The organism is Akkermansiaceae bacterium, from assembly GCA_019634595.1.
In the GTDB taxonomy this organism is placed as follows: domain Bacteria; phylum Verrucomicrobiota; class Verrucomicrobiia; order Verrucomicrobiales; family Akkermansiaceae; genus Luteolibacter.
Genome location: JAHCBC010000001.1, coordinates 1 through 56,558, shown reverse-complemented (window position 1 = coordinate 56,558; position 56,558 = coordinate 1). Strand labels below are relative to the sequence as shown.

General features: G+C 62.4%; 59 protein-coding genes and 1 tRNA gene (1 of these 60 running past the window's edge). 20 read left to right on the top strand and 40 right to left on the bottom strand.

Annotated features, from left to right (window positions below):
- The 8 genes from KF712_00300 to KF712_00265 form a co-directional block, all read right to left on the bottom strand.
- A protein-coding gene (locus tag KF712_00300; GenBank protein MBX3739398.1) for a PEP-CTERM sorting domain-containing protein crosses the window boundary here: on the bottom strand, positions 1-421 show its 5' portion. 500 nt of this gene lie to the left of the window's left edge; 421 of the gene's 921 nt are visible here — the first part of the coding sequence; it begins with the start codon at positions 419-421; its stop codon lies beyond the left edge, outside the window.
- Positions 422-529: 108 nt separating this feature from the next.
- Complete coding sequence (locus tag KF712_00295) at positions 530-1,375, bottom strand: zinc-ribbon domain containing protein (GenBank protein MBX3739397.1); 846 nt, start codon at positions 1,373-1,375, stop codon at positions 530-532.
- A gap of 91 nt (positions 1,376-1,466) precedes the next feature.
- Positions 1,467-1,541, bottom strand: a tRNA-Glu gene (locus tag KF712_00290).
- Positions 1,542-1,623: 82 nt separating this feature from the next.
- Entirely contained in the window at positions 1,624-1,995 is a 372-nt protein-coding gene (locus KF712_00285; GenBank protein MBX3739396.1) for a GNAT family N-acetyltransferase, read from the bottom strand.
- A gap of 46 nt (positions 1,996-2,041) precedes the next feature.
- Entirely contained in the window at positions 2,042-2,368 is a 327-nt protein-coding gene (locus KF712_00280; GenBank protein MBX3739395.1) for a hypothetical protein, read from the bottom strand.
- A gap of 62 nt (positions 2,369-2,430) precedes the next feature.
- A complete protein-coding gene (locus KF712_00275) occupies positions 2,431-2,952 on the bottom strand; it encodes a septal ring lytic transglycosylase RlpA family protein (GenBank protein ID MBX3739394.1) in 522 nt (173 codons plus the stop codon).
- A gap of 50 nt (positions 2,953-3,002) precedes the next feature.
- Positions 3,003-3,332: an integration host factor subunit beta gene (locus KF712_00270; protein MBX3739393.1), complete on the bottom strand. Its 330-nt coding sequence runs from the start codon at positions 3,330-3,332 to the stop codon at positions 3,003-3,005.
- A gap of 79 nt (positions 3,333-3,411) precedes the next feature.
- Positions 3,412-4,374 (bottom strand): ribonuclease HIII, encoded by a 963-nt coding sequence (locus KF712_00265; GenBank protein MBX3739392.1) that lies wholly within the window; start codon positions 4,372-4,374, stop codon positions 3,412-3,414.
- Positions 4,375-4,482: 108 nt separating this feature from the next.
- Between KF712_00265 and KF712_00260 the strand changes: the two genes are divergently transcribed.
- Positions 4,483-5,418, top strand: a complete 936-nt coding sequence (locus tag KF712_00260) for a ThuA domain-containing protein (protein ID MBX3739391.1) — start codon at positions 4,483-4,485, stop codon at positions 5,416-5,418.
- A gap of 355 nt (positions 5,419-5,773) precedes the next feature.
- A complete protein-coding gene (locus tag KF712_00255) occupies positions 5,774-6,493 on the top strand; it encodes a PEP-CTERM sorting domain-containing protein (protein MBX3739390.1) in 720 nt (239 codons plus the stop codon).
- Between the two features lie 325 nt (positions 6,494-6,818).
- Here the strand turns inward: KF712_00255 and frr are convergent, their stop codons facing one another.
- The 3 genes from frr to KF712_00240 form a co-directional block, all read right to left on the bottom strand.
- On the bottom strand, positions 6,819-7,385 hold the full coding sequence (gene frr, locus KF712_00250; protein MBX3739389.1) for a ribosome recycling factor: 567 nt from the start codon (positions 7,383-7,385) through the stop codon (positions 6,819-6,821).
- Between the two features lie 26 nt (positions 7,386-7,411).
- Positions 7,412-8,149: a UMP kinase gene (gene pyrH, locus KF712_00245; GenBank protein MBX3739388.1), complete on the bottom strand. Its 738-nt coding sequence runs from the start codon at positions 8,147-8,149 to the stop codon at positions 7,412-7,414.
- A gap of 185 nt (positions 8,150-8,334) precedes the next feature.
- Positions 8,335-8,898: a hypothetical protein gene (locus KF712_00240; GenBank protein ID MBX3739387.1), complete on the bottom strand. Its 564-nt coding sequence runs from the start codon at positions 8,896-8,898 to the stop codon at positions 8,335-8,337.
- 230 nt (positions 8,899-9,128) lie between these two features.
- Between KF712_00240 and KF712_00235 the strand changes: the two genes are divergently transcribed.
- The 3 genes from KF712_00235 to KF712_00225 are packed head-to-tail and all read left to right on the top strand — an operon-like array spanning position 9,129 to position 12,379.
- Positions 9,129-10,100 carry a KpsF/GutQ family sugar-phosphate isomerase gene (locus tag KF712_00235; protein MBX3739386.1) on the top strand — a complete coding sequence of 324 codons (972 nt, stop codon included), beginning with the start codon at positions 9,129-9,131 and terminating at the stop codon, positions 10,098-10,100.
- Positions 10,097-11,272, top strand: coding sequence for an NAD(P)-dependent oxidoreductase (locus KF712_00230; GenBank protein MBX3739385.1), 1,176 nt, complete (start codon positions 10,097-10,099; stop codon positions 11,270-11,272). Before KF712_00235 ends, KF712_00230 begins: the two co-directional genes overlap by 4 nt.
- Before the next feature lie 33 nt (positions 11,273-11,305).
- Complete coding sequence (locus tag KF712_00225) at positions 11,306-12,379, top strand: DUF3500 domain-containing protein (protein ID MBX3739384.1); 1,074 nt, start codon at positions 11,306-11,308, stop codon at positions 12,377-12,379.
- A 284-nt stretch (positions 12,380-12,663) separates the two neighbouring features.
- Here the strand turns inward: KF712_00225 and KF712_00220 are convergent, their stop codons facing one another.
- The 10 genes from KF712_00220 to sufT all read right to left on the bottom strand — a co-directional run bounded on the left by KF712_00220 (position 12,664) and on the right by sufT (position 21,244).
- Positions 12,664-13,722: a glucose-6-phosphate dehydrogenase assembly protein OpcA gene (locus tag KF712_00220; protein MBX3739383.1), complete on the bottom strand. Its 1,059-nt coding sequence runs from the start codon at positions 13,720-13,722 to the stop codon at positions 12,664-12,666.
- A 1-nt stretch (position 13,723) separates the two neighbouring features.
- The gene (locus KF712_00215; GenBank protein MBX3739382.1) at positions 13,724-13,936 is read right to left on the bottom strand and encodes a type II toxin-antitoxin system RelE/ParE family toxin; all 213 of its coding nucleotides are present in this window, start codon (positions 13,934-13,936) and stop codon (positions 13,724-13,726) included.
- 28 nt (positions 13,937-13,964) lie between these two features.
- On the bottom strand, positions 13,965-14,153 hold the full coding sequence (locus KF712_00210; GenBank protein MBX3739381.1) for a hypothetical protein: 189 nt from the start codon (positions 14,151-14,153) through the stop codon (positions 13,965-13,967).
- Between the two features lie 37 nt (positions 14,154-14,190).
- The gene (zwf, locus tag KF712_00205) at positions 14,191-15,717 is read right to left on the bottom strand and encodes a glucose-6-phosphate dehydrogenase (protein MBX3739380.1); all 1,527 of its coding nucleotides are present in this window, start codon (positions 15,715-15,717) and stop codon (positions 14,191-14,193) included.
- A 107-nt stretch (positions 15,718-15,824) separates the two neighbouring features.
- Positions 15,825-17,498, bottom strand: a complete 1,674-nt coding sequence (locus tag KF712_00200) for a serine hydroxymethyltransferase (GenBank protein ID MBX3739379.1) — start codon at positions 17,496-17,498, stop codon at positions 15,825-15,827.
- 239 nt (positions 17,499-17,737) lie between these two features.
- Positions 17,738-18,058, bottom strand: a complete 321-nt coding sequence (locus tag KF712_00195) for a hypothetical protein (GenBank protein ID MBX3739378.1) — start codon at positions 18,056-18,058, stop codon at positions 17,738-17,740.
- Positions 18,055-18,273 carry a hypothetical protein gene (locus KF712_00190; protein ID MBX3739377.1) on the bottom strand — a complete coding sequence of 73 codons (219 nt, stop codon included), beginning with the start codon at positions 18,271-18,273 and terminating at the stop codon, positions 18,055-18,057. The genes KF712_00195 and KF712_00190 overlap by 4 nt, the downstream gene beginning before the upstream one ends.
- 178 nt (positions 18,274-18,451) lie before the next feature.
- Positions 18,452-19,195 (bottom strand): hypothetical protein, encoded by a 744-nt coding sequence (locus KF712_00185; protein MBX3739376.1) that lies wholly within the window; start codon positions 19,193-19,195, stop codon positions 18,452-18,454.
- Positions 19,196-19,794: 599 nt separating this feature from the next.
- The gene (locus KF712_00180) at positions 19,795-20,691 is read right to left on the bottom strand and encodes a TIM barrel protein (GenBank protein ID MBX3739375.1); all 897 of its coding nucleotides are present in this window, start codon (positions 20,689-20,691) and stop codon (positions 19,795-19,797) included.
- A 7-nt stretch (positions 20,692-20,698) separates the two neighbouring features.
- Positions 20,699-21,244 (bottom strand): putative Fe-S cluster assembly protein SufT, encoded by a 546-nt coding sequence (gene sufT / locus KF712_00175; GenBank protein ID MBX3739374.1) that lies wholly within the window; start codon positions 21,242-21,244, stop codon positions 20,699-20,701.
- 310 nt (positions 21,245-21,554) lie between these two features.
- Between sufT and cdaA the strand changes: the two genes are divergently transcribed.
- Complete coding sequence (gene cdaA / locus KF712_00170) at positions 21,555-22,397, top strand: diadenylate cyclase CdaA (protein MBX3739373.1); 843 nt, start codon at positions 21,555-21,557, stop codon at positions 22,395-22,397.
- Between the two features lie 85 nt (positions 22,398-22,482).
- On the opposite strand, the gene KF712_00165 is transcribed toward cdaA, so the two are convergent.
- The 4 genes from KF712_00165 to KF712_00150 all read right to left on the bottom strand — a co-directional run bounded on the left by KF712_00165 (position 22,483) and on the right by KF712_00150 (position 24,558).
- Positions 22,483-23,001, bottom strand: a complete 519-nt coding sequence (locus KF712_00165; GenBank protein MBX3739372.1) for a YbjN domain-containing protein — start codon at positions 22,999-23,001, stop codon at positions 22,483-22,485.
- A 26-nt stretch (positions 23,002-23,027) separates the two neighbouring features.
- Entirely contained in the window at positions 23,028-23,498 is a 471-nt protein-coding gene (locus KF712_00160) for a hypothetical protein (GenBank protein MBX3739371.1), read from the bottom strand.
- On the bottom strand, positions 23,491-23,859 hold the full coding sequence (locus KF712_00155; protein ID MBX3739370.1) for an Hpt domain-containing protein: 369 nt from the start codon (positions 23,857-23,859) through the stop codon (positions 23,491-23,493). Before KF712_00155 ends, KF712_00160 begins: the two co-directional genes overlap by 8 nt.
- A 156-nt stretch (positions 23,860-24,015) precedes the next feature.
- Positions 24,016-24,558: a hypothetical protein gene (locus KF712_00150; GenBank protein ID MBX3739369.1), complete on the bottom strand. Its 543-nt coding sequence runs from the start codon at positions 24,556-24,558 to the stop codon at positions 24,016-24,018.
- 133 nt (positions 24,559-24,691) lie between these two features.
- Between KF712_00150 and KF712_00145 the strand changes: the two genes are divergently transcribed.
- Complete coding sequence (locus KF712_00145; GenBank protein ID MBX3739368.1) at positions 24,692-24,943, top strand: PEP-CTERM sorting domain-containing protein; 252 nt, start codon at positions 24,692-24,694, stop codon at positions 24,941-24,943.
- Positions 24,944-25,196: 253 nt separating this feature from the next.
- The gene (cysS, locus tag KF712_00140) at positions 25,197-26,594 is read left to right on the top strand and encodes a cysteine--tRNA ligase (protein MBX3739367.1); all 1,398 of its coding nucleotides are present in this window, start codon (positions 25,197-25,199) and stop codon (positions 26,592-26,594) included.
- A 259-nt stretch (positions 26,595-26,853) separates the two neighbouring features.
- Here the strand turns inward: cysS and crcB are convergent, their stop codons facing one another.
- Positions 26,854-27,231, bottom strand: a complete 378-nt coding sequence (gene crcB, locus KF712_00135; protein ID MBX3739366.1) for a fluoride efflux transporter CrcB — start codon at positions 27,229-27,231, stop codon at positions 26,854-26,856.
- A 282-nt stretch (positions 27,232-27,513) separates the two neighbouring features.
- Between crcB and KF712_00130 the strand changes: the two genes are divergently transcribed.
- Complete coding sequence (locus tag KF712_00130) at positions 27,514-28,032, top strand: hypothetical protein (GenBank protein MBX3739365.1); 519 nt, start codon at positions 27,514-27,516, stop codon at positions 28,030-28,032.
- 123 nt (positions 28,033-28,155) lie between these two features.
- Here KF712_00130 and KF712_00125 read toward each other — a convergent pair whose 3' ends face one another.
- The 4 genes from KF712_00125 to KF712_00110 form a co-directional block, all read right to left on the bottom strand.
- Positions 28,156-31,971, bottom strand: a complete 3,816-nt coding sequence (locus tag KF712_00125; GenBank protein MBX3739364.1) for a hypothetical protein — start codon at positions 31,969-31,971, stop codon at positions 28,156-28,158.
- Between the two features lie 236 nt (positions 31,972-32,207).
- Positions 32,208-33,107, bottom strand: coding sequence for a squalene/phytoene synthase family protein (locus KF712_00120; GenBank protein MBX3739363.1), 900 nt, complete (start codon positions 33,105-33,107; stop codon positions 32,208-32,210).
- Positions 33,108-33,493: 386 nt separating this feature from the next.
- Complete coding sequence (gene rplQ / locus KF712_00115) at positions 33,494-33,982, bottom strand: 50S ribosomal protein L17 (protein ID MBX3739362.1); 489 nt, start codon at positions 33,980-33,982, stop codon at positions 33,494-33,496.
- Positions 33,983-34,010: 28 nt separating this feature from the next.
- Positions 34,011-35,093, bottom strand: a complete 1,083-nt coding sequence (locus KF712_00110) for a DNA-directed RNA polymerase subunit alpha (protein ID MBX3739361.1) — start codon at positions 35,091-35,093, stop codon at positions 34,011-34,013.
- 245 nt (positions 35,094-35,338) lie between these two features.
- On the opposite strand from KF712_00110, the gene KF712_00105 reads away from it, so the two are divergent.
- From KF712_00105 to KF712_00085, 5 genes are all read left to right on the top strand, one after another.
- Positions 35,339-35,599 carry a hypothetical protein gene (locus tag KF712_00105; protein ID MBX3739360.1) on the top strand — a complete coding sequence of 87 codons (261 nt, stop codon included), beginning with the start codon at positions 35,339-35,341 and terminating at the stop codon, positions 35,597-35,599.
- 54 nt (positions 35,600-35,653) lie between these two features.
- On the top strand, positions 35,654-37,072 hold the full coding sequence (locus KF712_00100) for a deoxyribodipyrimidine photo-lyase (GenBank protein ID MBX3739359.1): 1,419 nt from the start codon (positions 35,654-35,656) through the stop codon (positions 37,070-37,072).
- 48 nt (positions 37,073-37,120) lie between these two features.
- Entirely contained in the window at positions 37,121-37,477 is a 357-nt protein-coding gene (locus tag KF712_00095) for a hypothetical protein (GenBank protein ID MBX3739358.1), read from the top strand.
- An 84-nt stretch (positions 37,478-37,561) separates the two neighbouring features.
- Positions 37,562-39,691, top strand: coding sequence for a multicopper oxidase domain-containing protein (locus tag KF712_00090; GenBank protein MBX3739357.1), 2,130 nt, complete (start codon positions 37,562-37,564; stop codon positions 39,689-39,691).
- Positions 39,692-39,715: 24 nt separating this feature from the next.
- Positions 39,716-39,955, top strand: coding sequence for a hypothetical protein (locus tag KF712_00085; GenBank protein ID MBX3739356.1), 240 nt, complete (start codon positions 39,716-39,718; stop codon positions 39,953-39,955).
- Between the two features lie 321 nt (positions 39,956-40,276).
- Here the strand turns inward: KF712_00085 and KF712_00080 are convergent, their stop codons facing one another.
- From KF712_00080 to KF712_00050, 7 genes are all read right to left on the bottom strand, one after another.
- Entirely contained in the window at positions 40,277-41,338 is a 1,062-nt protein-coding gene (locus KF712_00080) for a PDZ domain-containing protein (protein ID MBX3739355.1), read from the bottom strand.
- Between the two features lie 136 nt (positions 41,339-41,474).
- Entirely contained in the window at positions 41,475-42,494 is a 1,020-nt protein-coding gene (locus KF712_00075) for a trypsin-like peptidase domain-containing protein (GenBank protein MBX3739354.1), read from the bottom strand.
- A gap of 27 nt (positions 42,495-42,521) precedes the next feature.
- Positions 42,522-43,538, bottom strand: coding sequence for a hypothetical protein (locus KF712_00070; GenBank protein MBX3739353.1), 1,017 nt, complete (start codon positions 43,536-43,538; stop codon positions 42,522-42,524).
- Positions 43,535-44,194: a TPM domain-containing protein gene (locus KF712_00065; protein ID MBX3739352.1), complete on the bottom strand. Its 660-nt coding sequence runs from the start codon at positions 44,192-44,194 to the stop codon at positions 43,535-43,537. Before KF712_00065 ends, KF712_00070 begins: the two co-directional genes overlap by 4 nt.
- A gap of 197 nt (positions 44,195-44,391) precedes the next feature.
- Positions 44,392-45,873 (bottom strand): rhamnulokinase, encoded by a 1,482-nt coding sequence (locus tag KF712_00060; GenBank protein MBX3739351.1) that lies wholly within the window; start codon positions 45,871-45,873, stop codon positions 44,392-44,394.
- On the bottom strand, positions 45,866-46,615 hold the full coding sequence (locus KF712_00055) for an endonuclease/exonuclease/phosphatase family protein (GenBank protein ID MBX3739350.1): 750 nt from the start codon (positions 46,613-46,615) through the stop codon (positions 45,866-45,868). The genes KF712_00060 and KF712_00055 overlap by 8 nt, the downstream gene beginning before the upstream one ends.
- Before the next feature lie 17 nt (positions 46,616-46,632).
- Entirely contained in the window at positions 46,633-47,397 is a 765-nt protein-coding gene (locus KF712_00050; GenBank protein ID MBX3739349.1) for a DeoR/GlpR transcriptional regulator, read from the bottom strand.
- Between the two features lie 80 nt (positions 47,398-47,477).
- Between KF712_00050 and KF712_00045 the strand changes: the two genes are divergently transcribed.
- Both KF712_00045 and KF712_00040 read left to right on the top strand, forming a co-directional pair.
- Entirely contained in the window at positions 47,478-49,679 is a 2,202-nt protein-coding gene (locus tag KF712_00045) for a bifunctional rhamnulose-1-phosphate aldolase/short-chain dehydrogenase (GenBank protein MBX3739348.1), read from the top strand.
- A gap of 223 nt (positions 49,680-49,902) precedes the next feature.
- A complete protein-coding gene (locus KF712_00040) occupies positions 49,903-50,385 on the top strand; it encodes a hypothetical protein (protein MBX3739347.1) in 483 nt (160 codons plus the stop codon).
- A 158-nt stretch (positions 50,386-50,543) separates the two neighbouring features.
- On the opposite strand, the gene KF712_00035 is transcribed toward KF712_00040, so the two are convergent.
- The 3 genes from KF712_00035 to KF712_00025 are packed head-to-tail and all read right to left on the bottom strand — an operon-like array spanning position 50,544 to position 53,992.
- Positions 50,544-51,461: a transglutaminase family protein gene (locus tag KF712_00035; GenBank protein MBX3739346.1), complete on the bottom strand. Its 918-nt coding sequence runs from the start codon at positions 51,459-51,461 to the stop codon at positions 50,544-50,546.
- Positions 51,458-52,513: an alpha-E domain-containing protein gene (locus tag KF712_00030; protein MBX3739345.1), complete on the bottom strand. Its 1,056-nt coding sequence runs from the start codon at positions 52,511-52,513 to the stop codon at positions 51,458-51,460. Before KF712_00030 ends, KF712_00035 begins: the two co-directional genes overlap by 4 nt.
- A 45-nt stretch (positions 52,514-52,558) precedes the next feature.
- The gene (locus tag KF712_00025; GenBank protein MBX3739344.1) at positions 52,559-53,992 is read right to left on the bottom strand and encodes a circularly permuted type 2 ATP-grasp protein; all 1,434 of its coding nucleotides are present in this window, start codon (positions 53,990-53,992) and stop codon (positions 52,559-52,561) included.
- A gap of 142 nt (positions 53,993-54,134) precedes the next feature.
- On the opposite strand from KF712_00025, the gene KF712_00020 reads away from it, so the two are divergent.
- From KF712_00020 to KF712_00005, 4 genes are read left to right on the top strand one after another with little or no spacing between them, the layout of a single operon-like run.
- Entirely contained in the window at positions 54,135-54,833 is a 699-nt protein-coding gene (locus tag KF712_00020) for a hypothetical protein (GenBank protein MBX3739343.1), read from the top strand.
- 24 nt (positions 54,834-54,857) lie between these two features.
- Positions 54,858-55,352: a hypothetical protein gene (locus KF712_00015; GenBank protein ID MBX3739342.1), complete on the top strand. Its 495-nt coding sequence runs from the start codon at positions 54,858-54,860 to the stop codon at positions 55,350-55,352.
- Between the two features lie 26 nt (positions 55,353-55,378).
- Entirely contained in the window at positions 55,379-55,843 is a 465-nt protein-coding gene (locus KF712_00010) for a hypothetical protein (protein MBX3739341.1), read from the top strand.
- Between the two features lie 58 nt (positions 55,844-55,901).
- Positions 55,902-56,402, top strand: coding sequence for a hypothetical protein (locus KF712_00005; GenBank protein ID MBX3739340.1), 501 nt, complete (start codon positions 55,902-55,904; stop codon positions 56,400-56,402).
- Positions 56,403-56,558 lie beyond the last annotated feature (156 nt).

The window sequence follows — 56,558 nt, the reverse complement described above, 5'->3', positions numbered from 1 at the left end:
GGACGGTGGAGGTGCCGTTGATCCTCGTCACCAGCCCGGACCCGCTTGTGGTGGCGCTGGAGAAGCTCACCAGATAGCTGGAGTAAAGCGTGCCGCCCGTGGCAACCCCCGCGTGGTTCATGGCGATGCCGGAAAGCCGGACATCGGCTCCCGTGGTCAGTGCCCCACCGCTCGTCGCGAGACCTGAAAATGTGAGACCGGACGCAGTCAACTGGTGGCGGTTCGTGTAGGATGAGCCGTCCCAACTGCCGCTGAGGCCGATGCTATCCGTGCTTGCCGCCTTGCCATTGAGTTCGCCGGTACCATAGCCGGTGAATCCTTCATAGACCAGCAGGGCACCCTGGGAGAGCGGTGCCGTGGCCGACAGCACCGCCAGCATGCGGAGCGCGGAAGAAACTTTGCGGGAGGTTTTTTGGTGCATGGCTGAAAAGGATCAACGGAAGCCCCAGAGCCTTCCTGATTCCTTTCATCCTGACCATGGGGTGATGATACCACTTTCAGGGGGTGTCATCGGGCTGGCCCGTTCCATTCACGACCCGCCCCCTGGGGGGCCTTTACCATCTGGATTTTTTTTCCCGCGCTTTTTCCGGTGCAGTTCCCTGCATGGCGGACACTTGACACAATCCGCATTCACATTGAACCGGAGCACTTCGAACCAGTGCCGCTGTTCCTCTGCGAAGAAGATGAACGGCCGGGCGCAATCCCGGCAGGTTCTTTTCAGATCGAAATAGACCACATGGGGAAAACCGGCATGATCCTGCCGGGTGGGGGCGGCCCGGATGGCGGTCCACGGAATGCGGCTTTCAGGAGGGTGAATCCAGAACCGCGCAGTGTCGTCACCTTCCTCCGGATTCCATCCGGTGAACCTCGGTCCTTTTCCGAACAAGGGATGTTCCACATAGTCCTCATACTCCGGAGGCACTTCCAGGACGACGGGCGGGAGCATGGGGTCTGGCAGCTTCTGGTTCCGGCCCCAGCGTTTCTTCCACACCTCGACCAGAGCGCCGAAGTTCCCTTCATCGGTGAAAGATGGCTCGAAATTCCATGCGTCCATGAACGCCTTCACATCGCGCCAATCGAGGAAATCCACGCAGGCTTTCTTCGATGATTCCAATTGCAGGAGCGGGTCGAAAAATGAGTGTGCGATCGAACCGAGCAAGCGGTTGTCATCCGTATGCCGCATCGACCAGCGAATGAAGCCATAGGACCGCCTAAGGAAATCCTTGTCTCCGGAGCAGTGCGCCGCATCCGTCATATCCGCCAGTTCATCACACAGCATGCTGGCACTGTCGCATCTGATGGCTTCGATCTCCGGGAAGCACCGCGCCGCAAGCTCCAGCCACGATGCCAGATCGACCATGGGTTGTTCAGGCATGGGCTTCTTCATCCGGGTGGGGAATTGAGCTGGGAGAAGCGGTCAAATGACACGCTGGAAAAAGTTACCTGACCATGCGGCCAATGATAAATGGCGACCCGTAAGGGAGTCGAACCCTTCTTGCCAGAATGAAAATCTGGAGTCCTAACCGATAGACGAACGGGTCGTTGTCGCGGTGCGGCGGAAAAGAATCCTACCGCACGGCTGAGTGCAAGAGCTTAGTGACGGAATTTTTCCAAAGCACCCGATCAGGCGATCTTTCCGGACGCCGGCGGCCGGACCATCAGGAAATGGGTGCTGGTTTCCCCGTCCGTGGTGAAGCCCATCCGCTCATAGAGGAGGCGGACGGGATTCACTTTCAGGACTTGCAACCGGAGAGGGAGATTCCGTTCGTCCGCCTCCCATATGATGGAACGAATGATTTCCGTGCCGATCCCCCGGTTCTGGTGGGAGGGAAGGATCGAGATCCGGGCCAGAAAGAGATGGTCGGGATGAAGGTGGGTTTCCAGCGCGCCGATGTCCCCGCCGCCGCAGGACAGGATCGACAGGTGTTCCGGAGCGAAGGTTTTGTGGAAGTGGGCGTTCTGGAAGCCCTCATCCCAGCCCCAGGTTTTTTCCACGTATTCCCTCATCGTGGCAACGTGCAGATCCCACAGGAATGGCAGGTCACTCCCATCGGCCGGCCTCTGTCTTATCTCTTGGGATATGTCCATTCTGGTAGCCTGCATTGAAACGCTGTGGCCCGCCTAGCATCTCTGGGCGCATCCCGTTGCCCTTCCGTCCCGAAGATGGTCCGCTGCTGACACCCGCCGGAGATCCGGGCGTGTGGCGCTTTTTTCGGATGAAGCCGAAATAAATCACGATCAGCACCAGGAGGATCACGATGGAAACCACGTCGATCCATGAGAATTTCGCTGATTCGGACAACAACGGCAGCAGGACGCCGACCCAAGGGAGGCCGATGACAATCAACATGAGTTCCGACCTTTTCATCTGAATCTTCGATGGCGTAGGGCAAGCAAGGAGGAGAGGGAGGAGAACAGCCGACGACCGCATCAGAAGAAAAACCAGCTCCGCCGCTTCCGCTTGTATTTCCCGTCGCCGACGGAAAGCACCTTCATCTCCACGGTGGTGAGACCCTGGTCGTAGAAGCCGAGCTTCTTCGCGGCGCGGGGGGAGACGTCCAGCATGCGGCCCGCGATGAACGGGCCGCGGTCGTTGATGCGGAGTTTGACGGACTTCCCGTTGCTGACGTTGGTGACCTTCACCAGCGCGGGCAGGGGCAGTGTCTTGTGCGCGCCGATGAGGTGCCACGGCATGACCTTTTCCCCGAGGGAGGTGGTGCCGCGTTTCAGTCCGAGGAATTTCGACTCGTTGTACCAGGAACAGATGCCGGTTTCCTCGTGGTCCAGAGCCTGCTCGACGCTCATCGGCTGGTAGTGGCCGCCGCGGACGGTGTAGGATCTGGTCTGGTAGCCGTCATACCCGCCGGGGCGGGAGATGCAGGAGGGAAGTAGCAAAGGAAAGAGGACCGCGAGGGATAGCGCGGTCCTCTTTGAAAGGGAAGCTGCGGGCATGGGTTCACCGCTAACAGAAAACGCCGGGCAGGGCCAGCGTTCCGTCAGGGTCACTTCTGTTCGCGGATGATCTGGAGGGTGGCGGCCACCTTCTCCTTCATCTCCTTACCGGGCTTGAATTTGACGGCGGCACGGGCCGGGATCGGCACGTCCTTGCCCGGATCCTTCGGGTTGCGGCCGATCTTGGCGCGCATCTCGCGGACCTGGAAGGCACCGAAGTTCCGCATCACCACGGTGTCTCCGTGGGCGAGGGATTCGGTGATTTCATCGATCAGGGTTTGGACGACCTCGAAGACATTCTGCTGGGTGATTTCAATACCCTTGGCTCCAAGTTGATCGGTGATTTTGATGACGAGTTCTCGCTTTGTGATTGTGGCCATGGGACTTGCGGAAGTGGATGGTTCGGGATGCGCGGGGATTTTAGACCAAATAACCGGCCGGATGTCCCGCAAAATCCTCTCAATGCGATGCGTTTTCCGTGCCATCCGGCGAGGAATCATCATCCGTTGGTGGAGTTTTGCCCAAAACCACCGCGGAAGTGCGGAAATGCATCTTCGCCACCTTTCCCAGTGCGGCCTCCCCATGACGTGCAATGACTTGGCGTGCGGCGGCGACGACAGCGTCGGACGCTCCCAAGGGCAGATTGACCCCACCGGCATCGGAGGTCTTCTTCATCCAGTCCACGAACCGCTCCCGGGCGAGGATGGAGGCGGCGGCCACGGCGATGTCGGATTCGCCCTTGGTCCGTTGCTCCAGGGTCAGGGTGAGTCCCTTCGCCTTCAGCGCGCGCTGGAGGACCTCCGGGCGGGCAAACTGGTCGCTCAGGGCGCGGGGGCAGTCCGGACGGCGTTCCGCGAGTTTTTCGATGACCCGCGCATGGCCCCAGGCCAGCAGCCGGTTCAGGTTGCGGAAAGAAGCGTGCATCTCGTTGTAGCGCTCCGGGCCGATGGAGACCACCTCATGCAGGCAACCCGGCGTTTCACGGATGATTTGGGCGAGCTGGCGGATCTTCGCGGAACTGGTGATGCGCTTGGAGTCCATGATGCCCGCGTCCATCAGCCGGCGGGTGATGGAGGCGTCCGTATAGACCCCGGCGATGACCAGCGGACCGAAGAAGTCGCCCTTGCCGCTTTCGTCCACGCCGAAGTGGGGGGAGAACATTTCCGGCTGGAGCACCTCCTCGTAGCCCAGCTTCGCCTCGCCGAGGATCTCCGGCTCCAGCGTGAAGCGGATGAAATCCTCCGTCTCCTTTCCCTGGATGAGCACTTTCGGCCCCTTCCGGTACACCGTGACGTTGAGCTTCCCTTTCCGCGCGGAGTAGAGCGCGTGTTCCTTCGGCTCGAAGTCATAGCCGTCCCGCTCCAGCACCGCGCGCAGTTTTTCCGCCTGTTCCTGGGTGAGAGGGGCGGTGTGGCTGGTCATGGAAAAAAGATTCACGGGACGCCGCCGCCTATGCAAGAACGGATGACCAACGGCCGTTTCAGCAAATCGCTTGCAGAGCGAGCCGTGGATCCCTAACAAAAAACTCCAATGAAGGCCCTCCTACCCACCTGTCTGCTGGGCGCTGTCGCGCTCTTTGTCGTGGCACAGAATCCCGCCGGCGAACAACCGCCTGCCGGAGCCAACGAGAAAATCGCCGCCGCGCTGCCTGCGGAGGCCTATGCCAAGCCGAAGAAGGAGCGGAAACTGCTCGTCTTCTCGAAAACCGGCGGCTTCCGCCACGCCTCCATCGCCACCGGAAAGCTCGCCTTCACGGAGATGGGGAAAAAGACCGGAGCCTTTGAAACCGTCGTCAGCGATGACTTGGAGAATTTCGAGGCGGACAAGATCAAGCAGTTCGACGGCATCATGTTCCTGAGCACCACGATGAACCCGTTCCTGCCATCGAAGGCGGAGCTGGAAAAGCTCTCCGAGGATGAGAAGAAAGCGGCGGTCGCCGCGGCGAAGGAGAAGGAAGGCAAGCTCCGTGAGAACTTCATGGCCTGGGTGAAGGACGGTGGTGCCTTCATCGGCATCCACGCCGCGACGGACACCTTCTACGACTGGGCGGAGTATGGCGAGATGGTCAACGGCTACTTCGACGGACACCCGTGGAACGCCGGTACGCAAGTCAGCATCAAGGTGGAGCCGGGGCAGGAAAAGCATCCGCTGGTGGCCATGTTCGACGGCCAGAACGTCGATTTCAAAGAGGAGATCTACCAGCTCAAGGCCCCCTATGACTCCAGCAAGGTCCACATGCTCTTGCGCCTGGACCCGGAGAAGTCCGACATGAACGTGAAGGGCCTGAAGCGGGAGCACGACAAGGACTGGGGCGTCGCCTGGGCGCGCAACTGGGGCAAGGGCCGCGTCTTCTACTGCTCCCTCGGCCACAACCACGAGATGTACTGGCACCCGAAGGTGGTGCGCCACTACCTCGCCGGCATCCAGTGGGCGCTGGGCGACTACGAGGTCGAGGTGACCAAGTGACCGTCTTACCCGGGGGTAGCGGAATGGCTGCGCCATTCCGGGTGGGGAGATCCACGGGTTTCCCCGCCACTCCGCTTATTTGAAGGACGGCATCAAGGGCGCGGCGGGACCGTATGGTCGCACCGCATCTGCCCTGCCGTGATAGCGCGGCCGTCCCGGGAAAAACGCCGTCGCAAGCTGAAGTCGTGAGACTTCCGGCTGAGGGGAAGTCCCTTGGAGGACGGAGCGGGTTTGCCGGGGGAACGACGCCCGGAGTTTTGCGTGAGCCAATCACTCCCGAATCAACCATTATTAATATTGAGATTCATTCTCTTTAAGCTTGAAAGGGCCGGGATTCCAACTCTTGCTCGTGCACGTGAAATCACACTTTCTTCGCAACCTTCCCGCACTGGCACTGGCAATGGGCCTGACATCCGGGTCCGCCTCCGCGGCCATCGCCTACACGGAAACCTTCGATACGAACGCGAGTGGCTGGCTGACGGGTGCGTCCACCGCAGCCGCCTACTCCGCCACCGGTGGCGTGGGCAACTCGGGCTACATTTCCTCCACCACGACCTTCACTTCCGGAGCGACCGGGGCATTCGGTGCCCCTCCCCTGCAAATCCTGATGCGGGGCAACGCTGCCTCCGATGCCAGTAGTGACGCGTATGTGGGCAACTGGATCACTGCGGGGATCTCCTCCCTGACGGTTACCGTCCGGCACAACTACAGCGAGGCGCTGAACCTGTACGCACGGCTCGATGCAGGCGGTGGAGCCGCTGCCAGCCTGGCCAACCTGAGTGCCTACGCCGTTTTGCCCGACACCTGGACCACCATCACCATCCCGATCTTCGATTCGCCGGCCAGCTCCACCGGACCGTTCCTCTCCTACGGTGGAGCGGGAGCATTCGAGCCGGTGTTCAGCAACATCCAGAACGTCCAGCTCGGCTTCTATGTCCCGGCCAGCACGACGATCACCAACCTTGTCATGGATGTGGACACCGTCACCACCGCTGTCCCTGAGCCGGCATCCCTCGGTCTGGCCGCCTTCGCCGGAGCCGGATTCGTGCTTCGCCGCCGCCGCGCACGCGCCTGATCCACCCAAGCTCATCACGAGAGGAGCAAATCCCGCCAAGGGGTTTGCTCCTTTTCTTTTGGGCAGGAGCGCCGTCCGGCCAGGGCGTGCACCCTTCCAAAGGGTAGCGAAGGTCGTGAGACCTTCGGCTGGGTGGACGTCTGCTGAAAAAGCGACGCCTCATCCCTCTGGTGCCATCCTCTCCGCCGAATCTCTCACGAGATTCGCCACACCCCGGATTCCGTTCCATCACAGGTGTCATCTCCGCGATGTGCCCCCCTCCAAAACGAAGACGCCGGTCGGTTGACCGGCGTCCTGAAGCTTGGAGGAAGAACGGAGATGCCGGTCAGACCTTCATCAGGTCGGCTTCCTTGGCGACGGCGTGCTCGTCGATTTTCTTGGTGAACTTGTTGGTGAGTTCCTGGACTTCCTTTTCGAAATCTTTCTGGCCGTCTTCGGTGAGGAAGTTGTCGGCCTTCATTTTCTTGGCGGTGTCCATGCCGTCCTTGCGGGCGGCGCGGAGACGGACCTTCGCTTCCTCGGCCAGTTGCTTGATCATCTTGACCATGTCGCGGCGGCGTTCCTCGGAGAGTTCCGGGATGGGCACGCGGATGGAGCGGTCGGCGGCGGCGGGGTTGAGGCCCAGCTTGCACTCGCGGATGGCGCGCTCGATGTCGCGGGTGGTGGACGGGTCGAAGGGCTGCACCACCAGCATCCGGGGTTCCGGGGAGTTGATGACGGCGAGGCTTTTCAGCTTCGACACCGCGCCGTAGGCATGGACGTGGACGTCGAGGTTTTCGATGAGGGCGGGGCTGGCCTTGCCCGTGCGGACGCCGGCGAATTCGTGGATGAGGTAGTCCACGCATTTGGTCATCGCTTCTTCGACTTCGAGAATGGCTGTATCAGGGTCCATGATGTGCTGGTTGGGAAAAAATGGGATCACTCACCGTGCACCAGGGTGCCGATGGGCAGGCCGCGCAAGGCGTGGGAAAGGTTCCCCGCCGGGCCGAGATCGAAAATGATGATGGGGATGTGGTTGTCCATGCAGAGGCTGAACGCGGTGGCATCCATGACGCTCAGGCGCTTGGTGAGGCACTCCTGGAAAGTGACGGTCTCATAGCGGACCGCGTTCGGGTCCTTGCGTGGGTCGGCGTTGTAGACACCATCGACCTGGGTGGCCTTGAGGATGACATCCACGCCCATCTCACTGGCGCGGAGGGCGGAGGTGGTGTCCGTGGAGAAGAACGGGCTGCCGGTTCCCGCGGCGAAGATGACGACCTTGCCGTCCTCGAGCTGGCGCTCCGCCTTCCTGCGGATGAAGGGTTCCGCGACGTTCTTCATCTCGATGGCGGACTGCACCCGGCAACTGACGCCGTGATGCTCCAGGGCGCCTTCCAGGGCGAGGGCGTTCATGACGGTGGCCAGCATGCCGACGTAGTCCGCCGTGGCGCGGTCCATGCCGCGCGCGGAGGCGCTGGCCCCGCGCCAGAAGTTCCCGCCGCCGACGACGATGCCCAGCTCCAGACCGGTATCCACCGCTTCCTTGATCTCCAGGGCGATGCGATCGACGATCTCCGGGGAAATGTTGTCCGTGGAGCCGGGTTCCCGCAGGGCTTCGCCGCTGAGTTTGAGGATGGCGCGTTTGAAGGGACGGGGATCTTTCGAAGGTGAACTCATGCGATTCTTGTCTGCACAGAGAGAAGCCGAATCCACCCCTTGTTGGGAAGTGAAATCACGGGATCAATCGGGGGGTGGCGAATCTCGTGAGAGATTTGGCGGCGGGGAAATCCACGATGAACCGGAGCCGGTTTGTCGGGTGATCTCCACCCAGCCGAATTTTTCACGAAATCCGCTGCAAGGGATCAATTCGCCGGGCCGGGGTCGCCGATGGTGAACTTGGTCGCCAGGTCGGCCAGGGGCGCCTTGCCCTCGGTGGCTCCTTCGATGGCGATGGTGACAACGAGCGGCTGCGTCTGCGGGCGCTGGTATTCATCAAGGGTTTTCCGGATGGCGATAAGGGCCAGCCTCAACACCTGGCGGCTGGTCAGATCCACCTCCGGAGGGATTTCCAGTTCGGTGATGTCCAGGGTGACGATCAGCCCTTCCTGGGACATCCGGCCGTTGATGCCCACCTTGCAAAGCACCAGCAGGTTCGCCTCCGTGACCTTGTAGTTCGGATTGTTCGTCGGGATCTGGTGGGGCGTCTTGATGGAATCGATCAGCACCTCCGGAAACGCGCCGGTCAGCGCCATGGGCCGGGCCATGACGGATGCCTGGAGCGCCTCCCCGACGTCCATGATGACATCATCCCCGTCCGTGCCATGGAGGCTCAGCGGCTCGAAGACGGGGACGACCATGATGGTGGTGGCCACCGCACTGCCCGCCAGCAGCAAGGAGCAGAACAGGGTCTGGAAAAGCCGTTTCATCCCGCAACTTTGGACGACGTCCCCTCTCCCCGCGAGCCAAAAGAACGCAGCGTCAGAGGCGGATCTTTTCGCGTAGCGAAGCTCGTGAGAGCTTCGGCGGGGTGGATGGCACCTGATGGATAGGCGTTGGTTTCTTGATGGACGCCCTCACAGCCGAAGGTCTCACGACCTTCGCTACGCCTACCGGCGAATGGCTTGCAAATCCCCTTCCCCCGCCTTGTCATCAGGCCATGGATCATCTGGCCCTCGCCCGGAATGTCATCGGAATCGAAACGGAAGGACTGCTGCGCATGTCCCGGCGGCTGGATGACCAATTCATCGTCGCCGTGGGGCTGCTCCAGACCACCCTCGACAACCGCGGGAAGATCGTGGTGGTGGGCGTCGGGAAGTCAGGGAACATCGGCCACAAGATCGCGGCGACGCTGAACTCCACGGGGGCGACCGCCGTGGTGCTGAACTCCCAGAACGCGCTGCACGGGGACCTCGGCCTGATTTCAGACGGGGACGCGGTGCTGCTGCTGTCCTACTCCGGGGAGACGAACGAACTGCTGGACCTCATCCCTTTCATCAAGCGGTTCGACGTGCGGCTCATCGCGCTGACGGGCCAGCCGGACTCCTCGCTTTCAAAGCTGAGCGACATCACGCTGGACACCTCCGTCGAGCGGGAGGCCTGCCCGCTGAACCTGGCGCCGACTTCCTCCTCCACGGCCATGCTGGTGATGGGGGACGCACTGGCGATGGTGCTGCTGGAGGCGCGTGGGTTCACGGAGGAAGACTTCGCCCGCTACCACCCGGGCGGCTCGCTGGGCCGGGCGCTGCTCACCCGTGTGTCCGACATCATGCGCGGCGGGGAGGCCCTGCCGACGGTGGCGGAGGACGCGCTGGTGCTGGACGCGCTCATCGCCATGAACGCGGCGCGGGCCGGTGCCTGCCTGATCCTCACGCCGGACGGCTTCCTTGCCGGGATCTTCACCCATGGCGACTTCGCCCGCGGCTACCAGAAGGATCCCGCCATCGGGGAAAGGCCCATCGCGGGGCTGATGACGCGCCGCCCCATCACCGTGCAGGCGGACTCCCTGGCGGTGGAGGCGGTGAAGACCATCGGCCTGAACCGGATCGACGACATCGTGGTGCTGGGTGCGGATGGCAGGCCCGCCGGGCTGGTGGACACGCAGGACTTCGCCCGCCTGAAGATCATTTGAGCGCGCACCTTTCCATCATCGGCGGTGGCCCGGCCGGGCTGCGGGCGGCGGAGATCGCCTCATCTCGGGGTGTCCGCGTGACGCTGTTCGATGGCAAGCCATCGGTCGGGCGGAAATTCCTCGTCGCCGGAAAGGGCGGGCTGAACATCACCCACGGGGAGGCGCTGGAAAAGTTCACCACCCGCTACTCCGGGCCGCCGGAGTTCTGGCAGGAGATCATTTCCTCCTTCACCCCGCAGGACCTGCGGGAGTGGGCTGCGGGGCTGGGCGTGGAGACGTTCCAGGCGACCAGCGGGCGCGTCTACCCGAAGGCGCTGAAGGCGGCTCCCCTGCTCCGCCGGTGGATCGCGCGGCTGAAGGAGAACGGCGTGACGTTCGCGATGAACCACCGCCTCACCGGGATCGACCCGGGGTTCACCCTCCACTTTGAAAATGGCACGTCCCACGCGTGCGATGCGGTGCTGCTGGCGCTGGGCGGCGGGTCGTGGCCGCAGACGGGATCCGACGGCGGATGGATCCCCATACTGGAGCGGCTAGGCGTGCCGGTCACTCCGCTGCAGCCCGCCAACTGTGGCTGGGAGCATGCGTGGCCGGAGAAAGTCCTTCCCGCCATCGAGGGCGTGCCGCTGAAAAACATCCATGTCCATGCGGACGGAAAACCCGCGGTGGGCGAGCTGATGCTCACGCGCTACGGCGTGGAAGGCGGGGCGATCTATCAGCTCGGCGCGACGCTGCGCGGGATGGAAAGCCCGGCCATCGCCATTGATTTCAAGCCGACCTTCACCGCGGACGAACTCACGCGGAAGCTGACCCACGTGAAGCGGGACTTTCTGGAAGCGGCGCGCGTTTCCTGGAAGCTGCCGGACGCCGCGTGCGCCCTGCTTTCCCGCCGGACCTATGAAAGCGCCGCCGACCTCGCGGCGGAGGTGAAGCACCACGTCATCCCCCTCACCCAGCCCCGTCCCATCGCGGAGGTCATCTCCTCCGCCGGTGGTGTCCCCTTCCCCTCGCTGGACGGGAACCTGATGCTCCGCGACCACCCGGGCATCTTCCTGGCAGGGGAAATGATCGACTGGGAAGCGCCGACCGGCGGCTACCTGATGCAGGGCTGCTTCGCCACCGCGACGCGTTCCGCAGCCGCCGCAAGCGATTGGTTGAAACAATTCCGTTAATTGGTCAGTTTCCATCCACCTACCGTCCACTCCATGAAACCCATCCTCTTCAGCGCCCTCGGCGTCGCCGCCCTCATTTCCGCCTTCCAGATCACCAGCCAGAAGGCTTGGGCGAAGGAGACGGCCGCCGCCGGAACGGACAACACCGCCGCCCTGCAGAAAGTCTCCGCCGAGATGGCGGATGCGGCCAACGCCTTCCTCAAGTCCCTCGATGAGGAGCAGACCAAGAAGGCCCGCTATCCTTTCGAAGACAAGGAGCGCGACAACTGGAACTTCGTCCCGACGACCCGCAACGGCCTCCCGATCAAGGAGATGAAGCCGGAACAACGGGACCTCGCCCGCAAGCTGCTGGAGACCGGCATGAGCGCGAGCGCACTGGTGAAGATCGACACCATCATGGCGCTCGAGAAGCTCCTCGGTGAGATCGAGAACCGCCCGGACCACCGCGATCCGGAGAAGTATTTCACCACCATCTTCGGCGAGCCGTCCGCCGCGGGCACCTGGGGCTGGAGGTTCGAGGGCCACCACACCGCCGTGAACTTCACGCTGGTGGGGGGAAAGGTCATTTCCGCCACGCCGTCTTTCCTCGCCGCGAACCGTGCGGAGACCCGCGAAGGCCGCATGAAGGGCACCCGCCCGCTGGCTCGCGAGGAGGATCTGGCCCGCGCCCTGGCCACCCTCCTGCAGGAGGCAGGAAAGGCCGTGGTCTATACCGAAAAGCCGCCCGCTGAGATCCTGACCGGCAACGAACGGAAGGCCAGCCAGCTCGACCCCGTCGGCCTCCTTTCCACCGAGATGACCGACAAGCAGAAGGAAGGTCTTCTCACGCTCATTTCCGAATACGCCACCCGCCACCGCAAGGAGATCGCCGACAAAGACATGGCGAAGATCAAGGCGGACTTCGACAACGTCCGCTTCGGCTGGGCCGGCGGCCTGAAAAAGGGCGACGCCTACTACTACCGCGTGCAGGGCAAGACCTTCCTCATCGAGGCCTGCAACATCCAGAACGACGCCAACCACATCCACACCGTCTGGCGTGACTTGGAAGGCGACTTCGGCCGCGACGCCCTGGGCAACCACATGAAGGGCCACAAGGACGACCATTGAGATAGCCCCATTGCAATGGAGTAAGGAAGGAGGACACTCCTGTCCTCCGGCGGCATTGGCGAATGAAGGGATGGGTGGAGCCTATCCCCAAGGAGCCTTTGCCATGGGTTCCCATTGCAGCCGAGTAAGGAGGGAGGACACTCCTGTCCTCCGGCGGCATTGGCGAATGAAGGGATGGGTGGAGCCTATCCCTAAGGAGCCTTTGCCATGGGTTCCCATTGCAGCCGGAGGACAGGAATGGGAGCGCAGCGGACATAGCGGCTTTGCAGCAATGTCCTCCCTCCTTACTGCAGCATCGCCCGGAAACGCGGGAGGATCTTCTGGTAGAGCGAATTCTTCCCGCCGCGGGAAAGCTGGAGGCCGACAAGTTCCGAGTCCACATCCGGATCGGCGGGTGAGAGGGAATTCGCCAGATAGCCATCGGCCTGGATCTGGCGGGAGACGTGGCTGGCACCGGCTTCACGGCACACGCGGACAGTCACGTGTTCGGAGGCGATCTCCACTTTGCCCAACGGGGCGGATTCCGGATCGGAAATGAGGCGCGCGTTCACTTCGCCTCCTGCTTTCGGGCGGAACGCGAAGGCATCCGCGGTTGCGCCGGTCTGCTCCCACCCTGCCTGCACGGCCAGCCAGGCGAGCACCTGGAGGGCGGAGTTCCGGTGGTCCGGGTGGTGGATGATCTCCACGCGGTCCACCGAGGGCAGGGCGGCCTGCGCCACGGGATCGTCAAACAGGCCGGCGATGCCGACGCGGAACTGCCAGGAGCGGGTCCATGCGAGATCCTGCAGGATGAGGTCGCCATTCGCCTGCGCCGCCTCATTGATGATGGAGAAAGCGGCGGCGGGATCGGCCCATACGGAGCTGTCGATGATGAGGCGGTCCATCACGGCGACGAGCCGCTCGGTGAAGACGTCCGACAGCTCCCCCTGCCACCAGAAGATGAGCGGCAGGTCGGAGTTGAGGTGGGAAAAGACGGTATTACGGAAACGCCCGGTGACACGTCCGGTGAGGTGGAAGGCAACCTGCTCGCAGCAGATGGATTTCTTCCCGCCGGACAGATGGCAGTGCGCGGTGATCCATGCGCGCAGACTTGCCTGTGTGGTGCGCTTGTTGATCTCCACCAGGATGGCGCGGCAGGCGTGCTCGCTGGTCAGTTTCCGGATGATGCGGGAGTTTTCCACCAGCGAGCCCTCCCGCTCGCAGTAGATCGCGAGGTTCATCAGGGAGGCGTTCGTCTGTGCGTCGTCCTGCTCCCACAGCTTGCGGAGTTCCTTGTCGATCGAGCCGACAGGCACTTCGATTCCAAGTTCGGGGCAGGTTTCGGGTGTCAAAATCTCGCTCATATCAACGGTAAATATCTTTGCGGTGCCCGATTTTCACAACCAACACCACCAGCACTTCATTCCTGATTTCGTAAATGATGCGGTAGTCCCCCACACGGATGCGGTAGGCATTCTCGTCACCTGCCAGCTTCAGGCTCCCTGGCGGGTGAGGGTCGTCGGCGAGCTTCAGGATGGCAGCATCCACGCGCTGGGCCACGGCCGGTTGGAGCTTCAACAACTCCTTCCGGGCGGATCTGGTGAAATCAATGCTGTAAGAGCCCATTGGCGATCATTTCCTTGCGCACCTCTTCATAGGGCACGGTTGGCTCTTCACGGCGCTTGGCAAGCTCCGCCAGGTCCTCGAGATCCTCCATCAGTTCGTAATACTCCTGGATCGGGATCACGGCGGCGATTTTCTCGCCTTTCTCATCGACCACGAATTGGGTGCTCATACGGGCATATTAGCTGGAATGTCCCCACTCCGCAAGATCACAGCCTGCGCCACTGGAAGCCGTCCTGCTGGATGAGGGCGTCCGCTTCGCGCGGGCCCCAGGATCCGGCGACGAACTCAGCCATCGCTGGCGGGGTGTCCGACTGGTGCCAGGCGTGCTCGATGTGGTCGATGAAGCGCCATGCTTCCTCCACCTCGTCACGGCGGGCGAAGAGGGTGGCGTCACCGGCCATGGCGTCCAGCAGGAGGCGCTCATAGGCTTCCGGGCTGCTCTTGCCGAAGCTGGTGGCGTAGTGGAAGTCCATCTTCACCTGCTCCAGGCGGAGGCTGGTGCCGGGGATCTTCGAGACCATGCGGAGGGAAATACCCTCGTCCGGCTGGATGCGGATGACCAGCACGTTGCCGCCGGGGACTTCACCCTGCGCGCCGAACAGCACGCTCGGCGCGTCCTTGAAGTGGATGGAAATTTCGGTCGACTTCTTCGGCAGGCGCTTGCCCATGCGGATGTAGAACGGCACGCCGCTCCAGCGCCAGGTGTCCACCAGCAGGCGGACGGCAACGTAGGCCTCCGTCTGGGAATCCTTTGGCACGCGGTCTTCCTCACGGTAGCCGGGCACTTCGTTGCCATCGACATGACCGGCGGTGTACTGCGCGCGGACGACGTTCGCGGCGACCTTTTCCGGGGTGTCCCACTGGCGGAGGGAGCGGATGACCTTCACCTTCTCATCCCGCACGCCATCGGCGGTGAGGTCGGTCGGTGGCTCCATGGCGACGAGGCTGAGGAGCTGGAGGAGGTGGTTCTGCACCATGTCACGCAGCGCGCCGGACTTGTCATAGTAGCCGCCGCGGCCGCCTTCCATTCCGAGGTTCTCCGCGCAGGTGATCTGGATGTGGCTGATGTATTTGCTGTTCCAGAGCGGCTCGAAGATGGAGTTGGCGAAACGCAGCACCATCAGGTTCTGCGCGGTCTCTTTTCCGAGATAGTGGTCGATCCGGTAGGTGGCGCTCTCGTTGAAAGTGGCGTTCACCACCTCGTTGAGGTGCTTCGCGGTGGCCAGGTCGGTGCCGAACGGCTTTTCGACGATGACACGCGCCCAGCAGCCGTCCTTCGCTTGGTTCAGCCCGGCGTTCTTCAGGTTGATGAGGATCTCATCGAAGAACTCCGGCGAGGAGGCGATGTAGAAAAGACGGTTCCCCTTCCCTCCGCGCTCTTGGTCGATGGCGTCCAGCCGCTCAGCGAGGCGCTTGTAGCCGTCCTCATCATGGAACTCCGACTGGTGGTAGTGGATGTTCTCCGCCAGCGTCGCCCAGACCTCGTCATTGTGACCGGAACGGGAAACCTTGCGGTTCAGCTCCTCCAGACCCGCACGGAACTCCTGGTCCGACTTTTCCCGCCGGGCGAAGCCGACGATCTTCACGCCCGTCGGCAGTTCGCCGTCGATGGCCAGGTTATAAAGGGCGGGCACCAGCTTGCGGTGCGTGAGGTCGCCGGTGGCACCGAAGATCACGACGGAACATGGCTCCGGGCGTGAACGGGCGACGAGGTCTTCTCGGAATGGATTCATGGAAGAAGTTGAGAGTTGAAAGTAAGGGGTTGAGAGAAAGAGGAAGAAGGTGAAGGACAAACCTGGGCCTGTCTCTCAACACTCATCCATCCACTCTCAACTTCCCATCACCACGGCAGCGGGAAGGCGCGGTTGAACGCGAATACCCGCTCGCGGATTGCATGCAGTTTTTGCACATTCGCATGATCCGACAAGGCTTCATGGATGAAATCGGCGACGGTCTCGACATCAGCCTCTTTCATGCCGCGGGTCGTGACAGCCGGGGTGCCGATGCGGATGCCGCTGGGCTTCATCGGGCTGCCGGTGTCGAACGGGATGCCGTTCTTGTTCACGGTGATGCCCGCTTCGTCGAGCGCATGGGACGCTTCCGCGCCGTTGAGGCCCTTCGGACGGAGGTCCACCAGCATGAGGTGGTTGTCCGTGCCGCCGGAGACGATGCGGAAGCCATGGGAAGCAAGACGGGCGGCCAGAGCCTGCGCGTTCTTCACGATCTGCTGGGCGTAGTCCTTGAACTCCGGCTTGAGCGCTTCGCCAAGGCAGACGGCCTTCGCGGCGATGACGTGCATGAGCGGTCCGCCCTGGATGCCGGGGAACACCTGTGAGTCGATCTTCTTCGCGAACTCCTCCTTGCAGAGGATGATGCCGCCGCGCGGTCCGCGCAGGGACTTGTGCGTGGTGGAGGTGACGAAGTCCGCGTGCGGCACCGGGTTCGGGTGGACGCCCGCGGCGACCAGACCGGCGATGTGCGCCATGTCCACGAAAAGGTAGGCACCCACCTCGCGGGCCAGCTTGCCCATGCGCTCGAAGTCGATCTCGCGCGGGTAGGCGGAGGCACCGACGGTGATGAGGGCGGGCTTCAGGTCGCGGGCGGTCTTTTCCAGCTCCGCGTAGTCGATGCGCTCATCCTCGGCGCTGACGCCGTAGTGGGTCACATCATAGAAGCGGCCGGAGAAGTTCGCCTTGTGGCCGTGGGTGAGGTGGCCGCCGTGGGCCAGGTCCATGGTGAAGATCTTGTCGCCGGGCTTCAGCACGGAGAAATAGACGGCGGTGTTCGCCTGGGAGCCGGAGTGCGGCTGGACGTTGGCGTGCTCCGCACCGAAGAGTTCCTTCGCACGGTCGATGGCCAGTTGCTCGACGACATCGACGTTCTCACAGCCACCGTACCAGCGCTTGCCGGGGTAGCCTTCGGCATACTTGTTCGTCAGCAGGGAGCCTTGCGCCTCCATGACGGCCGGGGAGGCGAAGTTTTCGGAAGCGATGAGCTCGATGTTGTTCCGCTGGCGCTGCTCCTCACCGACGATGGCGGCGTAGAGGGCGGGATCGTTCGCCTGGATGCGGCTGCCGGAGGACTGGATGACGCGGGCCTCATGGCGGCCACCCTGGAAGGAGGCGGAAAGGAAGGCGTCCACCATGGTGACGGCTTCGTCAGCGGAGGTGCTCTTGCCGGAGAAACAGAGGACGTTCGCGTCGTTGTGCTCGCGGGTGGTCTGCGCCTCTTCCACGCTGCGGACGACGGCGGCGCGCACGTGGCGGTGGCGGTTCGCCGCGATGCTCATGCCGATGCCGGAGGTGCAGGCGAGGAAGCCGACGTCAAAGGTTCCGTCCGCCACGTTGAGAGCGACGGCATTGGCATAGTCAGCGTAGTTGCAGGACTCGGTCGTTTCCGTGCCGAAGTCCTTCACTTCGTAACCCTTGCCCGTGAGGTGGGCGACGAGGGCGTTCTTCAGTTCCAGCGCGCCGTGATCGGCTCCGAGGGCGATGCGTAGTGTGGCTTGGCTCATGGGGATGGGGCGGGGATTCAAATGTGCGGAAGCGCGTTTGGAAACCGGAAACTTCCGCGCCGGTCCATTCCCCTCCCCCGCGCCCGCCGCTACTTCGCGCAGGACGACCAACCTAAAATCATGATTCACTCATTATCAATCCATTGCATCATGAAATCTTCCGGGGATATTCGGAAAATTGATGATGATCATTCAAACTTGGAGTGATGGATTCCATCCGCCGCCGCGGGGCGGACGGATCATTTTCCCGGCAACGTACGCGAATACGATTCCATCGGCCGCCCGAGGAGAAACGCGAGATCCTGCACGAAGGCCACCCGCTTCCCGTCATCGCACGGCTCGATGGCATTGAGAACGCGGCGTTCCGCCTCATGCTGGTCCTCGTCGGTGAACTCCCTGCCCAGCCGCTCCTGCCATTCTTCGATGCCGAGCCTTTCGATGTCCTCATCGATCTGCCGGTCCCACACGGGGCCGTCATAGTAGGAGCGGAGCCACTCCAGCAGCGGCTGGATCTCGGAATCAGGCAGGGCGGTGATCTGGGATTTGATGTTTTCGGTCATAATCGGCGGCGAACCGCCACCAGCGGCTCGCGCACCGTCCGGCGCATGCCGTCCTCACCATCGTCACCCATCCATGAGATCGAGTGCCCGCCGGTTCCGTGGTGCTGCTTCACGGAAAGGCGCGGAAGCTTTCCGGAACGGAGGAACTCCGCGGCGGCCAGGCGGTTGGACCTCAGAACGGTGGAGGGAAGATCAGGGGGAGGATGACCGGACATTTCCCCTTATTCCACCATACCCGTCAATGGGGGCGGGAGAGCTCCTATTACGAATCTTTTCAACAAATCCCTTCAAACCCCCGTCAAAAGATTCCTTTTGCCGAAAAATTAGAAAATCACAGCAAAGATTAATATCCACCAATCAGAAATTTGACAACCAAAACAATACAACACCCCATCACTTACCTATAATAATCATTTTCCACAAATCACCAAGATAAGTCAAAAAAGGAGCAACAAATAGAAACCATAATATTGGCTTAACCCTCTTTCTCCTATTCATCGCCCTCCAACCATTTACGGGACCTGTTTGAATCTCCATTACAGGGTAGGCAAGATTCATATAAAGCAACAAAGCAAACCCCACAAAAACACCCACCAACCCAACAAAACTCTCCAAAACAGAATAAACCTTTAAATATTGCTCATCCAAAATCTTTCCAGCCATAAATCTCCCCAAACGAACAAAGAGGAATACACACAGAACAATAAGAACAACACTTACAACCCAATGAAATCTCCAATAAAGGCCTGAGTTAGATTTATGATTACTCAAAAGCTTGTTTATTTTCGCATGCGTCAATTGCACCCAATCCTCATCATGACCCGATATTTTTATATAATTCCAATGAGAGCTATTTCCATTATTCAACTTTAATTCGATTTCTCGAGTAGGCTTACCACGATCAAATCGAAGAGATATGTTCTCAATCGAATTTTCCAGCATCTTCCCTAAATGCTTGGGTGGCTCATCCACGAATACGGCAGTATCCGAATCTTCAGAAATATGAAGGCTGTATCTTTGCCTCAATCCGTCTTTGGCAGAAGGATCGAATCCTTCCGACAAACTCTCAATAAGATCCTTCAGGGATTTTTCCGTAAAAACCAAGTTTTTCAGGGGTATATTCTTGGAGAGAGCCATTTGAATAAGTTGAAGATAAATCAATGAAAACTTGCCGTTATAAAGATTGAAAGATCTTTCTTGAGCCTACTCGGCAGCGAATTCTCCAGCCTTCCCGTATATTTGACCACACTCCCGCTCCACTTTCTTGCCACGAGCATCAACCGTGGTCGGATACTTCAGCACCGGCAGCTTTCCGGCGGCAACTATCGCTTGCCGCTCGGCCGCCCCGATCTCTGGCCGGCTTTGGACGAGTGGCTCACCTTTCCGACCAGAAGCTCCTTCGGCGTCTGCGCCAAAAAGCCAGCCCGCGACAACCCTTGGGCTGACGCCAGAACCCTTGCCGAGCGCATCGTCTCCGCAAGTTTCCTGTGGCTTTCGGTCTTCGCTGCCATCGCCTTTCAAATTAGGCACATACTGCCCAACGGTCGAGCCGATTTCCAATGTAAAATTCGGTGCGTTCGGTCGGGCGGCGGCGATTCCAAGGGGGAAGCCGTGGGATTTCCCGGCTTGCGTGTCACGGAGATGGATGGAGCGCTGGCTTCAGCCGGCACGGTGGGGACGCTGGATTCTCCGGGCCGGCTGAAGCCAGCGCTCCGTTGGATTTCCCACAGTATCAGCTACCCCACCCGGCACAGCGCGACGGCTTCGCGCAGGCCTGCCATGGGATCGCCGGTGGGGATGAACTCGTGGCCGACCCAGCCGGTGTAGCCGAGCTCGACGAGCTTCTCCATCAGCGGCGGGTAGTTGATCTCCTGCCGCGGGCCGATCTCGCCGCGGCCGGGATTCCCCGCGGTGTGGATGTGGCCGAGGATGTCCTTGCACGACTCCAGCCGCCGGATGAGGTCGCCGTGCATGATCTGCACATGGTAGAAGTCGAAAAGGAGCTTCATGTTCGGGGAATCGACGGCACGCACGATGTCCGCGCAGTCGTCGAGCTGGTCACCCTGATAGCCGGGGTGGCCTTTCATCTCCTCCGCGACCCGGCTGTTGAGGTGCTCCAGCAGGAGGATGACGCCCTTTTTCTCCGCGTGGCCGATGACCTTGCGGAAAGCCTCCACGCAGTTCCTTTTCCCCTGCTCCAGGGTGACAACGCCGCCGCCCTGGGCGGTGGTGTCCGCGAATCCGGTGAAACTCAGCACGGCGGGATTCCCCCGGTCCGCGCATTGGTCGATGCGTTCATGGATGGCTTTCAGGTTCTCATCCCAGAAGGCGGGCTGGTTCATCCCTTTCACGAAGCCATGGGCGGAAACGTAGGCGCACTTCAGCCCGTGGCGTTCCAGCAAGTCCCAGTCCTGCGGACCGACGCCCTCGACACTGCCGCAGCCCAGCTCCAGGGCGGCCTTCACGGTGTCCTCCAGTTTCCACTTCGCGCCGCGGGCGAAGCACCAATGCACGATGCTCTGGCGGATCTTCCCCATCCCCGGCTTCGGCGTGTCCTCCGCCCGGACGGCGGGGATGGCGGAAACACCGGCAGCGGAGGCCAGCAGCTTGAGGGCGGAGCGGCGGTCGGTCATGACCGGCTCAGATCATGCCCAGCTTCATCTTCCCTTCCTCGGAGATCATTTCCTGGTTCCACGCGGGATCCCAGACCAGATCGACCTTCGCATCATCGATGCCGTCGATGGTCATGATCTTCGCCTGGGCGTCCGCGGCGATGACCGGCCCCATGCCGCAGCCGGGGGCGGTGAGGGTCATCTTCACCAGTGCGGTCGTCTTTCCGTCCGCTTCCTCCAGGATGCAGTCATAGACCAGGCCGAGGTTCACGATGTCCACGGGGATCTCCGGGTCATACACGCCTTTGAGCTGCGCCCATACCTGTTCCTCCAGAGGGGCGTCCTTCAGGCGAACGGCCTCCGCCTGCTTTTTCTTCTCCTCCTCCATGTCGATGCCGAGGGCATCGGAGTCCTGGGAAGAAATGCGGGCGAGGCCTTGGGAGGTGGCGACCGTGAAGGTGCCACCCAGCCGCTGGGTGATGAAAACCGGCGTGCCGACAGGAAGGATCAACGAGTCCCCGCTGGGAATCTGGATGGCTGGAACCTCGCGTGTCAGTGTGATCTCCTCGTGCATGGCGGGAGTAAAAACCAGCCCCGCCCACCCGGCAAGGGATCACTTCAGCGATTCTTCGGCATGGCGGAATGAAAATCCAAACCGCGAATGAACACCAATGGACGCGAATTTACCGCGGATCGGGGTTCGGTGGTGATGCTTTCCATCCGGAAAATCCCCCCTCCACAGCGAAATCCGGCATCAGCCCATCTTCCATTCGTGTTCATTCGCGTCCATTCGCGGTTGGATTCCCGAAATGAGGCCTACCCTGATTCTCCACCTGTTTCCAAGTGACAGAACCCGGCGGCGGATCTACGTTTCCTCTGCGGGGATGTTGGAATTTCTACAAACACACTGGCGGGACGGCATCGAGATCCTCGTGCTGGCGATCTGTGTGTACCAGATCTACCGGGCGTTCCGGAACACCCGCGGCGCGCAGATCCTCGTCGGCCTGGCGTCCATCCTCATCGCCCTGACGCTGATCTCGCAGCTTTTCCAGTTCCAGGTCATCGGCTTCATCATCACGCGGGCGGCGGCGGTGCTGGCCTTCGCGCTCATCGTGATCTTCCAGCCGGAACTGAGGGACGCGCTGGCCCGCCTGGGCAGCAAGCGGATCTACCCGTTCTTTACCAGCAAGGGCCGCGTCGCCCTGTTCGAGCGGTTCTCGGATTCCGTGGTCAACCTTTCGAAGAAGCGCATCGGCGCGCTGTTCGCCATCCAGCGGGGCATCAGCCTGAAGAAGCACCTGGAGACGGGCGTGGTGCTGGACGCAAGGTTCTCGCCGGAGCTGGCGATGGCGGTCTTCCACCCGAAGGCACCGCTGCATGACGGCGGCATGATCATCGCGGAGGACCGGGTGGCGGGCGCGGCCTGCGTCTTTCCCGTAACCCAGCGGGAAATGCACGACCGCTCCACCGGCCTGCGTCACCGCGCCGCCATCGGCGTGACAGAGGAGACGGACGCCGTCGCCGTCGTCGTCAGCGAGGAAACCGGCGGCATCTCCATCTGCATCGACGGGAAGCTCGAACGGAACCTGACCGAAAAGCAATTCCGCGACCGCATCAACGAACTCTTCATCTCACGCAAACCTGCCAATGAAACTGAATCCACCGAAGCACTGGCTGGCGAAGCTCCTGTCACTGGGACTGGCAGCCGCGATATGGTTTCTGATTAAGGGCCACCTGGAGGTCGGCCCCGTGGATACCAGCAACGCGCCGAGGGCGCGGATGATCACGGAGTGATGCCGGTGCCAGCCTTCCTCAGTATTCCTCTTCCTCCTCATAGCCCGGCACGGGCGGGATGAGATCCTCCCGCATGAGCAGGCGGCCGAGGTCGAGGTCCGGCAGCAGGTCCGCCGCCGTGTTCTTTACCACCGCCGTATAGGGGGTGATGCGGTCCAGCTCCGCGATGGCGCAGTGGACCATGGAGGAAATGATGTCGGAGTCGTAGCGTTCGCGCTCGAACAGGTTGGTGATGCGGAAGACGAGGAACTCGCGGTCCATGTCATACTCGAACCCACCGAGCGTGAGCTGCTTGTTCGCGCGGGCCAGCAGTTCCAGCACGGCGGGCAGGTGGTCCTCATCCAGCGCGAGGCGGGACTCCGTGACAATGCTCAGCGCGTTGAGCTGCGGATACGCCTGCGCGATCAGGGCGACGCGGGTGTGGTGCGCGTCGAAGCCGGCCTGGAGCACGTCCCTGCCCTCCACCAGTTCACAGTGCCAGCCGTTGCCGCCGAAGCATTCTTCAACGGAGAGAATTTGTCGCGAATGATGGCGCATGGGAGGTCGTCAGGGAAAAAGTTTCGTCAGGCACGGGATACGCGCCCGGAGATGGCTTTGGCAAGCAACACGCGGCGGTTCCGCAGGATGGGAGAGAGGGAAAGGTGGATGCCGGAGGTTTTCTCCGCATCGTGGTGCAGGGTCAGCCGGGACAGCTCCGGGTCCACCTCCGCGCCGTGGATTTCCTGCCAGAGGACCAGGCGCATCGATTTCTCCGGCTTGAAGAACGGGAAGATCTCCACGCCGAGAGGGGTGAAGATGAGGTAGGCGTGCCGCGTCATGCGGATGGCCAGGCGCGCCGCCAGCCACGCCAGCGCGAGCGGCGCCAGCGCCCACGCCGGATGGGGCACGGCGGGGTTGACGTCACGGTAAAGGGAGCTGGCCAGCAGGGTCACGGCCACCGCCACCAGCACCGCCGCGGCGATCCAGTATGGCACGGCCTGCCCGGCCCGGGTGAAACGCAGCTCTTTCTCCGGGGACTGGATCTTGTCAGGCATCTGGTTGGTTCGCGCGGAAGCCGGCCACGGCGTCCTCCGCCGCACCCAGTTCCTTCACGAAACGTTCCAGATCCAGCGGGTCCTGTCCAACCTGCGGTTCACGTTCCCATACGCCCAGCAGGGAGAACATCCTCTCCAGGCCGAACATGGCGGCCCCGCCCTTGCAGCGGTGGAAGTCCTCCGCCAGCCTCGGCAGTTCCCCCGCCGCGAACAATGACGGCCAACCGGCCAATCTCATCCGCACATCGGCGAAGTATTCCTCCGCAAGTTCGAAAAATCCGGGCAGATCACCGCAGGCCATCCGTTCGAAACGGACGACATTGAGGATCGGGCTGCTGTCAGCAGAAGTGGAATGAGTCATGGGAAGGTCTCCCGGGGCGGTGAAGCAACAGGATAGGTGCGAGGAAGTTCAGGTATCTTAACCAGAACCGGCCCTCCTGCCATTACGCGATCATGTATGTGGCCGGGGTGGCGGAAGTCCCAGGGGGCCGCCGCGCCCGCCAACCTCACCCGCCCCCTACCCTTTCTTCAAAATCTCCGCCCGCAGGCGGTCCGCCAGATCCGTCTTCCCAACCGCTTCCGCCAGCGCGAGACGCACCTCCAGCACGCCGTCCGCGGCGAGTTCCTCATGGCTCATCGCCGCAACGGCGGCGGCCGCGCTTTCGAAATCCCCGATGGCGACCGCTCCTTCCGCCTGCTCCAGCAGGGAGACGGTGCCCGGTGGCAGGGGTTTTTCCCGATAGACCGCCCAGCGCGCGTGGTCCGGCAGGCGCTCCGCACCGGGACCGTCCACCTGGTCCAGATAGACGAACTCCTCCCCTTCCTTCACCCGCCGCCAACTGTTCAGCCCCACCACGATGACCAACCCCAGAACCACGAAAGATCCTTCCAGCAGGAACGGCGTGGACAAAAACCCGGCGATGACACCCAGCCACTCCCCGAACAGGCCGGGAACATACCGCCACCCGATCAGCAGCGTGAGCACGAACACGGTGATGATCCCCAGGATCACCGCCCCGATCAGGATCTGTTTGCTTCTACCCGCTTGCTCCTCGGTCATTTCCGGAGGAAACCTACCCCGTCCCAGCGGATTTCCCAACGCCGAATCCACAAAGGTTTATTTTATAAAACTTTACTAATTTTAAAAAAGAAGCCATCTTCCGCGTGCCGTGAGCCTCATTTTTTCAAGAAAAGTGATACTATCGTTTCTGTGGATCGTCCCGACGATCGCGCTGTGCGTGTTCGCGGCCCGGCAGATCATGGGAAAACCCACGGAGACCCCTGCGTTCACCCGGCCGCCGGTGAAGGTACCCATCGAGGTGCTGAAGGAAGGCCAGTCCCCGCGGGTGATCTATGTGGAACTGGACTCCCCTGCGATCCCGGAACCGTCCACCCTGCTGTTGCTGCCGCTTTCCGCGGCGCTCATGTTCCGCCGCAAACGGTGAAGGTATCCCTCATTTCCGGGTCCCGAGGGTGAGCGGAGGTTTTTAATACCACTGATTTCACTGATTTACTGATTTCGGAAGAAATCCTCATCGGGGATGCCTCCGGAGGTATTTTCCCGCCGTCATCCATCAGCAAATCAGTGTAATCAGTGGTCATCATCCCCGACTGCGGGAACAGCCCCAAATCCGGGATGAACGGGCAAACGGTGAACCCACGCTTGCCGGGCGGGCGATGCTTCCCTAAACCCCGCGGATGCGGCTTTTCGACACGCTGACCCGGACCGAGCGCGAGCTCTCCCCCATCGATGGATCCACCTTCCGGTTCTATTGCTGCGGCCCCACGGTCTATGGGCCGGCGCACATCGGGAACTTCCGCACCTTCGTCCTGCAGGATGTGTTCCGCCGCGTGCTGGAGACGGGCGGCATCCGCACGCTGCACGTGCGCAACATCACCGACGTGGATGACAAGACGATCCGCGACTCACAGAAGGCGGGGAAGACGCTGAAGGACTTCACGGACGCGTGGACGGAGAAGTTCCATGCGGACTGCGGGGCGCTGGCGTGCCTGCCGCCCCACATCGAGCCGGGCGCGGTCGAGCACATCCCGCAGCAGATCGACATGATCGCCAAGCTGGTGGAGAAAGGCCACGCCTACTCCTCCGACGACGGGTCGGTGTATTTCAAGATTTCCTCCTTTCCGGGCTACGGAAAGCTGTCCCACCTGGACACCCGCGAGCTGGACCTGGGCAAGACCCAGAACGAACGCGCGAACGCGGACGAGTATGAGAAGGACAGCCTGTCCGACTTCGTGCTGTGGAAGTCGCGCAAGCCGGAGGACGGCGACAATTTCTGGCCATCCCCATGGGGTGAGGGCCGCCCCGGCTGGCACCTGGAGTGCTCCGCGATGATCCACGAGTATCTGGGCGATACCTTCGACCTGCACTCCGGTGGCGTGGATCTGGTTTTCCCGCACCATGAAAATGAGATCGCGCAGAGCCAGTGCGCCTGCGGCGGCCACTTCGCCGCGCACTGGTTCCACATCACCCACCTGCTGGTGGACGGCGGGAAGATGTCGAAGTCGCTGGGGAACCTCTACACCATCGGGGACCTGGCCGCGAAGGGCTTCACGCCCATGGAGGTGCGCTACGTGCTGATCGGCGCGCACTACCGGAAGCAGCTCAATTTCACACTGGAGTCGCTGTCAGGGGCACGGGAGGCGCTGCACAAGCTGGCGAAGGGCGCGCGGCAGCTCGCCGGGAAGATCGGCGACGAGCATGTGACCTTCACCTCGGTCGGCTTCGGTCCGTTCGAGGGGGCGTGGAACAGCCTGCAACATGACCTGAACACGCCGGGCGCGCTGGGCGGCATCTTCACCGGACTGAAGGAAGCATCCTCCCTGGAAGGCGTGGAGGCGGCGAAGGCGCTGGCCGGACTGAACCGCATCCTGCGGGCGCTGGGCATCACGTTGCCGGAGATCGCGGAGCAGAAGGAAGCCGACGTGCCGGATGACATCCGCGCGCTGGCGGAGGAACGCTGGGCTTTCCGCACCGCGAAGAACTGGGCGAAGTCCGACGAACTCCGCGACCAACTGGCCGGACTCGGCTGGGTGGTGAAGGACGGGAAGGAAGGATATACGCTTTCACCGAAGTGAGGAGGGTAAGGAGGGAGGACACTCCTGTCCTCCGGCGGCATTGGGGAACAAAGGAGGAGAAGTTTTCAGTGTTCGGCTTTCAGGGAAGAGAAGAAGGCTGACCGCGAATCTTGCGAATCCGGCGAATCTTGAAGAGCCTCATTTTGATCCCTTTCTTCCTTCGCGTCCTTCGCGCCTTCGCGGTGAATTTTCACTGGCTCGCCAATGCCGCCGGTGGACAGGAGTGTCCACCCTCCTTACTCGGTTGCGGTGAAATCACTCACCCCTGCGGAACCGCACGGAATCCCGCCCACACGGCCAGCAGGCCGGCGATAACGCTGCCGCCGATGTAGAGCAGGGCGGTGGCGCTCTCCCCGCGGCGCAGCAGGAAGACATTCTCATTCGCGAAGGCGGAGAAGGTGGTGAAGCCGCCGCACAGGCCGGTCATGAGGAACAGCCGCGCATCGGAGGAGAACACTCCCCGCCGCTCCGCCAGCCCGGCGATGATGCCGATGAGCAGGCAGCCGAGGATGTTCACCGCAAAGGTGCCCAGCGGGAACTTCAGGTTCGGCAGGCGGTGGAGGATCGCGCCGCCCAGCATCCAGCGGGCGATGGACCCGATGGCGCCGCCGAGACCGACGAGGAGGACTTGCTTCATGCCACGTGGAAAGTGGAGCCACCCTAACGGAACGGCATGAGGATGGGGAGGAATTTCCAATCCGATGGGGGCTTTCGCCAAACGCCGCACCGGTTCCGGTTTGATCCACATCTTGAAAAGATTGCCCCCGCAGCCGTCATTCGATGCGTTCTGCAAACGTCAATGCACCGTGGCAACCCGGAGAAACGCGCAACATTCCCCGAAGACCCCGTGGAACACTTGGGATTCCTTAACAGAACGAATTTTCCGTGCTGGCACGCCACCTGCGATTGATCCGCCTCCATGGACAAGGATCTTCACCGCTACCTCAACGGACATCTGGCCGGCTCCCACTGCGCGCTCTCCCTCATCGCGGAACTCGCCAAACGCCAGACGGACGCCGCGGAACAGAAGTTCTTCGCGGAGCTGGAGGCAAAAGTCGAAGCGGACCAGCGGATTCTCAAGAACCTCCTCACGGCCAGCGGCGGGGAGGAAAGCACCGGCCTCCACTCGCTCGGCGAGATCGGAGGAAAGGTCAGCCGCCTCGTCTTTCTTCATGAAGGCATGGAACCTGGAAAACTCGGCAACTTCGAGGCGCTGGAGATGCTGGCACTGGGCATCCAGGGCAAGCGCCTGCTGTGGGTGGCATTGCAGGAAGTGGCCCATCATTTCCCGGAGTGGTCCGCCATCGATTTCCAGAAACTTGAATTCGACGCGATCCACCAGCGGGAGGAGGTGGAGGAACGCCGCATCGCACAAAGCCGGAGTGCCCTCGCTGATCCTGCCCGCAAAGGCATGACGACGAAGGCTCCCGCCGCCTGAAAATCACCATGGAGGCGGCAGGAAATCCGGCTCCGGGCGGCGGAAGTAAGGAGAGGGCCACTGCGGCGGAGCAGCCATGTGGAAGATTCACCGCAGAGGGACAGGACCGGGAGCGCACCAAGGTCAGTTCGCCGAGATCTGTTCCACCCGCACGCGGAGGAACTCCTTGCCCGTACCCTTCGGTGTGGTGCTGCGGATGACAACCGTCTCCATGGAGGTGACGGGGTCGAAGGTCACGCTTTCCTCGATGACTCCCTCGGTGGACCAGCTTCCCTGGACGAGGGTGGTGGAACGCTCCGGAATGTAGCGGATGTCCTGCAGCTTTGAATTGCCGCCGGGGCGCTGGTAGCTGATGGCCATGTAAGTCGTGGGGCTGGATTTCACCGCATGATCTCCGTTTTGCGACAGGGTCACCAGCAGATCCATCAGTTTCAGCATCGCACCTACCGCTTTCAGCGGATCCTTCCCGAAAGCGTAGGAGACCAGGTTCGGAAGACCATCCCCGTCCGCGTCCGCCATGAGCTGCGCGAGCGGGGAGTCCGGCTCGTCGGCGAAGAAGAATTCCTTCCAAGCCGCGGAGTTCTTCGGATAGGCCTCCGCGGTGAGAGTGGTGGCGCCACCTTCCACACGGGCGGTCGTGAAATACTGTGCGGTGGGGAGTTTGATCTTCGAGAACTGGCCCCCACTGCGGTTGACCACCGTGTAGGTGGTGCCGATGACCGGCTGGAAGTCCGGGGCGAGCGTGACGTTCAGCTTTCCGTTCAGGGCCACGTTGTTGTGGGAGGTGATACGGCCAGCAATCCCGGCAGGGCCGGCTAGCTCCAGATTGACCGTCCCCGTCGCGGTAAGGACGACCGAGGCCCCGGTGAAGTCGATGCCTCCTCCATGGTCGATGTTGAGCAGGCCTTCGTTCTGGAGCCTGCCCTGGAGGGGGGCGGTGGTCCTCACGTTCATGGTTCCGTAGTTGTAGAGGTGCCCCGTATTGCCGTCGTTGAGGGCTCCGGTGCCCGTCCAGGTGATGACGCCATGGTTATGGATGATGCCCCACGCGTTATCGCTCCAGCCCCAGTAGTGGCCGATCCATTTCACCCCATCGCCGACAATATCAAAGCGGGCATCCTGAGCGATGGTGACCGTACCGGAGATCGGACCCTTTGCCCATTCGAAACGCCCTCCGGTGGCAGTGGCGATGGTGGCGTTCTGATCGCACCGCAGGATGGTATCGCGATGCTCCAGCGTTCCACCGTCGAGGATGGTGACGGTCCCGTTCAACCGGGAATCCGAAGTCATCAGAACCTTCCCTCCCCCTGCGATCTGTGATCCGTTGTGGAGGGTGAAGGTGGTTTTCGTCACCAGCTCTCCCGCCCGGATATCAAGCACGCCTGTGCTGTGGTTGTGGAACGAAGCGAACAGGCCCACCGACCGGGGAGTGCCATCATCCGGCATGAGGAAGGTTCCGTGGTTGAGGAACTCATAGAGGGTCAGATTGGCTACCGCCCCTGCGGAAAAGGTGCCGTAATTCTGGATGCGGGCGGTGTTCTCATCCACGATGGCACCGGTGCCGGTCCATGCGATGGTGCCACGGTTGATGATGGTGCCTTGGGCGTTGTCGCTCCACCCATGGTAGTGCCCGATCCGCTTCTCCCCCGCTCCGGTGATCTCCATGCGCGCACCTTCCGGGACAGTAAAGGTGCCGGTGATCTTGCCCTTCGTCCACTCGAAGCGGCCGCTGCCGCTGGTGGTGAAGGCGGCATCCGTGCCAGGACGCACGATGCCGTCCCTCAGCTCGAACGTACCGGAAATGGCGGAGCTGCCATTCCACATGCAGTTGGTGGTGATGGCCAGCCGCCCCGCTCCGGCGATCACGGAACCGGCATTCAGGGTGACGTCGGACTTTGTGACCAGTTCCCCGCCCCGGATGTCGAACATGCCTGGGGCGGTGTTAAAAATCGGCCCCAGCGTCTCCACAGTGTAGGGTGAAGTGCCTGCGGGAACGAGGACGGTACCGGTATTGTTGAACTGGTTCACTCCCAGCGTCCCGGTCAGCGCGGCGGTGAAGGTGCCGGTGTTGTGGATACGGCCGACCCATTCATCCATGATCTTTCCTTCTGTCCACAGGATGGTTCCGGCATTGTTGAGGTCGAGTGCGGCCGGATACCAGCGGTCGTATTTCCCCAGATATTTGTCGCCGGAACCGGTGACGAGGAACGTCGATCCGGCGGCGACATTGACCGTCCCGCTGAGATTACCACCGGTCCACTCGAACCGGCCGCTGCCCTCCGAGGCAATGGTGCCTTGCGGGATGGTTTCGTTCCCACCAGTAAAGCTCCCGATGCGCAGCTCCAGGTTCCCGCCATCAAGCACGGTGGAAGTCCCCACCAACCGCCCTCCAGCAGCGCCCAGCAGCTTCCCGGCTCCGGAATAGCGGCTGCCGTCCAGCAGGTTCAAGGGGGCATTCGCCTGCACCGTGCCGGTGCGCACGTCCGCGGTTCCGGAGTTGCTCAGGGTGATGCCCGGTTCGAAGGAAGTGATGCCGCTGGAATCCTGTTTGCGCAGCGTGCCGGTGGAGGTGTTCGTGAACCCTCCCCCGTCCCCGATGGGACGGAACTGTTCGTCATTGTGCGCGATGAAGGTTCCGGAGTTGACGATCGATCCTCCGCCGTAGCCGGTCACGATGTCACCGGTTCCGGTCCAGTTCGCGGTACCGGCGTTGTTGATGACGCCGTGCTGGCGGTGGCAGGGGCCGCAAAAACTGATGCTTCCACCCAGCCGCTTTTCCTCCGGCCCCAGGATGTTGATGGTCATACCCGCCGGTATGTTGAGGGATGCGGGCCTGGGGCCCTCATAAGCCCCCTGGGTGATGCCCAGGCTGCCGGAGACCCAGTTGAACGTGCCTCCGTCTCCGGTCATGGCGCCATCCCCTTCCATGTAGCCGCCGTCCAGTTCCAACACACCGGTCATCTCAGACGTGGTGGAAGGCGGGATGTAGAGGCTGCTCCCTGCGGTGACGCGGGTTTTCCCCGCGCCTTTCACCGATGATCCGTTCTCGAGGACCAGTTGTCCGGTGGTGAACTCGAAAACACCCGCACGCACATCCAGCGTTCCCTTGTTCCGGAAATACATCGGCCGCGCGGAGCCCGTAGAGGCAAAGGTCGTGGTGGTGGAGGAGCCGTCCTTGATGAACTCACCTTCCGGCTCGTTGGAGAAAGTGAACCACAGGTAGCCCCCGTCAGTGGCGAAGCTGCCGGAACCGTCCGCAAGGAAAGTCCCCTTGTTGAGGATGGAGACATGGGTGTCCGTGCCACCCACCTGACGGATGACGCCGTTGCCGTTCCAGGTGGTCACACCGTTCAGCGTGAACGTCCCCGAGTTGATCAAGTGCTCACCGGAGCCACGGATGTACATGAGCGCGCCACCCATCTGTGTCAGGTCGCCCCATACCATGCCTTTGTCCCAGTTGAACATGGACCCCGGAGGCATCAGGATGTGCATGCCGATGGTGCCGCCGTCCATGTTGATCACCGATCCCACGGTGAGCGTGTTCCAGTTTCCGGCGGAGAGGATCTGGCCGCTGCCGCTGATGTTGAGGCTGCCGATGGTGCAGTTGCCGCTGACGATCAGGGTCCCCTGCAGGTTCAGCGAACCGAGGGAAACCGCACCGGCACGGACGGTGAAACCCGCGGGGATGGTCGCGTCGTCTCCACCGGTCGGGGGCGGGACAGGATCGCAGGGAGTGCCCCAGTTCTTCGGATGATAGAAGTCCTCGCCGCTGCCGGTTGGTTCGGATTGGTCATTCGGGTTGCACCTCTCCGGCGCACGTCCGGTGAAGGTCTTGGCGGAGGCGTTGGTCCCCAGCGTGAGGATGGCGAGGAGAACAGCGGCGCAAGCGGCCAGCGGTTTTCCCAGGGTGCCGGTGACGGCGGGCATGATGCGTTTCATGGCGGGGAAGAACTAGGGGATGGAACATGCTGGTCCTTGCCAACAACTGCCCCGCCGGACACCGGACCGAAAAACATGTCTCCAAACAAGATACAACTTCGCGCGGCCCTACGCATTGTTGCGTAGCGGCATTTACATTGGATGCATCGCGCGGAGACAACTCCACCAGCGCGGGGATCTGTTAGATGGACCCCATACCGCGAAGATCCGCGTTCCGGACCGGAACTCCGGCAACCTCAGAAAAGCAATGACTCCACCAGCAGGCGATAAACGGCGCTTCGTGGCACCTTGACCTTTCCGCCGCCCATCCTCCCGTCCAGCAGACCCAGCGTTTCCTCCGCGATGAGAGCGGGCAGCACGGAGGCCGCGCGCAGCCTCCGTGACCGCAGGCCGGATGCATAGCTCATTCCCTGGCGCACCCGCTCCACCGCCCGGCGGTGCCAGATTCCATACTCCCGCAGCAGCGCCGCATGGTCGGACGGATCCGCCACGGGGAGATAGCACCGCCCGTTTGCCAGATCCTCCGGCAGATCCCGCAGGATGTTCACCAACTGCAGGCCCTTGCCGTAGGCGATGCCCATTTCCAACAACTCCGCCTCCCCCGCTGTCGAGTAGCGGCTTCCCAACGTGAGAAATCCCAGCTTCGTCCAGAACGCACCGACGCATCCCGCGACGCACCACGTGTAGTCCTCCAATTCCGCCGCGTTTGCCAGCGCCACGGGCTTTCCCATTTCCGCATCCGCAAACCGGGTGAGATCGAGTGACTGGCCGCTGATGATGGTGGCCACAACCTCCCGGACCAGTCCCGCCTGCCCCTGCTCCATGCCGGCCAGCCACCGGAGGATCTCCGGAGCGCGGGCCAACATCGCGGCTTCTCCCGGTGTGGCGGCGAGCAGCAATTTTTCCGGCCACACGGGCAATGCCGCACCCTCCGCAACGGACGCTGCAAATGCCGCCAGCAGGGAAAGGCGTTCCTCCACCGCCACACCCTCCGTATCCGCGATGGTGTCACTGGTGCGGGCCAGCAGGTAACCCAGCCCGGCGGACTCCCGCATCTCCCGCGGCAGCATGCGCAGGGTGAGGTAAAACGAGCGTGATACGTCCTTGAGGATGCGTTTGCCCAGGTCGTCGTTCACAGGTGGGACAGTAAGGAGGGTGGACACTCCTGTCCACCGGCTGCAACGGGAATCCACAGCAAAGGCATATCCGGGATTGTTCCGCCGTTTCCTTCATTCGCCAATGCCGCCGGAGGACAGGAGTGTCCTCCCTCCTTACCCGGCTGCAACGGGAACCCACAGCAAAGGCATATCCGGGAATGTTCCGCCGTTTCCTTCATTCGCCAATGCCGCCGGAGGACAGGAGTGTCCTCCCTCCTCACCCGGCTGCAATGGGAACACAGAGCAAAGACATCCCGGGACAGATCCGCCCCTGGCGGCTCTCCGCAATGTCCCTCCTCCACAAAAAAAACCGCCCGTGGCGGACCACGGGCGGCTTCAAATGATCGGTATCCTATCGCGGGAGCTTATTCAGCTTCGGCGGCGGGAGCGGCTTCTTCGGACTCAGCGGCCTTTTTCTTGGCGGCCTTCTTCGCCTTGGGAGCAGGAGCGGCTTTCTCTTCCACCACTTCGACCGGGGCTTCCTCAGCCTTGGCTTCGGCCTGGTCAACCCACTCGATGATCGCCATCGGTGCGGCGTCGCTGGAGCGGACGCCCAGCTTGGTGATGCGGGTGTAGCCACCCTGGCGGTCCTTGGAGGCGGGAGCCACTTCGGAGAACAGCTTCTTCACCAGGTCCTTCTCATAGAGGAAGGCGATGGCGAGGCGGCGGGAGTGCAGGTCGTCGCGCTTGGCGAGGGTGACCAGCTTTTCAGCCACCGGACGGAGGGCTTTCGCCTTGCCGAGGGTGGTTTTGATGCGCCCGTGCTCGATCAGGCTGCCAACCAGGTTGGCGAGCAGGGACCGGCGGTGGGAGGCGGAGCGTTTGAGCTTGGTGGTGTTGCGTCGATGTCTCATCGGATGCTTCCGTTTCTATTTGAAGTGTTTAGTCGTCGAGGTTCTGGGCGATCAGATCGGCGAGGCCGACCGGTGCTTCGTCTTCCGCACCGAGGCGAGGCGCACGCGAGGCGGCGACCGGACCGGAAAGCAGCGATGAATCGAAGGTCATTCCGAGACCAAGGCCCAGCTCGACGAGCTTGTCCTTGATTTCGTTGAGGGACTTTTTGCCGAAGTTGCGGTACTTGAGCATCTCCGCTTCCGACTTCATGGCGAGCTGGCCGACGGAGGTGATGTTCGCGTTGTTCAGGCAGTTCGCCGCACGGACCGAAAGCTCGATCTCGTTGACGGACATGTTGAGAAGCTTCTTGAGGGCGGCGTTCTCTTCGCTCGATTCGGCCGGAGCCTCTTCGAAGTCCACGGCGTTCTCGTCGTAGTTGACGAAGACGTCGAGGTGGTGGCGGAGGATCGCGGAGGCCTGGAGCAGCGCGTCCTGCGGGGTCACGCGGCCGTCGGTCCAGATGTCGAGGGTGAGCTTGTCGAAGTCGGTCATCTGGCCGACCCGGGTGGTGTCCACGGAGTATTTCACGCGGGTCACCGGGGAGAAGATCGAGTCGATGGCGATGACGCCGATCGGCTGGTCCTTGCGCTTGTTCTCGTCACCGGTGGAGAAACCACGGCCGACGCGGACTTCGAACTCGGCGTCGAACTTCACCTTCTTGTCGAGGGTGCAGATGATCTGGTCCTTGTTGACCACGTCGTAGATATGGTCGCCCTGGATGTCACCGGCGGTGACGACGCCTTCTTTCTCCACCTTGATGGAGAGGATGCGTGGCTCCTTCTCGTTGTGGGAGAATTTGACCTTCTTCAGGTTGAGGACGATGTCCGTGACGTCTTCGACGACGCCCGGAAGGCTGGAAAATTCGTGCTGGACGCCTGCGATGCGGACCGAAGTGATCGACGCGCCTTCCAGGGAGGAAAGCAGGACGCGGCGGAGGGAGTTGCCGACGGTGTGGCCGTATCCGCGCTCGAAGGGTTCGGCGACGAATTGGGCGTAAGTGTCCGTGGCGGTTTCCTCGTTGCGGACGAGGCGGTTTGGAAGCTCGAAACGAGCGAGTTTGATGGCTGACATGTGTTTTCTTGGTGGCCGGGTTACCCTCCTGCGAGCGATGACGCCCCGAACTTCGGGGTGACGGAGGACCTACGGCGAATTTTGGAGCTCGCGGGGCGCAGACTCAAAACCGGTCCAGCCCCAGTTGCAAAGCATTTTTTCCCGGAAGAATGAGCAAAATCCGAAATTCCGCGCAATTCCATGAAATTTCATTGGATTCCAATGCAAACGGGTTCCAATGTTAGATTGTAGAACGGTGAAAGAAGATGAAATCCAAACGCAATCTAACGAGGTTTACCTACGAGACTGCTGCTTTTGAAGGGTGGCGTCTCTGTATCAGTCGGGCGGGTACGACCTTCACGAAATATTTCCCCGACAAGAAATACGGCGGCGGCAGGAAATCCCTCGCGGTCGCCGAGACAGCTCTGGGAGCCATCCGTGGTGTCCTGGAGGGAGCGAAAAGGATCAATGGCAAGCTCAGCGCCAATACGGTGCGGAAGGCCGAGAAAATCCTCAACGAAGTATAACCCAACCGCACTTTCCGGTTCCAATGCACCCCGGTTATGCCGAGGGTGCGGGGCATGCCCCTGAACGGAAAGTGCGTCATCCATTGGTTCCGCCGCGATCTGCGGCTGGCGGACAACACCGCCTTGAACCGGGCGGCGGCGACCGGCATGCCGGTGGTCCCTGTTTTTGTGCTTTCCACTTGGAAAGGGCAACACTCATGGACAGGTCCGAACCGGCAGCAGTTCCTCTGCGATTGTCTGGCAGGGCTGGCGGAAGCAGTGGAGTCCGTTTCCGGAAAGTTGATCCTCCGGAAAGGTGATCCCATTGAGGAACTGGAAAGCCTGATCGCGGAAACCGGAGCCGGTGCGATCTACCTGAACAAGGATCCCGATCCGCACGGGAAGGAGACGGAGAAACGGCTGCGCTCCCTCTGCACCCGGGTCGGGATCGGTTTCCATGCCTTTGATGACGTGGCGTTGCACCACCCGGATGAGGTGCTCACGCAGACCGGTGCCCCTTATAAAGTCTTCACCCCCTACAGCCGGAACTGGCTGGGACTGGCCAAGCCCGCGCCACTGGCCGCCCCCTCCTCCCTGGAAACCCCACAGGGCATCCGGTCCCTGGAACTGCCCGGGGTATCCTTCTGGAATCTGGAGGCGCCCTCCGCGGATCTTGTGCCCGCCGGAGAAAAAGCGGCCCGGCGGCGCATGCGCACGGCGCTGGAAGAAAGGGTCTGCGACTATGAAGCGAACCGCGATTTCCCCGCACGGGCCGGAACCAGCCGTCTCTCCCAGGATCTGAGGTTCGGCCTTATTTCCATCCGCACGCTGTATGCGGAGGCGATGAAAGCCCGCACCGCGGCGAAGCCCGCCGGGAGGAAAGGCATCGACGTCTTCATCAAGGAACTGGCGTGGCGGGAGTTCTACTTCGCCATCCTCCACCATTTCCCGGAGGTGCTGGACAAGGAGTTCAACCCGGACTGGCGGGGACTGTGGTGGGCGGAACCGGGTGGAAACTTCCAGGCATGGAAGGAAGGCCGCACCGGCTTCCCCATCGTGGATGCGGGCATGCGCGAGCTGCTCGCGACCGGATTCATGCACAACCGCGTGCGGATGATCACCGCGATGTTCCTCACCAAAGACCTGCACATCGACTGGCGGCTCGGGGAGTCGTTCTTCATGCAGCACCTGACGGACGGCGAGATCGCCTCGAACAACGGCGGCTGGCAGTGGTCGGCGGGGACCGGGGCGGACGCCGCGCCCTACTTCCGGATCCAGAATCCATGGTCCCAGGCCGCGCGCTATGATGCGGACGGAGACTACATCCGGCGGTGGGTGCCGGAACTGGCGTCCGTGGATGCGAAAAATCTCCACACTCCGCCAAAGGACGGCGGGTCCGTGGCACCGGGCTATCCCGCCCCCATCGTGGATCACAAGACGGAGCGGGAGCGGACGCTGGAAATTTTCAAGCGACATCGGGAGAAACGTGGGTAATCTTTCCGGGGAATAACCGGACTTCCCGGTACTCCCACCGTCAGGAACATGCACAGATTCCGCTGCATCATCGCCGTGATGCTCGCGATATTCATCGCGGGTCCGGCCTGCTGTTGCCTGGGCATGACCCAGCCCGTGAAGCAGGCGGAGCATTCCTGCTGTGGAAGCAAGAAGCCGAAGGAGCAAAAGGAAAGCGTCTGCGCCTGCACCACGGCGAAGCACCAGAAGGTGGCGGAAAAAGACACGCCCCTTCCCGCCCTTTTTTCCGCCACTCTCCCACCCCTTCCGGGAGCAGCGCTTCCAGTGCTGCTGGCGGACCGCACGGTGATTCCCTCACCCGCTCCGGTCTTCGATACCGGCCCACCCCGGCTGCGGCTGGCGGTGTTGCAGCGTTTTCTGATCTGATGAAGCGGGCGATCCACGGACTTTCCGCCGTGGCTTCCATCCCCCATGCGCCCGATTTCCCGGGAGCATCACTTCATCACGATCATGAAAACCATCTTCCTACTTTTACTGATATCCACCCTGGGCCTCCAAGCCCGCGTCGTTGAATACGACCTTGAGATCCGCCGTGAGAACTGGACTCCGGGCGACGGGCTGAAACCCGTGTCCGCCATCACCGTCAACGGCGGCATCCCCGGTCCCACCCTGCGTTTCCGCGAGGGGGACACCGCCCGCATCCGCGTCCACAACCGGATGACGAAGGAGGAAACCTCCGTCCACTGGCACGGCATCGTCCTGCCCGTCGCGCAGGACGGAGTCCCGCATGTGACCACCCCTCCCATCCAGCCGGGCGGCACGCACACCTTCGAGTTCAAGCTTCCGCACTCCGGCACATATTGGTACCACAGCCACACCCACCTGCAGGAGCAGGAGGGGGTGTACGGTTCCATCGTGGTCGCTCCCGCGGGAGGAGAACCGGTGAAAGCGGACCGCGACCACGTGGTGGTGCTGTCCGACTGGACCACGGAGAGTCCGGACGAGGTGATGCGTTCCCTGCGCCGCGGCACGGAATGGTATGAGCTGAAGAAAGGCTCCATCCAGAGCCTGACCGGCGCGGCGAAGGCCGGGGCGCTCCGCGACTTCTTCGACCGCGAACGCTCCCGGATGCCCGCCATGGACATTTCCGACGTCGCCTACGACGCCTTCCTGGCGAATGGAAAGCGGGCCATCCACCTCCCGGGGAAGCCGGGCGAAACGGTGCGCCTGCGCTTCATCAACGCGGGGGCGTCCACGTATTTCTACCTGCACTCCGCCACCGGGCCGCTGCGGATCGTCGCGGCGGACGGACCACCTGTCAGGCCCATCTCAGTGAAGCGCCTGCTGGTGGGGATGGCGGAAACCTATGATGTCATCGTGAAGATCCCCGCCTCCGGCGAATGGGAGGTGCGTGCCACAGCACAGGACGGCTCCGGCCATGCCTCCGTCTTTCTGGGTGAAGGTGACCGGCATGCCGCTCCCGACATCCCGCGTCCGGACAACTACCGCATGGACCACCACCTGATGGCCGCCATGGACGAAATGGACATGGATGACATGCCAGCCGGCCACGAGCCTGAAGAGGCGGAACGTCCTCTGCCCCCCTACTCACGGCTCCGCGCCGTCCACCCGACGGATTTTCCCGCCACCCTGCCCCGCCGCACGATCGAGCTGCGCCTGACCGGCGACATGGAGCGTTACATCTGGTCCTTCAACGGGAAGACCTACGCGCAGGATGGCGTGATCCCGATCAAGAAGGGCGAGGTCATCCGCATGGAGTTCATCAATGACACGATGATGCACCACCCGATCCACCTCCACGGCCACTTCTTCCGCGTGCTGGCCGGACAGGGAAAAGACGCGCCGCTGAAGCACACCATCGACGTGCCGCCGATGGGCAAGCGCACCGTGGAGTTCCACGCGGACAACCCCGGCGACTGGCTGCTGCACTGCCACCTGCTCTACCACATGCACGCGGGCATGACGCGCATCTTCGCCTATCAGGACCAGAACTGGACTCCCCCGCCCCAGGGAAAACTCAAGCCCGGCACGGATGTGATCTGCACGGACGAATGCTGTGTCCCCGCGTCCTCATTGATCACCGCTTCTGGCGGAACCGCAGACCACCAACCGCACGCCGGAGGCCATGACCATGACCCGCTTTTCATGTTCGTGGACGGTTCCATCCAGTCCCACATGAGCGAGGGGCAGTTCACGGTGATGAATTCCTACAACGACTTCTTCGCCGCGTGGGAGATGGGTTGGCGGGATGAGTTCGCCTATGAGGCCGAGGTCGGCTGGAAGCGCTACTTCGATCCCAATCTCTCCACCGTGCTGGGCTGGCGCTTCACCAACCATGACGGGGAGGCGGACCGTGCCTTCGCCGGTGTGGAATACCGGCTCCCCTACCTGATCGACAGCACCGTCCAGATCGACTCCGAAGGGGACGTCCGGGTGGGGCTGGGCAAGTCGCTCCAGATCACCGACCGGCTGAACGTCTTCGCGGAAGTCCAGTCTGACACCGGCAGCGAATGGGAGTGGACGACCGGTGCGGCTTGGACGCTCAACAAGCAGCTCTCCCTCATCTCCCAATACCATTCCGAATACGGCTTCGGCGGAGGCCTCCAATTCCGCTTCTGAACCACCAAACGAAAACCAAACATCATGAAAACGACCATCAGCATCATCGCACTCGCCCTCTTCTCCGGACTCTCCGGCGTCACCGCCGCCCCGGCGAAAACCAAACCCTACACCAAGGACATCTGCATCGTCTCCGACAACAAGCTCGGCTCGATGGGTCGGGTCATCACCAAGGTCTATGACGGCCAGGAGGTGAAATTCTGCTGCAAACCCTGCATCGGCAAGTTCGAGAAAAACCCGGAGAAGTATCTGAAGAAACTCTGAGCCGCCACAGTGGCTGGGGCGTCCCGCCCCAGGCCGTTGCCGGGGCATCCTGCCCCGGTCTTTCCCGAATTCATTGGTAGCCACCTTGGCAGAACGTCGCCGGACATGCCCACCGGGCCCGCTACCGGAGTAGCGGCGTGGCTGCGCCACGACGGCTGGGAAAATCCTCCTTTCTCTCCACAACTCCGCACGGAGAGGGTGCCATCCATGACGCACCGGGCTCGCAGGACGCCACCCATCCACCCAGCCGTAATGGCGCAGCCATTCCGCTACGGAAGATGATGCCCCGGCAACGGCCTGGGCCAAGATGGTCCAGCCACATCACTTCTTCATCAGCCGCGCCGCGAGGGCCTTCAGGTCCTCCACCGGGATCGCGAAGCTCTCCGCGCGGTTGGCGCGGGCGATGTTCATCCCCACGCACTTCCCGTCCAGGCCCAGCAAAGGACCGCCGACAATCGATTTGTCGCCGATGATGTCGTGCTGCATCACCCGCGGGAAGCCGCTGCGGCGGTCGGAGTAGGCGCCGCTCATCATGTCATTCCGGGTGACCGGGCCGGGATCCAGCGTCACGTCCACCGTCTCGTCCACCTCCTTCCGCTGGTAGGTGACCTGCACCACCGTGCCGGGCTTGTGATCCTTCAGCGCCTCTGAAACCTCGTCGAATTTCACCACGGCCTTGCCATTGATCGCGACGATGATGTCGCCTTTCTTGATACCCGCCTTCGCGGCGGCTCCGTCCTCCGCCAGATCCGCGATCTCCAGCACCTCGTCCGCGTCCTCCTTGAACGCGACGCCGAGATTCCCCCCTCCCGCCGGGATGGGGCGGATCTTCGCGCTGACGATGCCGACCAGCGCGCGCCGTGCCTTCAGGCTGGTGGCTCCGTTGGCGATGACCCAGCTCCCCTGCGGGATATCGCCGGAGGGCGCGTAGTCCACCGGAGTCAACCCGGAGGCATCCACCTTCACCAGCGCGACGTCCCATGCGTCATCCACGGTCACAACTTTTGCATTCGGGTAGGATTGCGCGTCCACCCTCACGGAAAGATTCGCGGTTCCGGCGATCTCGCTGGCCTTGGTGAGGATGTAGCCGTCCGGTGAGATGACCACACCGTAGGCGATCTCCTTCCGCCCGCTGAGCATCACGGCGCTGGATTGCTGGAGGATCTGGCGCTGGGCGTCGAAAACGGAGGTCACCGCCGGTCCGGTCCGGCGGTAGGCGGACTCCAGCGACTGGAAAGCATGGGAGGTGGCAGGCAGCAGCAGCGCGGCGAGCAGAAAACACCTGACAGCCTGTTGGAACACCGAACTGTGGCTGCGGCGTCCCGCCGCAGGCCGTGATTGTGGCGTCCCGCCGCAATGTTTCCTTACCGAGACCGTTGCCATCTTGTTATCCATATCGCACATCACGATGCTTGCTGTCCGGCCCGATAACCACCACCCGGCGCTCTCCAAAGCGACGGCGGGACGCCATCGCCACGGCCTGCGGCGGGACGCCGCAGCCACATATCCCAGCAGGCCATCAATTGCGTTCACCGAGTTTCAGTTTGAAAGTTTGTGGTTTGCCTCCGCGCAGCCCCTCGATCTCCACCTTGTCCCCGGCGGCCATTTCCTTGATCAGTTCCTGGAGCTGCTCGCGCTTCTCCAGCGCGGTGCCGTTGAATTTCAGGAGCACATCCCCTTCCTTGATGCCGGCTTTCTCGGCGGGTGTCTCCCTGCCGACCTTCAGCACCTTGAGCCCTCCTGCGGACCGCGCTTCCGTCGCAACGCCCAGCAGGCCGCTGCCCTTCTCCGGCTTCTGGGCAAAGGGTCCCTCCCCGATGAACTCGGACCGGAGCATGCCATCCCAGTTGTTGGTGAACTCCTTCAGCGGAACATGCATGTTCACCTGCAACTGCTCCCCGACACGGGAGTGGATGCCGATCACCTTTCCGGACATGTCGAACAGCGGACCGCCGGAGTCACCGCCGATCAGCGCGCAGTCGGTCTGGATGGTCGAGTTCGCGATGCGCACCAGCCGCCCGAGACGCACGACCGAACCGCGTTCCTTGTCAAAGCCGCCGGAATGGCCGAGTGAAAACACCCAGTCGCCCAGCTTCGGGGTGTCATCCTTGCCGAGCGGCGCGAACGGGAAAGGCCCCTTCTCCGTGATCTTCACCATCGCCGCGTCCACATCCGCCACCAGGCCCAGCGTCTCCGCCTTCAGCTTCCGTCCGTCCTCCATGATGACGGTGACCTCTTTCCCCACACCGGTGCTCACGTGGGCGGCGGTCAGCACCAGCCCGTCCGCGGAGATGATGACACCGCTCCCGCTGCCATCGCCGATGTCGATGCACACCGTCGCGTCGCGCGCCTTTTGCAGTGCGGAGATCAGGGCCTTCTGGATCGCTTCGATGTCCTGCAGGTTCTCGGGTGCCTTCTTTTCATTGAAATGGAAAGGCTGGGCATCCACGGGAAACGTGGACACGCACAGCAGGAGGAACAGACGGGAAGCGGACCGGAACATCGGGATGAACTGCGATACGTTAGGCAGATCCCGCACTTTCCGCAACAAGGGGAATTGCAGGATTCAGGCGCGCCGCAGGTAGTCCGGCACCTGATCCTTCTGGGATGCGGGCGGCAGAGCCGCGCTGGCGAAGGAAATCACCGCCCCCACCCCTGCCGCATGGTCCCCACCCAGGCGGGGTTCCACCTCCAGATCAGGGAACCGGAACCTCACCCTGGATCTCATCCAGGCGACGAAGGATGAAACCAGCAGCCCCGTACCCAGCAGCAAGGCCGCTCCACCCCACCATTCCTCCACCCAGATCACCGCCTGTTCCTTCCAGATTTCCAGCGTGGAGGGTGCTTTCGCTTTTTTGGCCACCGGGCGATGGGAGACGACGGGAACTTCGTCCGGGGATGCCCCTCCGCCCAGCATCCGCTCCATCCAGTAGATGCGGATGGACATCTGGACGGAGAACGCATCGAGCTGGTCCGTGGTGTTCAGCTTCTCAAAAGCCGACATGACGGAACTCTGGAGGGCGCGGCGCTGGTCCGCCGCGGAGACCGATTCCGTCAGGAACGGACTGAGATGGATGGCGGAACGCTGCGGCGCCCCCAGGAAATAGAACACGACCACGGCGGGCCGGCCGGTGGTGAAAAGACGCTCCACCGTTTCCTCCGCGCGGACTTCACCGGGGATTTCCTGCTCCCCGCCGAAGACATAGACGAAGAAGTCGATGGATGAGTCACCCGCGTGATACTTCAGGAATCCAAGGCGGTCCTTGTAGTCCTTCAGGCTCAGCAATCCCTGCGGATCCACCAGAAATTCGGCGGGCTTTTCCGCGAAGTAGGCGGTGAGGAATTTTTCGGGGATTTCCGATGACCGGAGAGGGTCTTTGGTCACCTCATCCCCCTTCGGTTTCTCCACATCCAGGGTGGATTCCGGAGCAGGCTCAGGCTCATCAGCCAGAATGAAACTCCGTAATATGCCGCCCGCTTCCTCGAAGGCTTTGCGCTCATCGTCTTTCCAGGATGGCATCTGGAGGGCGGAAGCATGGGCAAAAGAGGCGGCCGCCAGCGCGAGGAACGGAAGGAATCTCACTTCTCCACCTCCTCCACCACCGGCTGTTCTTCCGGGACGCGGTGCCCGGACCGGATCCTGCGGACCAGATCCCCCATCTGCGGCGGTGGCAGCACCTTGCGTTCGAATTTCTCCGGATCACGCCGCGCCTGGCGGCTGCGCTTCGCCAGAATCGTCCCCAGATGGCGGATGGCCTTCACCAGACCGTCCGCATACCGCCCGTCGAGCCAGTGGGAATGCGCGCGGGAAAGACAGTCGAACGTGTCCGCCTCCTCCAGGTAGGGATCCAGCAGGTAGCCGAAGGTCACCCCGGCAGCCTTTGATTCCGGATCGATCGTGAAAAGAATCCCCGCCTCGTTCGGCTTGCCGACGGGTACATCCTCAAAGGCCGCCCGGTTCAACATCCAGAAGCCGAACTGGCGGATGTTCGCCACCTCCCCCAGCGGCCCGGTATAGACCGCCACGAAAACCTGCGGGAAACGCCGGCCGATTTCCTCCATCGCCGCCTCCACCTTCCGCCGGCCTCCACGCCGCAGCAGCCCCGCCGCATCCGTGAGGCTGCGGAGCGTGACCTCATCCTCCCCGAAATGCGCGTCCGCATCCGCCAGCGAGAATCCGCAATGAGGACACGACTGCGCCGCTCGGTGGATTCGTTGAACGCAGCGGGGACACTTCATTTCGGGCAGTTACCACGGATTCCTTAAATAACAATCCGCGAAAGGTCAAAGCGAAAGCGACAGACACCCGACGGGAGAATCCCGATGGGAGGAGCATCGCGGACGCCCACGAAGGGAATTTCATCCTCCAACAGGACGATGCCTTGATTGATCTCCATGTGGAACGGCACCCGATATCCTCCCGGCTGTGACACAGCCTAAGATTTCAGCCCGATCACCTCCCGGAACCTCGCGTAGGCGGCGTCCCATTCCTCCTTGCCGGACGGCTCGAAGGTCTTGAATCCGAACGAACGTGAGATGAGTTCACGGCCGGCGGTGAAGTCCGGCAGGACGCCCATACCGACCATCTGGGTGATGATGTTCCCGCAGGAGGTCGCCTCCACCGGTCCTGCCACAACCTTGATCCCGAGGGCGTTCGCGGTGGCCTGGCTGAGCGCCTCGTTCTGGATGCCGCCGCCACCGGCCCGCAGCGACGCGAACTCCCGGCCGGTGAGGCACTTGAAGCGCTCGAAGACGACCCGGTATTTCAGCGCGAGGGAGTCCGTGGCGACGCGCAGCACGGCGCCCTTGCTCTCCGGCACGGTCTGGCCGGTCCTGCGGCACCATTCGCGGATCTTGTCCGGCATCTGGCCGGGGCTGGCGAAGACGATGTCGTCCGGATCGATGAACGCGGTGAAAGGCTCCGCCTTTTCGGCCAGCTCCGCCATTTCGGCGTAGCCGAGGCTTTCTCCGTCCAGCGCCCACTGCCGCTTGCACTCCTGGATGAGCCATAGCCCGGCGATGTTTTTCAGGGAATGGATGTCCCCGCCGACGCCGAAGTCATTGCAGAAACCATAGCCCAGCGCCTTGCCGCTGGTGATGGCGGTGTCCGACTCGATGCCCATGATGGACCAGGTGCCGGAGGAAAGCCACAGGTCCTCCCGGCCCATGGGGATGCCCGTCACGGCGGCCGCCGTGTCATGGCAGGCGGCGGCCACTACGGGAATGCCAGTAGCTCCGATGAAGGCGGCCACTTCCTCCCGGACGGGGCCGAGCACGGTGCCCGGCTCCACCAGCGGGCCGAAAAGCCGCTCCGGCAGGTCCAGCGCCCGGATCACCGGCCAGGCCCAGTCGCCCGTGGCGGGGTCGATGAGCTGGGAGGTGGAGGCCACCGTTTTCTCGCACGCCTTCACCCCGGTGAGCCAGTAGGCCAGCAGGTCCGGCACGAACAGGATGCGGTCCGCGTGCAGCAGGCCCGGGCTGTTCCTGCGCCGCTCCGCGAGCAGGTGCAGGGAGGTGTTGTAGAAGTTCGTCTTGATGCCGGTGTGGGCGAAAATCTCCTCCTCCGGCATCAACCCGTGCATCACCTCCGCCATGCCCTCGAAGCGGGCGTCCCGGTACTGGTGCGGCATTCCCACCAGCTCTCCGTCCGCATCGATGAGGCCGAAGTCGCAGCCCCAGGTGTCGATGCCGATGGAGACGATGCGGTCGCCGTATTTCTCCACCGCGCGGCGCAGCCCTTCGAGGATGTCCCGGTAAAGGCCGACGATGTTCCAATACGAGCCGGAAGGGAGTTCCGTGCCCGGATTGTCGAAACGATGCACGTCCTCCAGCACGAGCTTCGAGAGGTCCGTGCGGGCGGCGATCACACGGCCGCTGCCAGCTCCGAGATCAACGGCGATGAAGACTTTTTCAGACATGGGATTGATGATGGGAAAGTGGAGCGCCGGACCTGGCGGAGAGTGATGGCACCAGAGTGGCCAGAATGCCGGTGTGGTCCGTCAGGCGGGTGCCGTCGCCGCCGGTGCGCGGCAGCAGGCGGTCGATGGTCACCGTGAGATCCGCCGTGGTGGCGATGTGGTCGATGAGCTTGTGACCCTCCGCATCTTCAAGACCCGCCGTGGACACCGAGAAACCGTTTGGGATGGCATCCATCAACGCGGCGGACACTTCCGGCGGTTGGTTGACCCGCGGGATCCGCTGGTTGTAGTCGCCCAGGAGACAGACGGGCATCCCGTCCCCGGCATACCGCCGGACGACGCGCGCAAGACCGTGGCAATAGCTGATGTGGTCCTCCCACGGCCTCCGGTCACACCTGCCGGTCCTGACATGGGCGTCCTTCCACGGGATGCACACACCCACGAAGCGGATGCCGCCGGTGATACATGAAACAAACCTTCCGCCCGGCATGGACTCATCCCCTGTGACGTCCACATCGCTCCATGGCTGTCGGCTCCAGAGCACGACTTTCCTGCGTCCGCCGGAGTGGCTGTAGCCATAGTCCGCGTCCGCCGCGATGAGATGCCCGGCAGGGAGGAAATCATGCTCCGTCTCCGTCAGGCAGACGACATCCGCGGCGGATGCCTGGATTTCCCGACGGATCAAATCCCCCCGCACGGAACCCGGTGGAGCCCACTCCACGTTCCAAAGGAGGCATTTCATCTCAGCGGATGCGGGCGTCATTTCCCGAAGTGCAGTTCGTAGGGAGGCGTGATGAGATGCTTCTTCGCGTAGGATCTGCCGCCCTTGTCCGTGATCATCGCGTGCAGTTCATCCGGCTTCGCGAAGAAGTGGTCGGTGGGCGCGCCGAGCTTGGTGGAGTCGATCAGGGCGCAGGACCACTCCGCATGTTCCAGCATGGCTCTCTTGAAGCGCGCCTGGTCCGGATTCGGCTCGCCGATGCCCAGCTTCGGGTCGAAGCCGCCGCCGGAGAAAAAGAAACGGTCGATGCGCAGCATCCGCAGGGCGGCCTCCGTCAGCATGCCGGAAAATCTCCGCCCGCGGCGCTCGTAGGTACCGCCCAGCTCGATCAGCTCGATGGCTTCCCGTGTGGCGAGGCGTTCCACCACCGCGATGGAATACGTCACCACCCGCAGCGGCACGCCGTCCGGAAGCTGGGAGGCGAACTCCAGCGCCGTCGTGCTGGCGTCCAGCAGCAGCGTCTCCCCTTCTTTCACCAAGGTGGCGGCCTCCCGTCCGATGGACAGTTTTTCCTCAAGCTGCCGCGACTCCCGCTCCGAGAGCGAAAGCTCCCCCAGCGCCACGGTGGAGTCCATGGCCCCGCCGTGGGTGCGGCGCAGATGACCCACCCGGGCGAGGAAGTCCAGATCCCGGCGGATCGTTTCCTCCGTGACCTCAAAGTCCCCGGCCAGCTCGGTGGTCCTCACCGTCCCGTTCTTACGGGCGATTTCGAGGATGCGGCGTTGTCGTTCGGCGGCGAGCATGTGGGAATTTGTGGGAATTTGCTTGATTTCCTTCGTTTTGCGGGCCAATCCCGCTCACGTCAATACGAAACCAAACCGCCATGTCCAAACCCGAAAACTTCAAGCACGTCTCCTATTCGTGGGATGATGCTCACGCCGCCACCCTCGATCCCGTCGGCCGCCTGGTGTACCGCTCGAATATTCTGGGTGCGGACCAGCGCATCACCAACACCGGCGGCGGCAACACTTCCTCCAAGCTGATCGAAAAAGACCCCCTCACCGGGGGCGATGTGGAAGTGCTGTGGGTCAAGGGTTCCGGCGGCGACCTGCGCACCTCGAAGCGCGAGAATTTCTCCTCCCTCTACCAGGACAAGCTCATCGGCCTGCAAGGCCCCTACGCCGCCCGCGCGGACAAGGGCCTGAAATCGCCCGCCGAGGATGAGATGGTCGGCATGTATTCCCACACGACCTTCAACCTGAACCCGCGTCCGTCCTCGATCGACACGCCGCTGCACTCCTTCCTCAGCGGCAAGCATGTCGATCACATGCACCCGAACGCGATCATCTCCATCGCCGCGTCGAAGAACTGCCAGCAGCTCACCAAGGAGATCTTCAGCGGCGAGATGGACTACGTGCCATGGATGCGCCCGGGCTTCGAGCTGGGCCTGGCGATGCAGGAGATCGAAAAGGCGAACCCCGGCGTGAAGGCGATCATGATGGGCCAGCACGGCTTCATTTCCTGGGATGACGACGAGAAGGTGTGCTACATCCGCACGCTGGAGTTCATCGAAAAGGCGGCCCAATACATCGAGGACAAGTATCAGGCGAAAGGCGGCGACGAGAAAGCCTTCGGCGGCCGGAAATACCAGACCCTTCCCGAAGCGGAGCGACGCGCCGCCTTCGCGAAGATCCTGCCATGGCTGCGCGGCCAGGTTTCCCAGCAGAAGCGGTTCATCGGCACCATCCAGGATGACGAAAAGATCCTGCGCTTTGTGAACTCCGCGGATGCACCGCGCCTCGCGGAGCTGGGCACCTCCTGCCCGGACCATTTCCTGCGCACCAAGATCAAGCCGCTCTACGTGGACTGGAACCCGCAGACGGAGGACGCCGCCGCTCTCAAGAGCAAGCTCGCCGCCGGTCTGGAGCAGTACCGCAAAGACTACGCGACCTATTACAACAACTGCAAGCACTCCAACTCCCCGGCCCAGCGCGACCCGAACCCGACGGTGGTGCTGATCCCGGGCCTGGGCATGATCGCTTGGGGCAAGGACAAGTCCGAGTCCCGCGTGACCGCCGAGTTCTACAACTGCGCGGTGGAGGTGATGCGCGGTGCGGAGGCGATCGACGAATACATCGCCCTGCCACAACAGGAGGCCTTCGACATCGAATACTGGTTGCTGGAGGAAGCGAAGCTCCAGCGCATGCCCGCCGAGAAGGAACTGGCCCGCCAGGTCATCATCGTGATCGGCGCAGGCTCCGGCATCGGCAAGGAAACCGCGCACCGTCTGGTGAAAGAAGGCGCGCACATCGTTTGCGTGGACCTCAACGAGGATGCGGCGAAGGCGACGGCGAAGGAAATCACCGACAAATACGGCCTCGGCATCGGCGTCGCTGGCAGCGGTGTTTCCGACTGCGGCCCGGCCATCGGTCTGGCGGCGAACATCACGGACCGCGCCAGCATCCGCGCGATGCTGGACCAGGTGGCCCTCGCTTACGGTGGCTTCGACCACATCGCGGTGACCGCCGGCATCTTCGTGCCGAGCGACACCTCCGGCCACATCCCGGATGACAAGTGGGCGCTCACCTTCAACATCAACGTCACGGGTTCCTACTTCGTCGCCGACGAAGCCGCGAAGACCTGGAAGGAACAAGGCCTCAAGGGCAACCTCGTCCTCACCACCTCCGCCAACGCCGCGGTGGCGAAGAAAGGCTCCCTCGCCTACGACACCTCGAAGGCCGCCGCCAACCACCTCGTCCGCGAGCTGGCGATCGAGCTGTCCCCTCTGGTGCGCGTCAACGGCGTGGCTCCCGCGACCGTCGTCCAGGGATCCGCCATGTTCCCGCGCGACCGCGTCATCGGTTCGCTCGCGAAGTACGACATCCCCTACACGGATGACGAGGCGACCGAGTCACTGGTCAGCAAACTGGCCCAGTTCTACGCGGACCGCACGCTGACCAAGGCCCCGATCACCCCGGCGGACCAGGCGGAGGCTTACTTCCTGCTCATCACCAACCGTCTGAGCAAGACAACCGGCCAGGTCATCACCGTCGATGGCGGCCTGCACGAGGCGTTCCTGCGCTGATCGGGAAACGGCGGCGCGGATCACCGGCCGCCGTTTTTGGAACACGGATGAGGCCCGTCCTGTCAAAGGTGGGGCTGACACGCCGAACCCATGGCAGCAGCGGTTTTTCTCGTGAAACCCTCCTCCGCCCTCCACGATGCGGATCCGCCCCACCCTTTCCGGGGGGCGGATATCCCGCACCATGCCACCCCACCGTAAAAAACGGACCCGCTCGTGGAATCCCTTGCTACACCCTTGGTGGGTGCTGGCTTTCATGATCGCGGCGCTCGTGATCTTCCAGATCGTCGGCGCGATCCGGATGGCCGGAGAGACCGAGGACTTCAAGACGGTCTACGACGGACCTCCCGACGAAGCGCGGATCGCACAGATGGAATCCGCCGGATTTCCGAAGATCCACCGGGTGGTCGAGAATTCACTGTCGTTCGGCATGACCGGGGACGGGCATAAGCTGCTGGTCTATGTATTTGATCCAGGGGACTGGGAAAAGGTGCGCGATTCCATCGGCAAAAACCGGGAATGGAAGAACGGTGTCATCAGCGAGGATAGACGCGGGGAACTGAAACATCATGGCTGCCCTGATGATCTCCTGCCGCGGATTGGCGCCAGTGATGAAGACATTCTCATTTCGAACATCTTCGGCGCATACGATTGGATGATGATCGACCGGCGGCGGGGCATCTGTTATTCACTCAGGATATCCACCTGACGCCCGGATTCCGCCCCGTAGCGAAGCTCGTGAGAGCTTCGGCAGGATGGATCCCGACAATCCCACGATGAGATGATGGAATGGATGGCATCCGTCCGTCGCGGAGTTGCGGGGATGGTTGAGGCCTCCCCAGCCGGAAGTCCCACGACTTCCGCTGCCTACACCTTCTCCACCAGCACCTGCACGTCCATCTGGCAGTGGCCGGTGCCATAGTAGGACCCACGGACGGGGGAAACGTCATCGTAGTCCCTGCCGACGGCGACTTTCACGTATCTCTCGTCCGCCAGCGTGTTGTTCGTGGGATCAAAGCCGAGCCAGCCGGGGCCGGGGAAATACACCTCGCACCATGCATGGGAAGCCTGCGCGCCGATGAGGCTGTCCCGGGGGCCATTGTAGAGATACCCGGAGGCATACCGCGCGGGGATGCCCAGCGTGCGGCACAGGCCGAGCATGACGTGGGTGAAGTCCTGGCAAACCCCCGCACGGAGATGGAAGGCCTCCTCCAGGTGGGTGCCGGACGTCGTCACCCCGGGATCATAGCGGAACTCCCGGTGCACCCATTCCATGATGGCCTGCGCCTGGCCGAAGACGGACGGGATGCCGTAGATGATGTCCACCCCCTGCTTCCAGACGTCCGGATGTTTCGAAACCCAGCGGCTTTCCTGGAGGAACTGCCAGGCACGTTCCCGCGTGGAGGCATCATTGTAGTCCGGAAGCGTCAGTTGCTTCACCTGCTCCGGGATCACCAGCGGCAGGTTGCGCACCTTGATCCGGCTCTCAATCTCCAGCCTGGAGTGCGCGTTGGGCACCTCGAAATGGTGGGTGATGTTCTGGAACAGATCCGTGAAACGCCGCAGGCGGGTGGCGGGCAGCACCCGGATGACAGCGGACAGCGTCTGCTGGAACGGGAAAATCCGCGGCTCCAGATGCAGCGTGTTCACGCTGTCCGTCACCGGGAACGGATAGTGGAAGGTCGTGCGGTGCAGGACGGAGAGCGTCGTCCCATGCCGCCGGAGATCTCCCCCCTCCCCCGCCTTTTCCACTGGAATGGAGGGATCCTGCCCGATGATGTTCACGGCTGCGCCTTGTTCCGTTGTTGCTGCTGCTGTTCAAACTGCCAGCCGGCGACGGCGGACTTCACGCGCTCCGGCTCCGGTGGAGCCTCCGTGACACGCTCCGGGAGGAGGACGTAGGTTTCGAAAATCTCCGCTCCGATGGCGTTGAACTTCGTCTGCAGGCCATCCAGATAACCATGCAGGCCTTCCTTGAACACATCATCCGTGGAGCTGAAGTTGATGTCCGCCAGCAGCTTGCCAGCGATGCGCTCGGACTCATTGGAGAAGGTGCCGCGCGGTGTGCCGGACACCTTGTGCAGGCTGGCGTCGAGACGCTCGATGCAGAAGCGGATGGACCGCGGGAACTCCGGAGAAAAGATCAGGAAATCCACCACTCCGCGCGCCGAGATTTCCCGCTGGTCGGAGCGGAACGCACCCATCGCGCCGCAGGAACGGAGGATGGCCGTCCAGTGGAGGATGCCCGGCGAGGTGATCTCATCCTCCGCGGTCTTCGGCAGGTAACTGGTGATGTCCAGAAAGCGGGTGGTCTTGTCCGCGCGCTCGAGCTGGCGGCCGATGTCGATGAACTCCCACGCCTCGTTCCGCGCCATCGTGGACGCCGCCACGCCGAGGAAGGTCGCCGCGCCGCGGCGGATGCTCTCGTAGTACTTCGGCGGGTTCGACTCGATGAGGAAGGAAGCCTCCGTGGAGCGGGTGAAAAGGTAGAGCGAGTTCAGCTCCTCCCACAGCTCGTCGGAGAGCTGGTCGCGGATGGTGCGGGCGTTCTCCCGCGCCTGCGCGATGCAGGAGGCGATGCTGTTCGGGTTCCGTGTGTCATCGGAAAGGAAACGGATGACCTGCGAGCTGCCCGGCTCGTCATAGAGGGTCTCGAAGGCCTCCTCCTCCCCCAGGCTCTGGATGATGGGGGCCCAGAAGCCGCGGAGCCGCTCGCTGTCCAGGCTTTCGAAGTCGAGGAGGAGCTGCTGGTTGACGTCGATCAGACGGGAGAGGTTGTCGGCCCGTTCGACATTGCGGACCATCCAGTAGAGAGTGTTTGCGACGCGTGAAAGCATGACCGGAAGTGAAAATGGGTTGGGGTCGGGGTGGGTGGTTTGCTTTTACCGGAGGACCCAGGTGTCCTTGCTGCCGCCGCCTTGGGAGGAGTTCACCACCAGGGAACCCTTCGTGAGCGCCACGCGGGTCAGCCCGCCGGGCACGATCTTCACCTCGTCCCCGTAGATGATGTAGGGACGCAGGTCGATGTGGCGGCCCTCGATGGCGCCGTCGCACCAGGTCGGGCAACGGGAGAGCGACACCACCGGCTGGGCGATGTAGTTGCGCGGGTCCGCGATGATCTTTTCCCGGAACACCTCGATCTCCTCCTTCGTCGCGGACGGCCCCATGAGCATGCCGTAGCCGCCGGACTCGTTCGCCGCCTTCACCACCAGTTCCGGCAGGTGGCCGAGGATGAACTTCAGGTCCGCCTCCTCCGATGCCAGGTAAGTCGGGACGTTCGGCAGGATCGGCTTCTGGCCGAGGTAGTATTCGATCATCCGCGGGACGAAGTAGTAGGTCACCTTGTCATCCGCGACACCGGTCCCCACCGCGTTGGCGAGGGCCACGTGTCCGGCGCGGTAGGCGTTCATGAGTCCCGGCACGCCGAGCACGGAGTCCTTGCGGAACACGGTTGGGTCGATGAAATCGTCGTCGATCCGGCGGTAGATCACATCCACCCGGACAAGGCCGTGGGTGGTGCGCATGTAAACGAAGTTGTCCTTCACCACCAGATCCTTCCCTTCCACGATCTCGATGCCCATCTCGCGGGCGAGGTAGCAGTGCTCGAAGTAGGCGCTGTTATAGCAGCCGGGGGTGAGCAGCACGCACACCGGGTCCGCCTCCCGCCGCGGGGAGATGTGGTGCAGCATGTTCAGCAGGTCGCGCGGGTAGGAATCCACCGGCCGCACGCCCAGCGTGTGGAAGATGTCCGGGAACGCCCGCTTCAGCGCGTTGCGGTTCTCCAGCAGGTAGGAAGCGCCGGACGGGCAGCGGCCGTTGTCCTCCAGCACGTAGTAGGTGCCGTCCTTGCCCTTGATCATGTCACTGCCGCAGATGTGGATGTAGATGTCCGCCGGGACGTCCACGCCGCGGAACTCCGGGCGGTAGTGCTTCGCGTTCTCGATGTAGTGGCGCGGGATCACCCCGTCCTTCAGGATCTGCTGGTCGTGGTAGATGTCGTGCAGGAAAAGGTTCAGCGCGATGATCCGCTGGGTGAGGCCCGCCTCCAGCAGTTCCCACTCGTTCGCCGGAATCACCCGCGGCACCGGATCGAACGGGAAGATGCGCTCCATCCCGCGGTTGTCATGATACACGTTGAAGGTGATCCCCTGACGGACGAAGTAGAGTTCCGACGCCGCCTTGCGGTCCAGGAACTCCCTCTCGCTCAGATTGTCCATCTTGTTGAGAAGGGGGGCGCAGTATGGCCTCACCTCCCCGCTTCCTGCGAACATCTCGTCATGAAAACCGCCCGGATCGTAGCCCTCGAATATTGCCATGGATTTGTAAATTAATCGTTAGCAGATGCCGGGCCAACTGTAAAAAACGCTGGGTTTTCGAGTTGCGTCCAGAGAAGGCCAAACTTTCCGCCATCCCGGATTCTTCTTCCACCCGCGCACTGATTGGCGAAGCTATCACATCATGCCTTTCTCCCTCCTGATTTCCGCCCTATGCCTGCTGGCCTGTGCGCCGGCTTGGGCGGATGGGTATCCGTTCGATCCAGCCTCCCAACGGCTGACCGTTCCCTCGATCCGGCTCAAATTGACCGGCACCCAGATTCAAGAGATCTCCGCCAAGGGAACCATTACATTCGACGAAGGAAACATGCGCCTCATCCGCCTCCATTACCCGGCGGCGGGGAACCGCGCGGACGTCATCACCGCGACTTTCAATGACAACAACGAGGGCCTCGGCCCCGAAGATGTATATTGCCTCTGGGTCGCTCCCGATGAGATCGCGGTGACTCTCAACGACCTGCACCCCAAGGACAAATCCCCGTTCGGAGAACCTGTCAATCATCTCACCCCACCGGACACCGAGTCGCGGATGACCGGCCCGCGGCAGATCCGGATCAGTCCGGACGGCATCATCTACTTCAAGGGACAGGCCATCACCTTTGAAGAGGCCTCTGCCATGATCACGGAAATCGCGGACACGCCCAGCCCTCCCGCAGATCAAGGAGGCGTCGGACATTGCCTGTACATCGTCTTGCCGCCGCCCCTCACCGCAATGGAAATCTCCAGCCAATCCACCACGTCTCTCCGGACACCAAAACAGATCCACGACCTGTTGGTTTCCCTGGGTTCGTCCAAATCCGTCAATGTGCAGCTTGCATGGTGAGAAGCCACTCTCCCCAAACCCGTTATGAAATACTCACTGCTCCTGATCCTCCCCGCGCTCCTGTCCGTCACGGGCTGCAACAAGAACCACAAACCGGCCCTCAGCAACCGCCAGTTGCTCGAAGCCATGGACGGCTACATTTTCGAGGTCACCCTACCTGCGAACGTCACGGCAAAAGACAATGCCGGGCTGGCGATCCTCCGCCCGGGCGGGAAGATCGAGCTCTTTGGAGGGTCATTGCTCGGGGAAGGTACAAGCAAAGTGACGGTTGTCTGTTTCTCCCCCGATGAGGGGAATTTCCGTTGGAAGCTATTTTACGGAAGCGGCAACGTCGGCGGAAGAACCCGGAGTTTTCCGAAGACCAGCGCCCACTCCACCATGGCGCGTCCAAAGGGAAACGCCCCGGGCGAAACGCTGATCCGCTTCAGCGCGGACGGATCGGTCAACCACACCCCCGGCCCTCCCACCGGAGATGATTTCGACCTGATCTTTCATGTGGAGAAGCGCACCGGGCCGTAGGAACCCATCCCCCGACCGTATAAAGAATGAAATTCCTGCCCTTGCTCTTCATCGGAGCCGCCGGATGCGCCACGCACCGGGATCCCGTCGCAGCCTTGGCTGACATGCCTTCGCCTGTCGTAATTTCACAGGATGCCGTCGTTTCCACCTCCGCCAGTCCGGATGACCGCCGCCGCTTTGTGAAAGCGATCCTCGGTTCCGGAGAGTTGGAAGCGGACCTTCCTGGAAAAGTGGCGGGAACATCCTACCAGATGGAGTATTTCTCCATGTCCACGGTGGCACCGGAAATCTTTTACATCGTGGCCAGCGCGCCGCGGGATCGGGATGGCTGGGTCGCGCTGGCGAAGGTTCATACTTACGGCGACGGAGAGTATGCCCGTCCCTACATGGCATGCGAAGAAGCGGCGAAGCGCGAGTTTCCCGGAATCTTCTTCCGTGCCTGTCCCGATTGGGAGTCGCTCATCCATCATGCGTCGCGTAGTGCTTGGTAGCGATCTCCGGACGGCAGGGGATTGCTTCCTCCGCTCCCATCATCTCACATCCCGGAATATGCCCATCTCCAGCATCGCCCAGATCCTCCTCCGCCTTTTCGCCCTCAACTGGATCGTCACCGGGCTGATCCAGCTCATATCCAACGCGGCGATGATGCGGGAGCCCCAATACAGTTGGCCGCTGTTGATCACCCCCGCCAGCTATCTCCTGGCCGGGGGCGTGTTCTGGCTGCTGTCCCCCTGGCTCGCCCGGCTGGCCGCCCGCGGCGACGACCGTGGGGTCACGCTGTCCGGCATCACGGCACAGCAACTCTACACGGCCGTGTTCGTGGGGCTGGGATTGTATTTCGCCCTCTCGTCGATCTCAGATGCGTTCCACGGCGTCCATTCCCTGATTCACTACGAAACCAGCTTCGACTACCCCGAAACGGGGCCGAGGGAATTCCCTTATGAAGATGTCACCATCCCGGTCCTCACCCTCATCGCCGGGATCTGCATGATCACCACCTCCCGGAAGTGGGCGGAAAAACTGGCCCGGCAGGGGCGGACAGAGGGTTGATCCCGGGGCGGAAGGTCCGCGCAGCCCAGCCTGCAATCCCGTCTCAATAACAGCCCTTCCGTATCCGGAAAGCCGCGAAAACCGTCCCCGCGTGCCGCCCATTCCGGGAATGTCCCCCGCTTGCAAGGTTACCCCTTGAAATGCACGCAACTCCCC

Coding starts and splice junctions, on each gene's coding strand:
- KF712_00095 (MBX3739358.1), top strand. CDS start 37,121: ATGCACAGATTCCGCTGCATCATCGCCGTGATGCTCGCGATATTCATC.
- KF712_00225 (MBX3739384.1), top strand. CDS start 11,306: ATGAAACCCATCCTCTTCAGCGCCCTCGGCGTCGCCGCCCTCATTTCC.
- KF712_00015 (MBX3739342.1), top strand. CDS start 54,858: ATGAAATACTCACTGCTCCTGATCCTCCCCGCGCTCCTGTCCGTCACG.
- KF712_00150 (MBX3739369.1), bottom strand. CDS start 24,558: ATGACCGAGGAGCAAGCGGGTAGAAGCAAACAGATCCTGATCGGGGCG.
- KF712_00065 (MBX3739352.1), bottom strand. CDS start 44,194: ATGAAGTGTCCCCGCTGCGTTCAACGAATCCACCGAGCGGCGCAGTCG.
- rplQ (MBX3739362.1), bottom strand. CDS start 33,982: ATGAGACATCGACGCAACACCACCAAGCTCAAACGCTCCGCCTCCCAC.
- crcB (MBX3739366.1), bottom strand. CDS start 27,231: ATGAAGCAAGTCCTCCTCGTCGGTCTCGGCGGCGCCATCGGGTCCATC.
- KF712_00090 (MBX3739357.1), top strand. CDS start 37,562: ATGAAAACCATCTTCCTACTTTTACTGATATCCACCCTGGGCCTCCAA.
- KF712_00180 (MBX3739375.1), bottom strand. CDS start 20,691: ATGACCGACCGCCGCTCCGCCCTCAAGCTGCTGGCCTCCGCTGCCGGT.
- KF712_00105 (MBX3739360.1), top strand. CDS start 35,339: ATGAAATCCAAACGCAATCTAACGAGGTTTACCTACGAGACTGCTGCT.
- KF712_00165 (MBX3739372.1), bottom strand. CDS start 23,001: ATGCGCCATCATTCGCGACAAATTCTCTCCGTTGAAGAATGCTTCGGC.
- KF712_00195 (MBX3739378.1), bottom strand. CDS start 18,058: ATGACCGAAAACATCAAATCCCAGATCACCGCCCTGCCTGATTCCGAG.
- KF712_00190 (MBX3739377.1), bottom strand. CDS start 18,273: ATGTCCGGTCATCCTCCCCCTGATCTTCCCTCCACCGTTCTGAGGTCC.
- KF712_00235 (MBX3739386.1), top strand. CDS start 9,129: ATGGATCATCTGGCCCTCGCCCGGAATGTCATCGGAATCGAAACGGAA.
- KF712_00080 (MBX3739355.1), bottom strand. CDS start 41,338: ATGGCAACGGTCTCGGTAAGGAAACATTGCGGCGGGACGCCACAATCA.
- KF712_00025 (MBX3739344.1), bottom strand. CDS start 53,992: ATGGCAATATTCGAGGGCTACGATCCGGGCGGTTTTCATGACGAGATG.
- KF712_00265 (MBX3739392.1), bottom strand. CDS start 4,374: ATGACCAGCCACACCGCCCCTCTCACCCAGGAACAGGCGGAAAAACTG.
- pyrH (MBX3739388.1), bottom strand. CDS start 8,149: ATGAGTTCACCTTCGAAAGATCCCCGTCCCTTCAAACGCGCCATCCTC.
- sufT (MBX3739374.1), bottom strand. CDS start 21,244: ATGCACGAGGAGATCACACTGACACGCGAGGTTCCAGCCATCCAGATT.
- KF712_00185 (MBX3739376.1), bottom strand. CDS start 19,195: ATGGCTCTCTCCAAGAATATACCCCTGAAAAACTTGGTTTTTACGGAA.
- KF712_00085 (MBX3739356.1), top strand. CDS start 39,716: ATGAAAACGACCATCAGCATCATCGCACTCGCCCTCTTCTCCGGACTC.
- KF712_00220 (MBX3739383.1), bottom strand. CDS start 13,722: ATGAGCGAGATTTTGACACCCGAAACCTGCCCCGAACTTGGAATCGAA.
- KF712_00050 (MBX3739349.1), bottom strand. CDS start 47,397: ATGCTCGCCGCCGAACGACAACGCCGCATCCTCGAAATCGCCCGTAAG.
- zwf (MBX3739380.1), bottom strand. CDS start 15,717: ATGAATCCATTCCGAGAAGACCTCGTCGCCCGTTCACGCCCGGAGCCA.
- KF712_00055 (MBX3739350.1), bottom strand. CDS start 46,615: ATGAAATGCCTCCTTTGGAACGTGGAGTGGGCTCCACCGGGTTCCGTG.
- cdaA (MBX3739373.1), top strand. CDS start 21,555: ATGTTGGAATTTCTACAAACACACTGGCGGGACGGCATCGAGATCCTC.
- KF712_00130 (MBX3739365.1), top strand. CDS start 27,514: ATGGACAAGGATCTTCACCGCTACCTCAACGGACATCTGGCCGGCTCC.
- KF712_00155 (MBX3739370.1), bottom strand. CDS start 23,859: ATGACTCATTCCACTTCTGCTGACAGCAGCCCGATCCTCAATGTCGTC.
- KF712_00060 (MBX3739351.1), bottom strand. CDS start 45,873: ATGTCTGAAAAAGTCTTCATCGCCGTTGATCTCGGAGCTGGCAGCGGC.
- KF712_00160 (MBX3739371.1), bottom strand. CDS start 23,498: ATGCCTGACAAGATCCAGTCCCCGGAGAAAGAGCTGCGTTTCACCCGG.
- KF712_00275 (MBX3739394.1), bottom strand. CDS start 2,952: ATGCCCGCAGCTTCCCTTTCAAAGAGGACCGCGCTATCCCTCGCGGTC.
- KF712_00030 (MBX3739345.1), bottom strand. CDS start 52,513: ATGCTTTCACGCGTCGCAAACACTCTCTACTGGATGGTCCGCAATGTC.
- frr (MBX3739389.1), bottom strand. CDS start 7,385: ATGGACCCTGATACAGCCATTCTCGAAGTCGAAGAAGCGATGACCAAA.
- KF712_00045 (MBX3739348.1), top strand. CDS start 47,478: ATGTCCAAACCCGAAAACTTCAAGCACGTCTCCTATTCGTGGGATGAT.
- KF712_00110 (MBX3739361.1), bottom strand. CDS start 35,093: ATGTCAGCCATCAAACTCGCTCGTTTCGAGCTTCCAAACCGCCTCGTC.
- KF712_00295 (MBX3739397.1), bottom strand. CDS start 1,375: ATGCCTGAACAACCCATGGTCGATCTGGCATCGTGGCTGGAGCTTGCG.
- KF712_00125 (MBX3739364.1), bottom strand. CDS start 31,971: ATGAAACGCATCATGCCCGCCGTCACCGGCACCCTGGGAAAACCGCTG.
- KF712_00200 (MBX3739379.1), bottom strand. CDS start 17,498: ATGAGCCAAGCCACACTACGCATCGCCCTCGGAGCCGATCACGGCGCG.
- KF712_00010 (MBX3739341.1), top strand. CDS start 55,379: ATGAAATTCCTGCCCTTGCTCTTCATCGGAGCCGCCGGATGCGCCACG.
- cysS (MBX3739367.1), top strand. CDS start 25,197: ATGCGGCTTTTCGACACGCTGACCCGGACCGAGCGCGAGCTCTCCCCC.
- KF712_00100 (MBX3739359.1), top strand. CDS start 35,654: ATGCCCCTGAACGGAAAGTGCGTCATCCATTGGTTCCGCCGCGATCTG.
- KF712_00280 (MBX3739395.1), bottom strand. CDS start 2,368: ATGAAAAGGTCGGAACTCATGTTGATTGTCATCGGCCTCCCTTGGGTC.
- KF712_00210 (MBX3739381.1), bottom strand. CDS start 14,153: ATGAGCACCCAATTCGTGGTCGATGAGAAAGGCGAGAAAATCGCCGCC.
- KF712_00005 (MBX3739340.1), top strand. CDS start 55,902: ATGCCCATCTCCAGCATCGCCCAGATCCTCCTCCGCCTTTTCGCCCTC.
- KF712_00270 (MBX3739393.1), bottom strand. CDS start 3,332: ATGGCCACAATCACAAAGCGAGAACTCGTCATCAAAATCACCGATCAA.
- KF712_00240 (MBX3739387.1), bottom strand. CDS start 8,898: ATGAAACGGCTTTTCCAGACCCTGTTCTGCTCCTTGCTGCTGGCGGGC.
- KF712_00260 (MBX3739391.1), top strand. CDS start 4,483: ATGAAGGCCCTCCTACCCACCTGTCTGCTGGGCGCTGTCGCGCTCTTT.
- KF712_00020 (MBX3739343.1), top strand. CDS start 54,135: ATGCCTTTCTCCCTCCTGATTTCCGCCCTATGCCTGCTGGCCTGTGCG.